Consider the following 55,860-nt stretch of genomic DNA (forward strand, 5'->3'; position numbering starts at 1 on the left):
ATCTCGACCAGCACATAGCCCGGGAAAAACTTGCGCTCGGTAATACTCTTTTGCCCGGATTTCAGCTCCACCACCTCTTCGACGGGAACCAGAATCTGTCCGAACTTGTCCTGCATTCCCTCGCGCTGAATGCGCTCGGTCAGTGCACGCTGCACGCTTTTCTCAAACTGCGAGTACGTATGAACAACATACCAGTTCTTGGCCATCACTCACCCCGTCCCATCAGTTTATTCACCACCACCATCAGGCTGGCATCAACTGCCCACAGGAACAATGCCATGATGATGGTAAACACGATCACGATGCCTGTGGTTTGCAGCGTTTCCTTGCGCGTCGGCCAGGATACACGCTTCGCCTCGGCAACAGAATCCTTGCCGAAAGCAAAAAAACGTTTCCCCGGTTCGCTGGTCCATGCCACTACAGCCGCCAGCAACAGGCCCACCAGCACCGAAGCCACCTTCAGCACTGCCGCACTATCGCGCAGGTAATAGAAGCCTGCAATACCTGCCACTACTAGCAGGAAAGCAACCAGCAACTTGATTTTATCTGCCATGCGCAATTATTCCGATCAACTATTACTTACCTTTTGGCAGGCCAGGAGGGTCTCGAACCCCCAACCCTCGGTTTTGGAGACCGATACTCTACCAATTGAGCTACTGGCCTAAAACCCGGGAAGGAAGAAGAGAGAATGGAGAAGGGTCATCCCCCTCCCTCTTCACCCTTCACCCTTCTCATCCTTTTACTCGATAATCTTTGCAACCACGCCGGCACCAACGGTGCGGCCGCCTTCGCGGATCGCGAAGCGCAGACCTTCTTCCATCGCGATCGGGTTGATCAGGTTGACAGTGATGCTGACGTTGTCGCCAGGCATGACCATCTCAGTGCCTGCCGGCAGTTCAACCGCACCGGTCACGTCGGTGGTGCGGAAGTAGAACTGCGGGCGATAGCCTTGGAAAAACGGGGTGTGACGGCCGCCTTCATCCTTGCCCAGCACATAGATCTCAGCTGTGAACTTGGTGTGCGGCTTGATCGAGCCTGGCTTGCACAGCACTTGGCCGCGCTCGACTTCTTCACGCTTGGTGCCGCGCAGCAGGACGCCGACGTTGTCGCCTGCCTGGCCCTGGTCGAGCAGTTTGCGGAACATCTCAACGCCGGTGCAGGTGGTCTTCAGGGTGGGCTTGATACCGACGATTTCGAGCTCTTCGCCAACCTTGACCACGCCGCGCTCGACGCGGCCGGTTACGACGGTGCCGCGGCCGGAGATGGAGAATACGTCTTCGACCGGCATCAGGAAGGTACCGTCAATGGCGCGCTCAGGTGTCGGGATGTAGCTGTCGAGTGCGTCGGCCAGACGGAAGATGGCGGGTTCGCCAATGTCGCTCTGGTCGCCTTGCATGGCTTTCAATGCGGAGCCTTTGATGATCGGCACGTCGTCGCCAGGGAAGTCGTATTTGGAGAGCAGTTCGCGCACTTCCATTTCGACGAGCTCGAGCAATTCTTCGTCGTCAACCATGTCGCATTTGTTGAGGAATACGATGATGTACGGTACGCCAACCTGACGGGCCAGCAGGATGTGCTCGCGGGTCTGGGGCATCGGGCCGTCGGCGGCGGATACCACAAGGATCGCGCCGTCCATCTGAGCGGCGCCGGTAATCATGTTCTTGACGTAGTCGGCGTGGCCCGGGCAGTCCACGTGGGCGTAGTGGCGGCTGGACGTTTCGTACTCGACGTGGGCGGTATTGATGGTAATGCCGCGTGCCTTTTCTTCAGGTGCCGCGTCGATCTGGTCGTAGGCCTTGGCTTCGCCGCCAAATTTCTTGGACAGAACGGTCGTGATCGCCGCCGTCAGGGTGGTCTTGCCATGATCCACGTGGCCGATGGTGCCCACGTTCACGTGGGGCTTCGTACGTTCAAATTTGCTCTTTGCCATGATTTTTCCTTATCAATGTCAAACGTTAACAATAAAAACTAATGGTGCCCATGGCGAGAATCGGACTCGCGACCTCTCCCTTACCAAGGGAGTGCTCTACCACTGAGCCACATGGGCAAAACTAAACTGGAGCGGGTGAAGGGAATCGAACCCTCGTCGTAAGTTTGGAAAACTTCTGCTCTACCATTGAGCTACACCCGCAGGCTTTCCCACCAAACAACGGCTTAAAGCAAGCAGTTGCCACAACCCAGTAAAAAATATTCAACTATTTGGTGGAGGGGGACGGATTCGAACCATCGTACTCATAAGAGGGCAGATTTACAGTCTGCTGCCTTTAACCACTCGGCCACCCCTCCAAACAGAACTTGCGATTATGTCAATTCCCGCCTCGGATGTCAAACCAAAGCCCCGTCCCGAATTAAAAATCACCGGGAGTCGTCGTCAAAAGAGATCATTACACTGGGCAAAAAGCTATCGAAACAGCAAATTTCGCTGACATCGAAGCAAAGAAGCAATCAGCCACCCTGCAGCAACTTCAACAGCTGCTTGTACTGCTCTCGCTCCTCATCGCTCAGACCGTTAGTGCCGCCTCGTGCTTTTATCTGTAACGCCTGAAATTGCTGACGATACCGACCTTCGCTGATTCTGCTCATCAACCCGGAAAACTCCGCCGCCACATCAAAATTTTCACCCCAATTCAGCATATCCGCCTCTGCCGCCGCTAGAGTTTTTTCGTGCGCCGTGCCTTGGAACATCTGCATGAGCGCCGCACCGCCTACTTCAAAACCGGCTTCACGCAATGCATAGAGCAACGCCGCCACCGCCTCGGCTTCCGCGCCTTCACCGTACCAATCGGCGTGGATTTGCGCACCCAGCGCCGGCTGCGCAATCAGGCATTGCAGCAGCAGCCGATGCGCCGAAGGCGCTGCGCGCCCGGCTTTCTGGAAGACCCGGGGAGCCGTACGCGCGACCGGCTTGATCTCATACAGAGCTTCCAGTTCCACCTGACTCACCCCGGCGAGTGCCGCAATTTCCTTGCGCAGCAACAGGGCAGTGGCCGGCGCGGCAATCGCGGTCAACAGCGGTTTGGCGCGCTGCAGCAACTGGCTGCGTCCCTCCTGGGTGCGCAAGTCCAGCTCCGCGCTGATTTCGCGCAGCAAATAGGCAGATAACGGCATCGCCTCCTGCACGCGCTGCTCGAAGGCATCCCTGCCGAATTCGCGGATGAAACTGTCAGGATCATGCTCGACCGGCAGAAACAGGAAGCTGATGCGCTTTCCGTCCTGCAAGTGGGGCAGCGCGTTTTCCAGCGCGCGCCAAGCCGCCTTCTGTCCGGCCTTGTCGCCGTCGAAGCTGAACACGATGTGTTCGGTCAGGTGCAGCAGTTTCTGCACGTGATACGGCGTGGTTGCCGTACCCAGCGTCGCCACGGCATATTCCACGCCGTGCTGCGCGAGCGCCACCACATCCATGTAACCCTCCACCACCAGCACCCGCTGCGAAGCGCGGATCGCCTTCTGCGCCTGATACAGGCCGTACAGCTCGCGCCCCTTTTCGAACAGCGGCGTCTCGGGCGAGTTGAGGTACTTGGGCTCACCCTTGTCCAGCACCCGCCCGCCGAAGCCGATGACCTGCCCGCGCACGTTGATGATGGGGAACATGATGCGGTCGCGGAAGCGGTCGTAGCGCTTGCCTTCGTCGCCGGCGATCACCAGCCCGGTTTCGCTCAGCGTATCGCTCTGGTAATCGGGAAACGCCGCCGCAAGATTCTGCCAGCCGTCCGGCGCGTAACCGATGCCGAATTTCGCGGCGATCTCGCCGGACAGCCCACGCCGCTTGAGGTAATCGATCGCGCGCGGCGATTGCTTGAGTTGCTCGCGGTAGTAGCGCGTGGCGACCTGCATCACCTCGTACAAATCCGGCGCAACTTTCTGGTAGGCCTCCCCTGCGGCTGGACGCTCGCGCGGCACTTCCAGACCAGCGCTGCGTGCCAGCTCCTCGATCGCCTCGACAAAGCCGAATCCGGCATGCTCCATGACAAAGCTGATCGCCGTGCCATGCGCCCCGCAGCCGAAGCAATGGTAAAACTGCTTGGACTGACTGACGGTAAACGAGGGGGATTTTTCGCTGTGGAACGGGCAGCAGGCGACAAAATTCGCACCGGCCTTTTTGAGCGGCACGTAGCGCTCAACCACGTCCACGATATCGAGACGATTAAGCAGGTCCTGAATAAAACTTTTCGGAATCAAGCCCGCACCTTTCATCGCTGCCGGCAGGGCGCCGGCGGAACGGTTAACCGGGAATTACTTGCCGAGCTGCGCCTTGATCAGGGCGGAAACCTTGCCCATGTCGGCACGCCCGGCCAATTTGGGCTTGAGCACGCCCATCACCTTGCCCATGTCTTGCGGGCCGGCCGCACCGGTTGCGGCGATCGCTTCGGCGACAGCCGCATTGACTTCGGCTTCGCTGAGCTGTTGCGGCAGATAGTCAGCCAGCACACTCATCTCGAATTTCTCGACATCCGCCAGCTCCTGGCGGCCCGCCGCCTCGTACTGGCTGATTGAGTCGCGCCGCTGCTTGTTCATCTTCTCGATGATGGCGATCACGTCCGCATCCGACAGCTCGATGCGCTCGTCCACCTCGCGCTGCTTCATCGCGGCGAGCAAAAGGCGGATAGCCCCGAGGCGCGCCGTATCCTTGGCGCGCATCGCGGCTTTCATGTCATCGGTGATTCGCTGCTTGAGGCTCATGCCGGAGCCGGGAAAACCCGGAAGACGGGTCTAGTACAGCTTGGGAGGAAGAGTCTGGCTGCGCAGGCGCTTGTAATGGCGCTTCACGGCGGCGGCCAGCTTGCGCTTACGTTCCGCAGTGGGCTTTTCGTAAAATTCGCGGGCGCGCAGATCGGTCAGCAGGCCGGTCTTTTCCACGGAACGCTTGAAGCGGCGCATCGCCACTTCGAACGGCTCATTCTCTTTAACTCGCACAGTTGTCATGAATAAATTACCTTCTACCAGAAAATCGAGGGCGCGATTCTAGCAAAACAATGGCTTATTCCACAACCGATATTTAATCCCGCCTGAAACCCGCCTACGGTGCGGCATTGACTCGATCTGTCTCGCCAAAACGACTCTTAATCGGCATATCCATACCGGCTTCCGATGACCAAGGTGTTGTCATGCAGCACCGTGCAGACATGGCGCCCGAAAGAGCGCGGCGTATGCGCAAGAGCCAGATATGCCCCGGAGCCTTCGCGCGAGCCGGGCATATTGAGGCGGACGCCATGCTTGTTCGCCAGTGCCGCAAGCTGAGACGTTGGAATGCCCAGTCTGATTTCATGGCAGAAGTTTTTGACATCCCTCCCGCCAAGCCAGAACATCAGCACAAGCTCGGTTGATGAGAGTACGGTTATTCCAATCAAAACCATTGTGATCTTAAATGCAGCCTTCATTGGAGAACCAACGCAGCGGTGTTCGCAATCAGCCGACGCTGACCCGCCCGAACTTGCGCTTGCCGACCTGCGCCACGACCACCGTTCCGGCCTTGATCTGCAGGCCACGGTCGCTGACTTTTTCCCCGTCGAGCTTGACAGCCCCGGCATCGATCATGCGCAATGCTTCGGAGGTGCTGGCGACCAGGCCGGCCTGCTTGAGCAGTTGGGCAATGCCGATCTGTCCGTCCATGCCGGCAACGGTGATTTCCGGCATGTCATCCGGCAACAAGCCCTGCCTGAAGCGCGCCTCGAATTCCGCCAGCGCACCCACGGCGGCCTTTTGCGAGTGGAAGCGTGCGACGATTTCCTGCGCAAGCATCACCTTGATGTCGCGCGGATTGCGCCCCTGCTCCACCTCGGCGCGCCAGCCGGCGATCTCGTTCAGGCTGCGGAACGACAGCAATTCCAGATAGCGCCACATCAGCGTATCGGAGATCGACATCAGTTTGCCGAACATGTCCTGCGGCGTATCGGTGATGCCAATGTAATTGCCCAGCGACTTGGACATCTTGTTGACACCATCCAGCCCTTCCAGCAGCGGCATGGTGAGCACGCACTGCGGCGCTTGCCCGTAATGTTTCTGCAGCTCGCGCCCCATAAGCAGGTTGAATTTCTGGTCGGTACCGCCCAGCTCAATGTCCGCCCGGAGCGCGACGGAGTCGTAGCCCTGCACCAGCGGGTAGAGGAATTCGTGGATGGCGATGGGCTGGTTGGCCTTGTAACGCTTGCCGAAGTCGTCGCGCTCCAGCATGCGCGCCACGGTGGAAGTCGCAGCCAGCTTGATGAGGTCGGCCGCACCGAGCTTGTCCATCCAGGCGGAGTTGAACACGATCTCGGTCTTTTCCGGGTCGAGCACCTTGAACACCTGGTCGCGGTAGGACTGGGCGTTCTGCAGCACCTGCTCGCGCGTCAGCGGCGGGCGGGTGGCGTTCTTGCCGGTGGGGTCGCCGATCATGCCGGTGAAATCGCCGATCAGGAACAGTGCTTGGTGACCCAGATCCTGCAACTGGCGCATCTTGTTGAGGAGCACGGTGTGGCCGAGGTGCAAGTCCGGCGCGGTCGGGTCGAAACCTGCCTTGACGCGCAGCGGGCGGCCAGGTGCAAGCCGTTGTTTCAATTCATCTTCAACCAACAGCTCATGGGCGCCGCGCTTGATCTGGGCCAGCGCGTCCTGATGTGTCATTTCGGTCATATTCGTCATCAATTCAAAGTCTAGGAAAACCGGCTTACCGCCCACTCCCGTTTTTCAACCGTTCGTCGGTCACGTTTTACCGCTCGATTTTCCCGCCCGCCATCCATCAGGCCGGTTTTGAGCCAATGCGGCTTTCTGGTAAAGTGCGCGCCAATCCAAAAAATACAGTGTATTGCTGATATACAGAGAGCAACTCCAGGAGGCGCGAATGTTAACCCAAAACCTGCTCAGCCAAGAGCGCAAAATGAAACTGCGCTGGTTTGTCACCCTGTCCACCATGCCGCTGCTGGGGGTGGTCACCGCTTTCGGCTTGGTGCCGCAAAGCGATCTCGGCCTGAATTCGGCGAAGATTGCCGTCGAACAGATCGCCCTGCCCAAGGTTGCGCCCAGCGTAGGCGCCATCGCCAGCTTCTGGCGCAACGAGCGCGTGCAGAGCGGCGACACGGTCGTCGAATTGCTGCGCCGCCTGAACATCGAGGATGCCGCGGCCAGCGCCTACCTGCGCACCGCCCCCGAGGCAGAATCCTTCCGCAAGCTGTCCGTCGGCCGCGAAGTACAAGCCGAAACTAATACCGACGGCGGCTTGGTCGCGCTGCGCTACCTGGGCGACAACGGCGCGCAAGTCGTGATCGAAAAGCAGGGTGACGGCTACGCAACCCGCATCCTGCCGGCACAACTGGAGAAACGCCTGTTCGTGCGCACCGGCGAAATCAAGGGCAGCCTGTATGCCGCAACCGATGCCGCCGGGATGCCGGAAGCGGCCGCCAACCAGCTGACCGAGATATTCAGCGGCGACATCGACTTCCACCATGATCTGCGCAAGGGCGACAAATTCACCGCAGTGTATGAAATGACCTACAGCAACGGGGCGCTGGTGAATACCGGCCGCATCCAGGCGGCCGAGTTCGTCAATCAGGGCCGTTCCTACCGTGCCGTCTATTTCCAGGGGGATTACTACACGCCGGAAGGCAAGAGCGTACGCAAAGCCTTCCTGCGCTCCCCTATCGAATTCTCGCGGATAAGCTCCGGCTTCACCAACTCGCGTTTCCACCCGGTGCTGAACCAGTGGCGTGCGCATAAAGGCGTGGACTTTGCCGCCCCCATCGGCACCAAGGTCAAAGCGACCTCGGATGGCGTCGTCACGTCCTTCGGCAAACAAGGCGGCTACGGCAACTTCATTGCGGTCAGCCATCAGGGCCGCTTCACCACCGTGTATGGGCATTTGTCGCGCTTTGCCAAGGGATTGCACCGCGGTCAGCGCGTGGCGCAGGGCGACGTGATCGCTTATGTCGGCATGACCGGCCTGACCAGCGGCCCGCACCTGCACTACGAATTCAAGATCGACGGCCAGCAACGTGACCCGCTGCGCGTCGCCCTGCCGGACGCGAAGCCGGTCAACCATGAGAACATGGCGACGTTCAAGGTGGCTGCAGACAATTTCGTTGCGCGCCTGAACCTGCTGCGCAATACAAACCTCGCCAAGCTCGACTAGATACTCCGTGCCGCATCCGCCTGAACTGTATGTAGGGTTGATGTCCGGCACCAGCCTGGATGGCATCGATGCTACCCTGGTCGATCTGGGCGGGGTGCAGCCCAGGTTGCTCGCCCGGCATTACGCCCCCTTCGACGAAGCGCTGAAAAGCGAACTGCTTGCGCTGCACCAGCCCGGCCACGACGAACTGCACCGCACGCAACTGGCCGGCAACCAGCTGGCGCGGCGCTATGCCGCGGCGGTCAACGCTTTGCTCGGCGCGGTAAACTCGTCGAACGCCGCCATCAAGGCCATCGGCTGCCACGGCCAGACCATCCGCCACCGCCCCGAGCACGGCTACACGCTGCAAATCGGCAATGCCGCACTGCTCGCTGAGTTGACCGGCATCACCGTCATCAGCGACTTCCGCAGCCGCGACATCGCGGCCGGCGGGCAGGGTGCACCGCTGGTTCCGGCCTTTCACGACAAACTGCTGCGCCATCCCGCCGCCCACCGCGTCATCGTCAACATCGGCGGCATCGCCAACCTGACCGATCTCCCACCCGGCGGCGACACGACGGGTTTCGACAGCGGTCCCGGCAACATGCTGATGGATGCCTGGTGCATGCAGCATCTCGACAGACCCTACGACGACAATGGCGCATGGGCGGCATCGGGCAAGGTGCTGCCCGCATTGCTGGAAAGAATGCTCGCCGAGCCGTTCTTCGCCCTGCCGCCGCCCAAGAGCAGCGGGCGCGACCTGTTCAGCCTAGCTTGGCTGCGCGGCAAGCTGCAAGGCGGCGAATCGGCGGAAGACGTACAGGCCACCCTGCTGGAACTGACATGCAGCACCGTCGCTCAGGCCGTCCGGCAGCACTGCGTGGGTGCGACGGAAATCTATCTCTGCGGCGGCGGTGCGCGCAACTCGACCCTGCGCACCCGCCTCGCCGCCCTGTTCCCGGACAGCTGCATACAGACCACGGATACCCTCGGCGTGGATGGTGATTACCTGGAGGCCATCGCCTTCGCCTGGCTGGCGCAACAGGCCCTGCACGGCAAGCCGGCCAACTTGCCCGCTGTCACGGGAGCCCGGCATCCCTGCGTGCTCGGCGCAATCTACCTTGCATAAACATTGGCCCGCATAAATGCAAACGGGGCGCAACGCGCCCCGTAGCCTTGCAACCAACCGACAGCCTAAACCGAGAACGATGAGCCGCAGCCGCAGGTGGACGCAGCGCTCGGGTTCCTGATGACGAACTGCGAACCTTCCAGACCTTCGGTATAGTCGATTTCCGCGCCGGCCAGATACTGGAAGCTCATCGGGTCGATCAACAGCTGCACGCCATTCTTGGTCATCACGGTGTCGTCTTCGTTGACTTCTTCGTCGAAGGTAAAACCGTACTGGAAACCGGAACAGCCGCCGCCACTGACAAACACGCGCAGCTTGAGGTCGGTATTGCCTTCCTCTTCGATCAATTGTTTTACCTTGTTCGCCGCGTTGTCGGTAAAGACCAGCGGGTCTTGTGTTTCGGTTGCTGCATTCATGTCTGTCTCCTAAATAAATTACTCGCCACTATTCAACTTGAAAGCCACCACTTTGTCCTGTGCTGCGACGTTGCTGTGGATCAGGCGCCCTTCGACGATGGCACCCAACTGGATTTCAAGAGTTTTGTAGTGCACATCGCCATTGACCCTGGCTTTGCTCTGCAGTTCCAGATATTCGCTGGCGAATACCGGGCCAGTGGTCGCGCCGTTGATCACCAGATGGGTAACGTTGATCTCGCCGGTCACCTTCGCGTGCTCGCTCAGCACCAGCGTGCTCGGTTTGCCCGGGGTTGCGACCACATTGCCGTTCACCTGCCCGTCAATGCGCATCCCGCCGCTAAAACTCAAATCACCCTCGATGGTCGTACCCGCGCCGATCAACGAATCGATGCGGCTTTGCGGTTTGCTGTGTTTATTGCCGAACATAAACCCTCCCTCACGCCAAATTCTTTTTATGACAGGCTGACGTTTTGCCGCACTTTCGGCTCGCCCGCCCCCTGCTCGAATATCCTCACTTGGATATTTTCCAGTTGAACGTCCTGCGGCAGCTGAATGCTCTGTTCTACGCGCTGATAATACTTGAAACTGAGCTGAAATTGGGTGTTCCCCGACGCATTTTGCGGAAATAAAAGCGTTGTTCGCTGCCCATCCCTCAACACCGTAGCCACCAGTTGATAGCTGCCGCTGAACTCCTTGACGCGCTGCCCGCTCTGCACCAGCAGCATGCGCAGACGATATTCGCCGGGCATCTTGTCGCGCTCCAGCCTCAGGCGGTGCACCCCCAGTTCGCCCTCCCTGCCGCGCATGGCGGTGAGGTTCTGAAAAAAGGCCAAATCCTCCTGCAGGCGGACGTTTTCATCCGCCTGGTTTTTCAGCTGCTTGGCCGTTTCCTGGCTGCTGGCCTGCTCAATCTGGATTTTCCGCTCGAATTGCGCAACCTGGCCGCTCAGTTGTTTATTTTCCGTCTCCAGCCTGGAGACCTGATCGCGCAACCGGTTCAATTCCTGCTGGGTCTCGCTCCGATGAAACCCCGCCAGTTCCAGTCCGCTGCCATACGCCCACCAGGCCAGCCCCAGCGCCGCCAGCACGAACGGCACCATCATACTCCAGCGCAAATACCACGGGATATGCGGCCGTACCGCCAGTTTCGGCGCGGAAATGCCAAACCTGCGTTTAGTGCGACGCCACATCTCAGGGAAGCAGCGGGAGGTTATTCAGGGCGGAATTCTCCGGCAACCCGAACATGATGTTCATGTTCTGCACCGCCTGTCCCGCAGCACCCTTGACCAAGTTGTCGATCACCGACAGTACCACGACGGTGTCGCCGCCCTGCGGCCGGTGCACCGCGATGCGGCAACGATTTGCGCCGCGCACCGAACGGGCCTCGGGATGGCTGCCTGCAGGCATCACATCCACGAACGATTCGCTGGCATAGCGCCGCTCGAACAACGCCTGCAGATCCGCCTCGCGAGTCAGCCTGCCATACAGCGTGGCATGAATGCCGCGGATCATCGGGGTCAGGTGCGGCACGAAGGTCAGCCCGACCGCCTTGCCGGCCACGCGCGCCAAGCCTTGCCTGATCTCCGGCAAGTGCCGATGCCCGCCGACCCCGTAAGCCTTGAAATTATCCGACGCTTCGGAAAACAGGGTGGCAATCTCCGCCTTGCGCCCCGCGCCGGAAACGCCCGATTTGGCATCGGCGATCAGGCTTTCCGTCTCGATCACGCCCGCCTCCAGCAACGGGAGGAAGCCCAGCTGCACTGCAGTCGGGTAACAGCCCGGATTGGCGACCAGCCGCGCCGATTCGATCTGTGCGCGATTCACCTCCGGCAACCCGTACACCGCTTCGGCGACCAGATCGGGGCAGGCATGGGTCATGCCATACCATTTTTCCCATACCGAGATGTCCTGTAGGCGGAAGTCGGCCGCCAAGTCGATCACCCTCACGCCGGCATCCAGCAATGCGCGAGTTTGCTGCATGGCGATGCCGTTCGGGGTCGCGAAGAACACCAGGTCGCATTGCTCCAGGCGAGCCTCGTCCGGATGCGTGAACGGCAGATCCACATAGCCGCGCAGGCTGGGGAACATCTGGCTGACCGGCGTGCCGGCATCGGCGCGCGAGGTGATCACCTGCAACGCGGCCTGCGGATGCGCCGCCAGCAGGCGCAGCAACTCCACGCCGGTGTAGCCTGTGCCGCCAACTATGCCAACTTTAATCATTCCAGCTTCCTTCAAAAACGTTGCACATCATACAACAACCTAAGAGCCTATTTCAGCAGGTTTCATACCCCGCGTTGGGCCTGGGCGCGGATGGATGCAAGGCGCAACGCACAGCCAATGGTCGTTCCATTGGCAAGCGGTCAACGCTGCAGACGCCGCGCCCAGACCCAACCCGAAGGGCCGCTTGCCTGCGGGCGCATTGCGGCGTTGCGGCCTGCTTGTGGAGAATGACTACACAGCGCAGCCCGCACCTTGCACTGCATCCCGCAGGCAAGCGGCGCGGGGTATGAAACCTGCTGAAATAGGCTCTAATGCAAAAGCCGCCCGGAGGCGGCTTTTGCGGGACATCCAAACAGCTTCGCAGGCTTAACGCTTGGAGAATTGCTTGCGGCGGCGCGCCTTGCGCAGGCCGACCTTCTTGCGCTCCACTTCGCGCGCATCGCGGGTCACCAGACCGGCGTGCTTCAACGCAGCCTTGAGCGTTGCGTCGTAATCGATCAGTGCGCGGGTGATGCCGTGGCGCACCGCACCTGCCTGGCCGGCTTCGCCGCCACCGGTGACGTTCACCATGATGTCGAACTTACCCAGCGTTTCGGTCAGCGTCAGCGGCTGGCGCACGATCATGCGGCCGGTTTCGCGGGAGAAGAATTCATCTACCGGCTTGTCGTTCACGACGATGTCGCCCTTGCCCGGCTTGATGAACACACGCGCCACTGCGCTCTTGCGGCGGCCGGTTCCGTAATTGTAATTCACGCTCATGGTTAAGCCTTCAACAGATTGACTGGTTTCGGTTGCTGCGCTTCATGCGGATGCGACGCACCGGCATACACCTTCATCTTGCGCAACATTGCATAGCCCAGCGGACCTTTCGGCAGCATGCCCTTGACCGCTTTTTCCAGCGCACGGCCCGGATGACGCGCCTGCATCTTGGAAAAATTGGTGGTGTACAGGCCGCCCGGATAGGTCGTGTGGCGATGGTACAGCTTGGCTTCCGTCTTGTTGCCGGTCACACGCAGCTTGTCCGCGTTGACCACCACGACGAAATCGCCGGTATCCACGTGCGGGGTGTAAATTGCCTTATGCTTGCCGCGCAAACGAGCGGCAATCTGGGCAGCCAGACGGCCCAGCACCTGATCGGCTGCGTCAACCAGAAGCCAGTCGTGCTGGACTTCCTGGGACTTGGCGGAAAATGTTTTCATAGCCATTATTCCTAAAAATCTGATAAGTAAACCTCGAAGGGCGCGCATTCTATGTCAGGCATCCTGCCCTGTCAAACAAAAATAAACCGCGCCAAACCCCAAGCCCTCCGCTATTTTGCGCACAGGAAACACGCTGCCGCACAATCACCCGCTCACACGCACAACAGGCCGTCCAGCCAAACCTTCCAGCGCGCATACTTTTCGGGCAGTTGCGGCGCATCCCGGCCAGCCTCTATCTTCTCCGCAAGCCGGGTATCGGCGAGGGACGAGTCCGCCGCCAAGCGTGCCGCGCCAACCAGGCTGGCATCCGCCTGCAGCAGGCGGTAGGTAGTTGCGAATGGAACGCACCGTGCAATCCCCTGTTGCAGACAAGGTAGATTGGACAACCCTCCCGACAAATAGACGCGCTCGATGCCGAATTCACGGTGCATGTCCTCAAGGATGCGCGCCACCCGGAAGATGATTCCTTCCAGCAACAGCGCCGCAACGCGTTGCGCCGGCAACCGCTCGGCCGGTGCTGAGAACGTCACCCCGAAATCCCCCTTGAAATAGGGCGCTCCCAGCCCACCCGGTTCGGCAAGACAGAAGATATCGTCCCGCACCAGATCCTCCATGTGGCAGGCATCGACCGCATAGGGCGCCAGCGCCGCCGCAATGGAATTGAGCGTGCCCTCGCCACCGAAATGCACCTGCCCCGCACTGTCCTGCCAGACCAGCGTCTGCAGATACCCATCGGGAACATTGCGCCCCTGAGGGAGATAACGGATGACAAAGCCCCCCGTCCCGAGGTTAACTAATGCTTCCGGCTGCCCTGTGTGGATGCTCGCCACGAGGGCTGCCGATTGGTCGCCGACACTGGCCTGCAGGGTCAGGCCGTTCTCCAGCGGCAGTGCCCACCCGGCGGAAGGCCAGATTTCCGGCAACACCTGGCGCGGAACGCCGAACAGTTCGCACAACACCGGCGACCATTGTTGGCTATGTATGTCCATCAGCAGGGTGCGCGCCGCCATCGAAACATCGGCCAGGTGATGCCTGCCACCGGTCCAGCGCCAGATCAGAAAAGTATCCAGCGTCCCCAGCAGCCATTCGCCGCTGACCAGCCGTTTGCGCCACGACGGATTCCCGCGCAGCAGTACGCGCAGTTTGGGGGCGAGGTAATAGGCCGCCAGCGGCAACCCGGTGAGATCGCGTATGACGCTTTCCTCGCCGCGCAGCACCGCGCAACTCTCCGCGCCGCGATCGTCCTGCCACGAGATCAGCGGCGTGAGCGGCCGCCCGCTGGCGCGCTCCCAGATCAGGAATGAGGAGCGCTGGCTGCACAGGCCCAGCGGCGGACACGCTGTCGTCTGCGCCCGGCATTCGGCCAGTACCGCATCGGCAGCTTCGACGTAAACCAGCGCATCGCTCTCGTAGCGCCCGCCGTCCGATGTCACTTCAGGCGCTACCCGCGCAACGATCCCGCTGAGCGTGCCATCCCCGGACAGCAGCCCGGCCTTGACCGAGGTCGTACCCAGATCGAGGGCGATAGCGCGCGTCACTGCGGGCAGGCCTCGACCTCTTGCGCGACCCTGCCCGCATCCCAGCCCAGTACCGGTGCGACCAGTTCGGCCAGGCGGCGCAAATCGCTTTCATTCAATCGTGTCAGGATCAGCAGCGGCAAGCGGCGGCGCAGCAGATCGGACAGATGCACCGCCATCTCATCGCGGGCGCAAAACAACAGGTCGGCCAAAATGAAGGGCAGGTCGGGCACGATGCGCCCCATGAGTTGCGGCCTTTCCTCGACAAGGCGAAAAACCTCCTCGGCACGCCGCCCATGGCGGCGCAGCAACCACTTCGCGCTTCCGGCATCGATACCGAGGCGTTTGGCATGCGCACCGTTTTCTTCCAGCCATGCCGAAAAAGCCTGCTGCGGCTTCCAGGGGAAATCCCGTTGCCTGGTCGCACAGGCAGCGCCGACGCCGAGCGCAGCGCACACGGCATCAACGATACACGCCGCATCTTCGCGCGCCGAGGTAAGCTTGCCGCCGATGGAGTAATGCACGCCGTTGCCCGCGGTCTTCAGTTCCCAGTCGCGGCTCACAGCTGCGGGCGATGCCTCGTCGCTGCGCTTCATCACACGCAAACCGGCATAGCTGCCGACCACATCCTTTTCCGTCCACGCCGTCTTGAGGTAGCGGTTGGCCTCAGTCAGCAGGTAGTCGACCTCTTTCGGCTCGACAGCGATGCGATCAAGGTCGCCGCCGTAGTCCTCATCGGTGGTACCGAGCAGCGTCATGCCGTACCACGGGATCATGAAAAACACCCGGCCATCGGACTTGGCGGTCAGCAGCAAGGCCTCATCCGTCACCAGCGCCGGCATGACCAGATGCGTGCCCTTATCCAGCCTGCACCAGCCTCGCCCCTGCTCCGATGCCGCCATCCACTGGCCGGTGGTGTTGACGATCTGCCGCGCGGAAACTTCAGTACTGGCGTGGTCAAGCTGATCCTGCGCCGTTGCGCCGCTCACCCGCCCCTTTGTTTCAATCCATCCGGTCAGTTTGCAATAATTCACGCACACCGCCCCGGCATCCATCGCGCCGGCGGCCAATTCCAGCACCAGCCGCGCATCGTCGGTCTGAGCATCGCCATAGGTGAAGCCGCCTTTCAATCCATCGCCAGCGAGAAACGGAAAACGCCCGGCGAAGGCTCCCCGGTCGAAGTGGCGGTGGGCCATTTCCGGCCCCGGATGGTCGGCAAGGGAGTCGTACATGAACAGCCCTGCCTTCAACTGGAAGGTGCCGACACGGCTGTCCGCGTAGACCGGCAAGCCGAAGCGCAGCGGCCAGACGCGATGCGGCGCCGTCGCCAGCAGCATCTGCCGCTCTGCGAGCGCCTTCTTCACCAGCTTAAAATCGAGCGACTCCAGATAGCGCAGCCCGCCGTGGATCAGCTTGCTGGATGCGGAAGAGGTCGCGCTGGCCCAGTCGCCCTGCTCCACGATGGCGACGCTCAAGCCGCGCAAGGCCGCATCGTAAGCCGTCCACGCGCCATAGATGCCGCCGCCACAGACCAGCAGGTCGAACCGGCGGCCCGCCAGCAATGAAAAATCGCGTTTCATCCGTTCCTCATCTGCAAAGCCTCTTGCGGCACATCGCTGATCAGGATGTCCACACCCAAAGCGAGCGCACGGTTTATTTCTTCGTCGCTGTTGCAGGTGTAGACCGCGATGCGCTTGCCGTGCTCGCGCAGCACGCCGACCATGGCCTCATCCAGTGTATCGACATGAACGCACAGACCATAAAGGAAGGGCTGGGCAAGCAATACCCCGTGCGCGAAATCCGCGCCGTGCTCCGGCTCCAGGTTGAGCACCAGGGGGAAGTCCGGATCGCGGCTATGCGCGTAGAGCAGGCTATTCAGGTCGAATGACGATACCAGGATGCGATCGTCCGCCACCGCGCCGGCCAGTTCCAGCACCTGCCTGACCTTGGCTTCATGCCGCGCAAGCTGCTCCCATTCGCGGTTCTTGATCTCCAGCAACAGGCGGCAGCGCGCACGATATGCCGCAAGGAATTCGCGCAGGCTCATGATGCCTTCCGGCGCTGCCGCCGGAGAAAAATGCGCGGCGAAATCCATCGCCTGCAACTCGGCATAATCGAAGTCGTCGATACGCTTGCCGGGCAGGCCGAGCTTGTCGAGAAATCGGTCATGCCACAGCACGGCAACTCCATCGCGGCTGAGCTGCACGTCCGTTTCGATGCCGTCGATCGCATAGCACAGCGCCCGGTCGAAAGCGGGGCGGGTATTTTCCGCCGCTTCCCTGTTGGCGCCACGGTGGGCAAATATCAGCGATTGTCTGGAGTGGGTCATTTAGGGAAAGCAATCACGGCAAACTGTCGATGAACCGCTTCATTGAAACTTTAAGCGCCGCAAAATTCGGGTTGTACATCAAGCGCCGCAAGACGCCTGCCTTAAGGTTGGCCTCGGTGATTTCTCCCTGCCAAACCTCCTCGCGCCTGTTGTTGCAGGCGTTATATTTTTCCATGTCGCCGGGATAATAATGGATGGAGTTGGAATAAACTCCCTCCGCGCCGTAGTAGGCATCATCGGGCGGTAGCACGATGGACGTATGCGCGGAGCTTAATATCCTCTGCTCGGGCACCACGCTATTCACCAACTCCAGTTTTTCCGCCGGGATGCCGGGCGGTGATTTCTCTATGTCGGTGGTATAGAGCACCAGCTTGCTGGAGGGATGATATGCACGTGCCATGAAATCGAGGGTTGCCTGCGTATTGGCGGTGACATCGTCCCGGCTGGCTGCGGCAAATACCGGGATGCCGACTTTATGTTTCCGCAGCAAGGAGCTCAATTTTTTCGTCAGCGCGTGCACTTGGGCAACAGCATTTTTGGGAAGCGACTCGTACTTGTAGAGGCTTTTATCCAGCCTGATGCCGACCCATTTCGCCGACGGGATCAGCCAGCTATACAGCCTGTGCAGATTTGCCCAGGCCGCACGCGGCGTAATTTCAAGCGCGGGAGAAAACAAAAACAGGCCGCACACCCGGTCATCGCACAAGCTCTGGTAAACGCTCAGCCCGCCCCCGGCAGAAAGCCCGGCCAGGTAGACTTCATCGACTTCCTCCGCAAGCCTGTCCGTGCCATAAGCCACCGCCATGCTCCATTCCCGCCAGGTGACATCCAGCAAATCGCCGGGTTGTGTGCCGTGTCCCGGCAACAACAGGGTCATGGCACGAAAACCGTTTTCCTGAAAAAACCCGGCCAAATAACGCATGAAATAAGGTGAGTCGGTCAGGCCGTGCGTGAGCAGCACGCCGCGCCGATAGGTCTTGTCCTTTCCCCTGCACGCGTCCCCTGTGGGATGCAACTCGAATGGCGCATTTCCGGCGATTGCCTTTTCCAGGTCGGCTGCGCCAAGCCGGGTATGCACGCGCCGCAGCATCGCCGTCGTGCGCTGCACATACTCGCCAAACGACAGCCTTTCCCCGATGAAACAGGCGCTCTCGCCGGATGGACTATGCCTCGCCTCCAGGCGTACTTCACCACCCCCTATCCCGTTCATCGCCATCTTGTGACCGCCTCTGCCGGACATTCTAGCCGCTGGAAGTACACCATGCAGCCTCTCATCGAAGATCATACCGCATGTCATAATATCGCCGGCTCGTTACACCCAACTATCATGTCCTGGTTTTTTATCACCAACTTCATCGCCGCCTTCCTGCTGCCGCCGCTGAGCCTGCTGCTCCTGCTGGCGCTGGGCATCCTCCTGTTCTACCGCCGCAGCAAATTTGCCAAGTCGCTGCTGCTAACCGCCTTCGGCCTGCTGTGGCTTACCTCCACGCCCTATATTGCCGAGGGCGCGCTACACCTGCTGGAGGCGCGCACCGCCGCGCTGGATGGAAAACAGCAGGCCGATGCGATCGTGATCCTCGGCGGTGGAACCTATTTCCATGCGCCGGAATATGCCGGGCAGGACACCATCAGCGATGCCGCGCTGGTGCGCCTGCGCTACGGCGCAAAGCTCCAGCGCGAGACCGGCAAGCCCATTTTGGTGACCGGCGGCAGGCCGCTCGGCAACAGCGTTTCGGAGGCGCAGCAGATGCGCGCTTCGCTGGAACAGGATTTCCAGGTTCCGGTGCGCTGGACGGAAGATGCGTCCGACAATACCTTCGAGAATGCGCGCTACTCATTCCAGACCCTGCAGAAGGCCGGCATCAAAAAAATCTATCTCGTCACCCACGCCTGGCACATGCCGCGCTCAGCCGATATCTTCCGCCGCTCGGGATTCGAGGTCGTCGAGGCGCCGACCGCCTTTACCACGCGCTACCGGACCGACCTGTTCGCCTTCCTGCCCAACGCCGGATCGTTGCACGACAGCAGAATTTTCGTCCACGAAGTTATTGGATTGCTCTGGTATCGTGTAAAATTAGCAATCTCTAATATTTAGCTGATAAAGGAACAACATGAAAGCTCGCGTCAAATGGGTGGAACAAGTCTCTTTTCTGGGCGAAACGGAAAGCAGCCACGCGATCCTGATGGACGGTTCGCCGGCAGCCGGCGGGCGCAACCTCGGCCCGCGACCAATGGAAATGCTGCTGCTCGGCGCGGGCGGCTGCACCAGCTTCGACGTGATTTCCATCCTGAAGAAAAGCCGCCAGGCGGTCTCCGATTGCTGCGTGGAACTGGAAGCGGAACGCGCTGAAACCGACCCCAAGGTGTTCACCAAGATTCACATGCACTTCGTCATAAAGGGCAAGGACATCAAGCCCGAAGCGGTCGAGAAAGCCATCAAACTGTCAGCCGAAAAATACTGCTCGGCTTCCATCATGCTCGGCGCGACCGCCGCGGTCACGCATGACTTCGAGGTGATTCAGGAATAGGGCCGTAGTACGGGCTACTTTGAGCCCCGCTTTTTTTCCTGGAAGTAGTGGCACGACTCCCCGGACGCCTCTATGACATCAAGGATCGGCAGTCGCTGGCTTTTGAAATCAAGGGCACGGCAGCCATACCTGAAATGGGCGTCATGGGTAATGTAATAGTGGGTGCAGTTGTTGCAATCTACGGGCGTGTCGGCTGGTTCTGTATCCATGTGTGGCGACATTCGGCAACGGCGGCGGCAGTTTTTATCCAAACACTTTCGCCAGTTCCGCGCCCGGATCGTCCGCGCGCATGAATGCCTCGCCAACCAGGAAGGCGTTCACCTTATTGGCCCGCATCAGCCTGACATCCTCCGCCTTGAGGATACCGCTCTCGGTGACCACGATGCGGTCTTTGGGAATGCGCGGCAGCAGGTCGAGCGTGGTTTGCAGGCTCACCTCGAAGGTGCGCAGGTTGCGGTTGTTCACGCCGATCAGCGGCGTGGCCAGTTGCAGCGCGGCATCCAGCTCCGCGCCGTCGTGCACTTCCACCAGTACCGCCATGCCGAGGCCATGTGCCACTGCCTCGAATGCGCGCATCTGCGCCACATCCAGCGCGGCGGCGATCAGCAGGATCGCATCCGCCCCCATCGCGCGCGCCTCGTAGATCTGGTATTCATCCACCATGAAATCCTTGCGCAGCACCGGCAGCGCACAGGCGGCGCGCGCCTGCTTCAGGTACTCCGCGCTGCCCTGGAAGAATTGCGCGTCAGTCAGCACCGACAGGCACGCCGCTCCATGTTGCGCGTAGCTGACGGCAATTTCGGCGGGGCGGAAATCGGCGCGCAGCACGCCCTTGCTCGGGCTGGCCTTCTTGATCTCGGCGATCACCGCGGCCTGGCCGGTGGCAATTTTGCTGCGGATGCTGCCTGTGAAATCGCGCGGCGCCGCGGCCTGTTCCGCCTCGGCACGAACGGCTGTAAGCGGCTTACCAGCTAGTGCGTCGCTCACTTCCTGAGCCTTCACCGCAAGAATTTTTTTAAGGATGTCGGACATTGCTGCGCCTGCCTTCAAGAAAGGCGCGCATTTTACCCCAAGTGCTAAAATGCGCCCCACTCGCTTCAGGGAAACATCATGGAAGAAATCAAACAATACATGAAATCCGTCGGACAGCATGCCCGCGCGGCTTCGCGCGTCACGGCGCAGGCCGACACCAACGCGAAGAACCGCGCGCTGGAAGCCATCGCCTCCGCCATCCTCGACGGCAGCGCGCGGCTCATCGCCGAGAACGCGAAAGATGTCGCCGCCGCCAAAGCCGGCGGGCTGGACGCCGCCTCGGTGGATCGCCTGACGCTGACCGAGAAAACCATCAAGAGCATGGCCGAAGGGCTGCGCCAGATCGCGCAACTGGCCGACCCGATCGGCGAAATCAGCGGCATGAGCTACCGCCCTTCCGGCATCCAGGTCGGCAAGATGCGCGTGCCGCTCGGCGTGATCGGCATCATTTACGAATCGCGCCCCAACGTCACGGCGGACGCCGCCGGGCTATGCCTGAAATCTGGCAATGCGGCGATCCTGCGCGGCGGCTCGGAGGCAATCCATTCCAACCAGGCGATCGCGGCCTGCGTGCATGCGGGGCTGCGCGCCGCCGGGCTGCCGGAAACCGCCGTGCAAGTTGTGAGCACCACCGACCGCGCCGCGGTCGGCGAACTCATCACCATGAAGGATTACGTGGACGTGATCGTGCCGCGCGGCGGCAAGAGCCTGATCGCGCGCATCTCCGAGGAGGCGCGCATTCCCGTGATCAAGCATCTCGACGGCATCTGCCATGTGTACATCGACGACGAGGCCGACCTCGACAAGGCGATCCGCATCGCCGACAACGCCAAGACGCACCGCTACGGCGTGTGCAACGCGATGGAGACGCTGCTCGTCGCGCAGGAAATTGCCGCCAAGGTGCTGCCGCCGCTGTGCAAAATCTACCTTGAGAAGAATGTCGAACTGCGCGGCGACACTGCGGCGCGCGCGATCATTCCGCAGATGAAGGCCGCCACCGAGGAAGACTGGCTCACCGAATACCTCGCGCCTATCCTCGCGGTGCGCGTGGTCGCGAATCTCGACGAGGCAATCGCGCACATCAACACCTACGGCTCGCTGCACACCGACAGCATCGTCACCGAGAACTACACGAAGGCGATGCGCTTCCTGCGCGAGGTGGATTCGAGCAGCGTGATGGTGAACGCCTCGACGCGTTTCGCCGACGGCTTCGAATACGGCCTCGGCGCGGAGATCGGCATCTCCACCGACAAGATCCACGCACGCGGCCCGGTCGGGCTGGAAGGGCTGACCTCGCAGAAATTTATCGTGCTGGGCAACGGGCAGGTAAGAAGCTAACCGGGTGGCGCTTCATGCGCCTTTCCTGAAACCCCTTGCAGGAGAACAACATGAGCCAACCCATCGAAGCGAAAGAAGACAGCCTGCATGCCGAAGTGCTGGTTCTCGGCGCGGGTCCCGGCGGCTATACCGCCGCGTTTCGCGCCGCCGACCTCGGCAAGCAGGTGGTGCTGATCGAAAAACATGCCACGCTGGGCGGCGTATGCCTGAACGTCGGCTGCATCCCGTCCAAGGCGTTGCTGCATGTCGCCAAGGTCATCAACGAAGCCGAAGAAGCGGCGCAGCACGGCGTGACCTTCGGCAAACCGCAGATCGACCTCGACAAAATCCGCTCCTGGAAGGACGGCGTCGTTGCGAGACTTACCGGCGGCCTGAAGCAGCTCGCCAGGCAGCGCAAGGTGCAAGTAGTGCAGGGCGAAGCAAAGTTCGTCAGCCCCAACAGCCTCATCGTCGCAACCGCCGAAGGCAGCAAGACCGTCACCTTCGATCACGCCATCATCGCGGCGGGTTCCAGCGCGGCGCGCATCCCCGGCCTCCCCTACGACGATCCGCGCATCATCGATTCCACCGGCGCGCTGCAGCTTCAGGACGTACCACAGCACATGCTGATCGTCGGCGGCGGCATCATCGGGCTGGAAATGGCCACGGTGTACGACGCGCTCGGCTCGAAAATCTCGGTGGTTGAACTCGCCGACAGCCTGATTCCCGGCGCGGACCACGACCTGGTGCGCCCGCTGCACAAGCGCATCGAAAAACGCTACGAGGCGATCTACCTCAAGACCAGGATCGGCAAGATCGAGTCTCAAGAGAATGGCCTACGGGTAACCTTCGAAGGCGAACAGGCGCCTGAGCCGCAACTCTACGACAAGGTGCTGCTGACCGTCGGCCGCCACCCCAACGGGCGCAACATCGGCGCGGAAACCGCCGGGGTAGCAATCGACGAGCGTGGTTTCATTCAAGTGGACAAACAGATGCGCACCAGCGCACCACACATCTACGCCATCGGCGACATCGTCGGCGAGCCGATGCTCGCGCACAAGGCGAGCCACGAGGGCAAGGTCGCGGCAGAAGTCGTCGCCGGACACAAGGCCTACTTCGAGCCGCTGACGATCCCTTCGGTGGCCTACACCGATCCGGAGATCGCGTGGATGGGGCTGACCGAAACGCAAGCCAAGGCACAAGGCATAGCCTACGAGAAGGCCAACTTCCCGTGGGCGGCGTCGGGTCGCGCGCTGTCCATCGGCCGCGAGGAAGGCGCAACCAAACTACTGCTCGACCCGCAGACACGCCGCATCCTCGGCGCGGGCATCGTCGGCGCGAACGCGGGCGAACTGATCGCCGAGGCGGTGCTCGCGCTGGAAATGGGCGCCGATATGGAGGACATCGGCCTGACCATCCACCCGCACCCGACCCTATCGGAGACGCTCGGCTTCGCGGCGGAACTGGCGGAAGGTACGATCACCGACCTGTTGCCGCCGCGCAAAAGATGAGTTCGGAAATGGGAAGCCTTCCTATAAACCATAAATTAGATATTCAGCATCAACTGCGGTAGCGTGCCCAACTATGCCCGTGGAAAATAAATCGAAAGCTGGCTCGGTGCCGGCCTTATGGCTGGGGCTGGTGTTCGCCCTGACCTCCCTGGCCGGTGCAATCGCATTCGATCTCTATCTTGAGCATGACCGCACGACGAAACGCGAGCAGGACAGGCTGACGACCCAAGTGCGGGTTATTGCCGAAAACCTGGAGCGCCAGCTATTCAGCACCAATCTTGTGCTGGAAGGCTTCATTGGCGACCTGCCCGAGCTGGGAGCTGCATCCGGGCAGCGGGGGATGATGCGCCGCCTCACTGCGCTTACCGACGCCATGCCGGGTATCCGTTTCCTTGGTTTCATTGATGCATCGGGCACATTGATCGCGTCGAATATGGCCGAGTACGTGGGCGGAAATTTTGCTCACCGTGATTATTTCCAGGCAGTCAGGCAACATCCGGACGCAACCAGGCTCTACATCTCACCGCCCTTCAAAGCCGCCAACGATGTTTATGTTATGAATGTTACGCGGATGGTTCCGGGCCCGCGGGGTGAGTTTGCCGGAGTCATCACCGCCTCGCTCGACCCGGAATACTTCAAGACGTTGCTGTCATCCGTGCTATATGCGCCGGATATGTGGGATACCGTCAGCCACGGTGACGGGAAGCTGTTCCTGCTGATCCCGGAACGGGAAGGCAGCCAGGGCATTGACCTGAATTCACCCGACACCATGTTCTCCCGGCACAGGCTGAGCGGGCAGCAGGCCTCAGTGCTTACCGGGATGGTGCTGGTGACCAACGACTTCAGGATGATGGCGCTGCGCACTGTCCAGCCCAGCACGCTCAACATGGATAAATCCTTGGTAGTGGGGGCCAGCCGCAATTACGACCAGATTTTCGTGTCCTGGCGACGCAATGCGTTGATAAAGATCTTGTTGTTCGGACTGATCGCCATGGTTTCCTTTGCCGGACTGTATACCTACCAGCGTTACCGGCGGATTTCAGAGCGCCAGGCGATCGAAGCAGCCGCCAATTTGCGTCTCAGTGCGGAGCGGCTCCAGCTCGCTACCGAGGCGTCGGGTGTCGGCGTGTGGGACTACCAACTGGTGGCAGGCAAACTGGTCTGGGACGATTCCATGTATGCGCTCTATGGTGTTCCGCAAACGACTGCTCTTACCTATGATGCATGGCAAGATGCCATGCTGCCGGAAGACATGCCGAATGCGGAGGCCGCATTGAAGGCAACCCTGGAGAAAGGGGCTCCTTATGATCTGAATTTCCGCATCCGACGCGGCGATGGCGTCGTGCGTATCATTCATGCGCGAGCGCGCGTCCATTGCGATGCCGCCGGGAAGCCGGTGCGCATGGTGGGCACCAACGAAGATATCACCGAGCGCAAGGAACTTCAGGACAAGCTCGAACAGCAGGCCCGCCAGGACTATTTGACCGGCCTGTTCAACCGGCGCCATTTCATGGAACAGGGGCAGGTCGAGCTTTCGCGCGTGCAGCGCTACGGCAACACGCTCTCCCTTTTCATGATCGATATCGATCACTTCAAGGGCATCAACGACACTCATGGCCACAAGGCGGGCGATACGGTTTTGCAACGGCTGGGGGACATCCTGCGCGAGGCTTTGCGTACGGTGGATGTTATCGGGCGCATCGGCGGCGAGGAGTTCGCCGTATTGCTGCCGGAAACCGACCTGCCAAGCGCGACTGAGGTGGCGGAGCGCCTGCGGGAGCGGGTCGAAGGCACCCATGTCGTGCTGGAGGCAGGATCTCCGCTGCAATTCACGGTATCCATCGGCGTGACTGCGCTGAAAGAAAAAAACACCAATCTCGACATTCTGCTCGCTCAGGCCGACAAGGCGCTTTACCAGGCCAAAGAAAGCGGGCGCAACAGGGTGTGCATCGCAGGTTAGCGACCCGGTCGCAGCCGCAAGGCATTCAGGAGAAGCACGAGGCAGTTGAGCCGGGGGCATCAGCTCCGATTTTCAGGTTAATTATTCAAGGAATCCCGCCATGCAAACGCATAATCTCATTCGCACCATTTTCGTTGCCTCGTTTCTGTTTGTCACAACCTGTGCATCTGCCGTCGATCTTTCCAGTTTCAGCAACAAGGATCAGGTCACGAGCCTGAAGCAGGCGCTAACCCAAGGTGCGGAAACCGCGGTGAAAAATCTGGCCAAAGAAAATGGCTATCTCGGCAACGACAAGGTGCGCATCCCGCTGCCGGAGAGCCTGCAAAAAATCGATGGCATGATGCGCAAGTTCGGCATGGGCAAGTATGCGGACGAGCTGGTCACCTCGATGAATCGCGCCGCCGAAGCCGCCGTACCGGAAGCGAAGACCCTGCTGGTCGGCGCGGTCAAGAAGATGTCCGTGGAAGACGCGAAGGGCATCCTCACCGGCGGCGATGATGCCGCGACGCAGTACTTCCGCAAGAACACCGAAGCAGCGCTGGCGGGCAAATTCAAACCCATCATCGACAAGGCGATGCTGAAGGTGAAGGTCGCGGAAAAATACGACCAGTTCGCAGGCAAGGGTACGAAGTTCGGGCTGGTGGACGAGCGCGATGCCAAGCTCGACGACTACATCACGCGCAAGGCGCTGGATGGATTATTCCTGACGATGGCGGAACAGGAGAAGGCGATCCGCGCGAATCCGCTGCAGGCGACCGGCAGCCTCGCGAAAAAAGTTTTCTCGGCGATCAAGTTCTAGCCCCGGCTACCGCGCTCAACCTTCGCATGAGCGACACCGCCAGCCTCCTGTCGCTGTTCCTCGGCAGCTTCTTCGCCGCCACGCTGCTGCCCGGTGGCTCGGAAGCAGTGCTGTTCGGCGTGCTCAAGGCCTACCCGGAAACCTATTGGCCCGCGCTCACGATCGCCACGCTCGGCAACACGCTGGGCGGCATGGTGAGCTTCGGCATGGGCTGGCTGCTGCCGCAGACCCAGCAGCTCAAACATGTCGATAAACTGCGCCGCTACGGCACGCCCGCGCTGCTGCTCGCCTGGGTTCCGCTGATCGGCGACGCGCTGTGCCTCGCCGCGGGATGGCTGCGCCTCAACTGGTGGCAGGCTGCGCTGTTCATGGCATTGGGTAAATTCGCGCGCTACTGGGTGATTGCAGCAGCCGTCACCTGAGCCGTGGGTACGAAATATCGCCTCACTGCGGCATCGCCCACTGCGGATTCCACACCACCTCCCACAGATGCCCGTCGGGGTCCTGAAAGTAACCGGAATAACCGCCCCAGAAGGCCTCCTGGGCAGGCACGATCACGGCACCGGCTTTTTTTGCCTGCTCCATCACCGCGTCGACTTCCTCCCTTGACGAGACGTTATGCCCGAGCGTGAATTCGGTGGGGCTTGCGCCGGCCAGCGGAATGCCCGTATCGCGGGAAATGCTCTTGCGCGGCCAGATCGCAAGCTTCAGGCCGGCCTGCAAGTCAAAGAAGGCCACGGCTCCGTATTCGAACTCCTTGCCGATGATGCCTTCCGTCTTAAGGCCGAGGCCATCGCGATAGAACTGCAGCGACCTTTCCAGATCGTCCACGCCGAGGGTAATGAGAGTAATCCGGGCTTTCATGTGCATCCTCCCTGAACTATCAACCATGGTAGCGACGTCTGTTTCGGCGGAGAATCGGGAATAACACCTAGCCGGAAACGCTTTGGATTCTTTTGGCGGCTGCCCGCATTGCCACCCAGCCGATACCGCCCGGAATTAAAACCGGGTTACTTTAAACCGAGATCATCCGCGGCTTCCTTCAGAAGCGCCACATCATCCCGGATAGATTCCATATCAGGATCTTTTGCGGCCTTTGCTCCCGCTATAAGCTTATCTTTGGTTTTAAATTTCTTTAGCAGGCCAGCCTTGGTCAGCTTCGCCACACTACTCTTCTTGTCCAATCCGTGGCACATCTGACAGTTTTGATAAAATACCCCCGCAATACCGGCTTTCGGAAAGACTGTAACAACAAGGATTGGCAGCATAAGCAATACAATTTTCTTCATGAGCATTTCATATTCTTAACAGCAGACTAACGACCCAGACATTTGCATATCGTGGAGCAGACACCAACGTCGGCAATTTACTCCCCCTCCGCATATTTTCCAACTAAAGATAAAAATTACCCGCATGTGACCAGGAGAAGTTGCAACACCATCCACTGAATGTGCGAATCCCATTTAATTTATTGCATGAGGGAAAACATGACCATCCAGGCTATGTCCAAGAAAACGCTCCGGCTCGTGATCCACGGCCGCGTGCAAGGGGTGTACTTCCGCGACTCGATGCGCCGCGAGGCGCAAAACCTGGCGATTACCGGCTGGGTGCGCAACCGCAGCGACGGCACAGTGGAAGCCGCGGTGCAGGGCGCCCCGGCCGACGTGGATGCCATCGTGCGCTGGGCGCGGCGCGGCCCGGAGCGCGCGCAGGTGGAACAAATCGAGATCGAGCCGCATGAGGGCAGCTACACCGGCTTCGAGGTCATTTAGAAGCAGCGTAGCCGATAGCCTTCAGCGCATCGAAAATCTTCTGCGCCAATAGCTTGTGCCCTGCTGCATTGGGATGCAGGGGATCGCCCTTCAGTTGCGGATCGGACAGCACCTCGGCGATCGCGTCTTCGATCAACGGCACCTGCTGCTCCTCGGCCACCCTGCGGTAGAAATCCGCCGCAGACAGATTCTGGAAGACGGCGCCCATGGCGCTCGGCTTCGGCGTCGCCAGCAGCACCGGCTTCGCCCCGTGAGCCTTTATCGCTGCAAGTATCTTCCCCAGATTGGCGACGGTCTCCTGCTCGGGAAGGCGGCGCAGCATGTCGTTACCTCCCAGCGCGACCAGCACCAGAACCGGCTTGTGTTCCTCCAGAAGCGCCGGCAGGCGCTGCAGGGCGCCGCCGCTGGTATCGCCGCTCACTCCGCCGTTAATGACAACCCATCCCGTGCGGTTCGCCAGCAACCCGGGCCAAGCCTCCCCGGAAGCCACGCCGAATCCGGCGGTGATGCTGTCCCCCAGCGCCACTACCCGGCTGCTGGCAGGAAGCGCCTCCTCCTTCGCCTTGCCGCCGCAGGCGGCGACAAGGACGGCGGCGGAGACCAGCAGGAGAAAGCGCCGGATGGGCAGGCCGTCAATCATCGAAGAAGGGAGCCGCCCTCGGCCTCATCAGAGGCAAAGTCTCCGCCGGAGCCTCCTGAGAAGTTTCCGGCGGAGTTTGCCGGGCGGGCTTCACATCTGCACATTTCGTACAACCGGCCAAGACCAGGCAAGCCAGCAATATCAGAGCAATCTGTGGCATTTCGTTCCCCTCGCCAAATGCTATCCGGCATATGCCCGCTTCAGTTCCTCAATGTCGATCTTTCTCATCCGGAGCATAGCCTCCATGGCTCTCTGGGATTTTTCGGAATCTGGATCACCGACCATCTTGGGCAACACGCCGGGAACCACCTGCCATGAAACGCCATATTTGTCCTTGAGCCAGCCGCATTGTTGCGCCTGTTCATCTCCACCCTCGGACAGCTTCTCCCAGTAATAGTCCACTTCCTCCTGCGTCTTGCAGTTGACCTGGAGCGAGATGGCCTCGTTGAATCTGAATACCGGGCCGCCGTTGAGTGCGGTAAACGACTGCCCATTGAGCTCGAATGCAATCGTCATCACCGTACCCGCCGGTCTCCCGTGAATCTCATGCCCAGCTTCTCCGTATCGGGTGGTGTCGACGATTTTTGAATTCCGGAAGATGGCGGTATAAAACCCGACCGCCTCTTCGGCCTGATCGTCAAACCACAAACAGGGGATGATCTTTTGAATGGCCTGCATGGCGTTTCTCCCGATCAGTCTGGTTCGATTGCGTGCTGCGAATGCCGATTTCCGGCCATCTACGATTGGAGCCGATCCGCCTACTCCTGCCCGGAGGCATGCAAAGTGCGGTTTCTTTGCATGCCGGGCATCCCGGCTTCGCGCCTTGACCGGAGGCCTTTTCTTATCCGTGCGCGGAAAACTGGACCAGACAGAAGCCATGCCCGAAGGGATCGGCCATCAGTGCCGCGCTGCCCCACTCGTATGTTGCGATGGGACTCTCGAGAATCGCTCCCGCCGAGACGGCCTGCTGCGCGGCGGACTCGATGTCCGCAACCACAAAATCAAGGTGTAGCGGCGTCCAATGCCGCTCGTATCTCCGCCGCTCCGGCGTCGTGCCCGATGCCGCCGTACCCGCCGCCCTGGCAAGCAGATTGATCGGACAGGGCCCACCCAGCATCTCCACCGTGTCGTCGCCGAAGCGGCGCCCGGCCTTCAGCCCGAACGCCGATCCGTAGAAGCGGATCGCCTTTTCGAGATCGTCAACGTCGAGGTTTATCAGCAGATCCATGGGGCGACCCTGTGCGGGATCACTTCACCGGCGCCATCAGATGCTGGTACGGCGTATCCGGAAACATCACGTAGGGGGCTGATGTATCCGGGTCCGCGCTCTTCGGATAGCCATCGTAAAACCCGGCATCCGCCCCGACGATCATCACGTGAGGCCCGGTCTTGATCCAGTGATTCCCGGCATCGGGCTTGGTCGCATAGGGATCGGTATTGCTCGCGTCCGTACCTCCGGCAAGCATGTACATGAAACCAATCTTCCCCGGGGCGGGGTTCTTGTGCGCAAGCCATGCATGAACCCATTCCATGCCGTTCATGTCCATGCACATGGGGTCGGGACCGGGAGTCGCCGGATTGTCCGGCATGCAGGTAAAGCCGTTCGTCCCCTGACGCAGGGTGCGCATTTTGCCGTCGGCCTCCATCGCCACGATGGTCGCGCCCTTTGCAATCCCGGCCGGCGCCGCTGCCATCGCGCTCGCAATCATTTTATTTTCCTTGGCCGATGCCTTCGCGGTTGCGGCGCAGGCATCGGCTGCCAATGCAAACGATGCCGCGATCATCGCCACAGCACTTACGATTTTATCCAGTCTGTCCATGGCTGCCTCCTCGGGTCCGGTGCGTAGAAGAAGAAAATCATCCGCCAGCGATTGACGGATTCGATGGGGCGAATAATGCCCCTCGCACACAAAAGGCGCTATACGGTGTTTACCTTAGCAGGCTGGAGAGAACCGGCGCACCGCGCGACAGGATTGCCGAGCGAAGCAATGCTTGAGGAGTTTTATCAGCATTAACCGGGAAGGAATTCGATGCTGGTCGGTTTGTCTGCGCCTTCTACTTACGGCACAATCGCCGCTCAATAAGGGCATCGACGCCCCATGACAGCCGGTCATATTGAATGCGCTGGCTGAATCCAAGGTCATAGCGGCCCTTCCAGCTGTCTCAAAATTTCGTCGGTCCTTGTTCAATACCAGACATTCAACGTTCAAATTGAGGGGCGCGCCACTTTTGGCGTGTCCCTCTCGAATGCAGTGTTAGGCTTTTGGGCATAAGCTCAACACACCAAGCACAAGACCAACGATACCAAGAAATAGGCCAATAGCACCAAGCCAAGCAGCCACACGAACAATGATTTGTGGATGATCTATACAGGCTTTGAATTTTCCCCACCAACCATTTGATGGTTTTATGTTTAGAGGAATATCTACTTGGGTAGATAGGTTGCCTAGTGCAGCGCGATACCAACCACCAATTACAAGCGCAGCCTGTGGGTCAGTAATACTGATTCGAGGAGATTGGTTATATCCACGAAGAAAGTTATTTTCGATTTGCAGCGCCTCGCAATAAATACACTTGCCATTTGCAGGGTTTGTGATTTTCACGATGGAGCGAACCGGAAGGTTTGCATCCTGCAACCAAATCCAGCCTTGCTGGGTATCTTCGCGTAACGCTGCAAATAGCTTCATGATGAAGAGCTTTCACCGGCCTGCACGGTTTATCGCGCAGGCCCGAGGGCGAATTTAATGTTTATCCAAAATTCTCTTCTTTTGTACATTGTATTCGTCCTCTGTCAGGAGACCTTTCTTTCTTAATTCATCCAGTTTGGTTAGCTCTGTATATAAATCTTTGCTCTTAGCTTTTTCCTCGGCCATTTTGATCTTTAATTCTGTTTCTCTGGTATCTGAGCCACCACCGTTGTTATACCCAGCTGTTCCAGACAAGCAATCAGACCAAGGAATACCAATTGCGCAATCAGCAGGGTGGTGTGCGCATGAACTTAGCAATACCACCAACACTGGAAGAAAAATAATCCTGTTCATAGTTGAGTCCTTAATTTCTAACAAAAAATTCAAATTATTCATATCCAAGCCTAACAGTTATTGTAGAGACCCATGGGCCCAGATATTTTTTAATATAGAGACAGACACTTTTCGCACCGATCCTGATGAATATTTTGCATTTATGAATTCCTGCGCCCCTTTATTACATTATGAATAAGGAGACACGCCACACGAAGAGCATTCAATCACATTGCTTGGCTTGAGCATATAGACCGGAATACATAGATATTTCGGCATAGTCTCGGAGAATGAGGTTTGCTTAGAAGAGGTGTAAAGCTGCCACTTCTATCCTTTGTTGAGGATGGCCGCACTTAGCAACCCTCAGTCATTTTTTCCACTAACCACCGCCCAGCATCCCCAGCCCCCAGCCCACGCCGAACCCGGTCACGTCGCTTGCGACGATGCCCAGCCCCTCTTCGCAGCGGCTCGCGGAAAGGTCGATGTGCAGCCACGGTTTGTCGTCCACGAAGCGCTTGAGGAAGCACGCGCCCAGAATATGGTCGGCCTCACCGGCCTGTGAGCACTGCATGATGTCGGCGACCTTGGACTCCAGCCCGGCCTCGTAGTCCTCGTCCATGGGAAAGGCACACAGGCGCTCGCCGCATTGCTTGCTCACGCTCACCGCACGCCGCACCAGTTCGTCGCGGTTGCCCATCACTCCCGAATAGCGCGCCCCCACGGCCGTCGCCATGCTGCCGGTGAGCGTGGCGAAGTCGATCATCAGGTCGGGTTTGGCGCGCGCCGCGAGGGTCAGCGTATCGGCCAGCACCATCCTGCCCTCGGCATCGGTGTGGATGATCTCGATGGTGGTGCCGTTGAGCGCCGTGACGATGTCGTTCTGCTTGTACGCCTTGGGGCTGATGTGGTTCTGCGCCAGCGCGAGCCAGCAGTCGATATTCACCGCCAGCTTCTGCTGCGTCGCGGCCAGCAGGATGCCGAGCGCCACCGCCGAGCCGTTCATGTCCTCGTGCATGTTGTGCATGTAGCGCGAAGGCTTGAGGTTGTGCCCGCCGGTGTCGAAGCAGATGCCCTTGCCGACCAGCGCGACGGTCCGCTTCGCCTTGGTGTGCCGGTACGACAGATGCACGATGGCGGCGTCTTCCGGATCGCTGCCCTGCGCCACTGCGACGAACGCGCCCGCGCCCATTTTGCGCAGCTTCTTCATGTCGAATTCTTCGTGCTTCCAGCCGTGTTGCTGCGCCAGTTTTTTTATCTGTGCGCGGTACAACCCCGGCGTCTGCTCGTTCGGCGGGAATACGGTCAGCCAGCGGCACAGCAAATTGCCTTCGGCCTGCGCCTTGAGCGGCGCGAAAATTTTCTTGTCGGCAAAACCATACAGCTCGATCTTCTGCAGCGGTTTGCGCTCGTCCTTCTTCTTGTGCACCGGCAGCAGCGCGCCGTTCACCCATGCGCCGTACACCGCCAGCTCGGCGGCGCGTTTGCGCTGCGCCTCATCGCCGAGCACGACGATGCCGATGCTCCTGGGGCTTTCTCCCAGCAGCAACTGCAAGGCCTTGCGCACCTGCACCTGCTGCGCGAAGGTGTCCTTTTCAAAATCCAGCATGCCCCACGCCACCAGCGCGCCGTTTCCAGCATTCGCGGTGACCGGCGATTTTGCCAGCTCGTCGGCCTTCATGTCGCGCCGCTTGAGCACCGTGGCAAGCAGGCTGCCGTGCGGCAAATCCTTCGGTAGCACCTTGGCCTTCGGCAGCAGCACCAGCAGATGCTGCGCGGCTATATCCTTGGGCAGAGTCTGGGAAAGGGTAAGTTGTGCTAGCATTTGCGCCTCCGTTAGTTTTGTGTCGCCCGCATTATACAAACAGCGCCGACCCGCATCCCGAATCTTTATGCGCCAATATCTTGATCTCATGCAGCATGTGCTGACCCACGGCACGAAAAAATCCGACCGCACCGGCACCGGCACGGTCAGCGTGTTCGGCTACCAGATGCGCTTCGACCTCTCGCAGGGCTTTCCGCTGGTGACCACAAAGAAGTGCCACATGAAGTCCATCGTCCACGAACTGCTGTGGTTCCTGCAGGGCGACACCAACATCCGCTATCTCAAGGAAAACGGCGTATCGATCTGGGACGAATGGGCGGATGAACACGGCAATCTCGGCCCTGTGTACGGCAAGCAGTGGCGCTCGTGGGCCACTGCCGACGGGCGCACCGTGGATCAAATCGCCGAGGTGGTGGAGCAGATCAAAAAGAATCCCGACTCGCGCCGCCTGATCGTCTCGGCATGGAACGTCGGCGATCTCGACAAGATGGCGCTCGCGCCCTGTCATGCGTTCTTCCAGTTCTACGTCGCCGACGGCAAGCTGTCCTGTCAGCTCTACCAGCGTAGCGCCGACATCTTCCTCGGCGTGCCGTTCAACATCGCCAGCTACGCCCTGCTCACGATGATGATGGCGCAGGTGTGCGATCTTGAGCCCGGCGACTTCGTGCACACCTTTGGCGACGCGCACCTGTATTCGAACCACATGGAGCAGGTTGCGCTGCAACTGTCGCGCGAACCGCGTCCGCTGCCGACCATGCGCATCAACCCAGAAGTAAAAGATATTTTCGGGTTCAAGTTCGAAGACTTCACGCTCGAAGGCTACGACCCGCATCCTGCCATCAAGGCGCCGGTAGCAGTATGACCAGCCTCTCCATCCTGGTCGCGATGGCGCAGAACCGCACCATCGGCATCGACAACACCCTGCCTTGGCGCATTCCGGAAGACCTGAAGCATTTCAAGGCGCTCACCATGGGGCATCACATCGTCATGGGGCGCAAGACCTACGACTCCATCGGCAGGCCGCTGCCGGGGCGCACCACCGTGGTGGTGACGCGCAGCCGCGACCTGAAGCTTCCCGGATGCATCGTCGCGCACTCGCTGGCAGAGGCGATTGCCGCCTGTGCGGGCGACGAGATCTTTGTGGTCGGCGGCGCGGAGATATACGTGGAGGCGCTGCCGCTCGCGGACACGCTCTACATCACCGAAATTCAGCAGGATGTCGGAGGCGATGCGCACTTTCCGGAATTCGACCGGAACGTCTGGCGGGAAGTCGAGCGAGAGAAGCGCAGCCAGAGCGAACCCCAGCCGCTCGAATACCACTTCGTCACCTATCGCCGCAATTAGGCGCACGCCGCATGCCAGATCAATTCCAAATCCTGGAGCTGCTCGCTCCCGCAAAATCCGCTGCCATTGGCCGCGAGGCCATCCTGCACGGCGCGGATGCGGTGTACATCGGCGGCCCGGTGTTCGGCGCACGCGACAAGGCGGGCAACACCATCAGCGACATCGCAGGACTGGTCGAATACGCGCACCGCTACCACGCACGCATCTACGTCACACTCAACACCATCCTGCATGACGCCGAGCTGGAAGCAGCGCGCAAGCTCGCCCATGACTGCTACGACGCGGGCGTGGATGCGCTGATCGTGCAGGACATGGGTTTGCTGGAACTCGACCTGCCGCCCATCGCGCTGCACGCCTCAACGCAGTGCGACATCCGCACGCCCGAGAAGGCGCGCTTCCTCGCGGACGTGGGCTTCTCGCAGATCGTGCTGGCGCGCGAACTGACGCTGGACGAGATCGCGAAAGTGCGCGCCGCCGTGCCCGACGACACCGTGATCGAGCACTTCGTCCACGGCGCGCTGTGCGTCGCCTATTCCGGACAGTGCTACATCAGCCACGCGCACACCGGGCGCTCCGCCAACCGCGGCGACTGCTCGCAGGCCTGCCGCCTGCCCTATACGCTGAGCGATGCGCAAGGCCGCGTGGTCGCGTTCGAGAAACACCTGCTGTCGATGAAGGACAATAACCAGAGCGACAACCTGCGCGCACTGATCGCCGCCGGGGTGCGCAGCTTCAAAATCGAGGGGCGCTACAAGGATGCGGCCTACGTGAAGAACATCACCGGGCATTACCGGAAGCTGCTCGACGGAATTCTCGAAGGGCGCAGCGACCTCGCGCGCGCATCGAGCGGGAAAACCAGGCTGCTGTTCACGCCCAACCCGGACAAGAGCTTCCACCGTGGCGCGACGGATTATTTCACGCAGGGCCGCAAGGCCGACATCGGCGCGTTCGACACGCCCACCTTCACCGGCCTGGAACTGGGCGCGGTAACGCAGATCGGCGACAAGTGGTTCGAGATCGAATCGAACGAGGCCTTGGCAAACAGCGACGGGCTGAATTACCTGCACCAGCGCGAAGTCATCGGCCTGCAGGCGAACGTGGTTGAGCGCAAAGGCAAAGTCTGGAGAATCTTCCCGAACGAACCGATGCACACCCTGAAGGGCCTGCGCTCCGGCATCGTTATCAGCCGCAACCGCGACCATGCCTGGGAACAGGTGCTCGCGAAAAAATCAGCCGAACGCCGCATCGGCATTAATGCGATATTTACCGAAACTGCCGAAGGATTCTCGCTCACGCTGCAGGACGAGGACGGCATCGGCGCGACCGCGAGCATCACCCTCGACAGGCAACCCGCGCAGCATCCGGCGGAAGCAGAGGAGAAGTTGCGCGAACAGCTCGACCGCTTCGGCAACAGCGATTTCGAACTGGCCGCACTCACGATCGATTGGTCGCAACCCTGGTTCGTGCCGAGTTCCGCACTCAACAAGCTGCGCCGCGACGCCGTGGAGCAACTCGAAGCCGCGCGTCTCAAGGCCTGCGTCCGCCCGCCGCGCAAGGCCGCGGTCGAGCCACCCGCAAAGTATCCCGAGGAATCCCTCTCCTATCTCGCCAACGTGTATAACCCGGCGGCGCGCGCCTTCTATGCGAAGCATGGCGTGAAGCTGATCGAGGCCGCCTACGAGGCGCACGAGAAAACAGGCGAAGTCTCGCTGATGATCACGCGCCACTGCATCCGCTACTCCATGAGCCTGTGCCCGAAACAGGCCAGGGGCGTGACCGGGGTGCACGGCCAGGTGCGCGCCGATCCGATGATGCTGGTCAACGGCAGCGAGAAGCTAAGGCTGGAATTCGACTGCAAGAAGTGCGAGATGCACGTGATCGGCAGGGCGAAGAAGCATGTCCTGAAGAGCCCGCCGCCCTCGATTGGGTAAGCACTTCTACGGATAGCCAAAACCAGCCGGCTCCGGTACATTGGGGTCTCATCCTTCCTGGGGAGCGATGCATGAAGACCACAATTGCGAATCTGATTGTTGTTGCGGCATTGTCATTCAGCGGTGCGGCGCTTTCCGCCGAAGAGGCGAAGGGCAAGATACAGCCTCCCGTAGCGCAGCCGGCAGCAACTGCCAAACCGGCTGCCCCCGCCCCTGTGCAGGAACCTCAGCCAGAGGCGAAGCCTTCAACTCCCGCCAAGGCGAAATCGTCCCGCTCCAAAAATCTCGATCTGAGGCATTGCCTGGAGCTGGAGAACGATGCCGCCATTGCAAAATGTGCGGGTGAGTAGCGCCCCATTTAGCAACACGCGGTGCTTCATTCCCCGAGCTTGAACCGTTCGATCTCGCGCCGGTCGCGTTTGGTGGGCCTGCCCTTGAAGGCCGGTTGCGGCATCGCCTTGATCTGCGCGGCAAGGGCGGCACGCTGCGCGCGACTGTCGTCGGATTCGCGATAGAGTTTCTGCGCCTCCGGTGCGGGGCCGCGCTTGCCGGACAGTGCGAGCACTTCGACCTCGAAGCGGTATTGCCCGATGCGGATGTCCAGCCGGTCGCCGATGGCAACCGCCCTGGCGGGTTTGATGCGTGCCTCGTTGACCAGAACCTTGCCACCTTCCACCGCATCAGCGGCGAGGCTGCGCGTCTTGTAGAAGCGCGCCGCCCACAGCCATTTGTCGATGCGCAGCTTGCCGGCTTCCTCGGTCATTGCCGGAAGATTCAGTCCTGCTTCACGCAGTCCACGTAGTAGCGTGTCTCGCCGTTCTGCTCCGCGACCAAGCCGTGGATGTCGGTCTCGAAGCCGGGGAACTGTCGGTTGAAGTCGCGCGCGAACTTCAGGTAGTCCACGATGGTCTTGTTGAAGCGCTCGCCTGGAATCAGCAGCGGGATGCCCGGCGGGTAGGGAGTCAGCAGCACCGCGGTGATGCGCCCTTCGAGGTGGTCGATCTCGACGCGCTCGATCTCGTCGTGCGCCATCTTCGCGAAGGCATCGGACGGCTTCATCGCCGGCTGCATATCCGAGAGGTACATCTCGGTGGTCATTTTGGCGACGTTGCGCGTCCGATAGGTGTCATGGATCTGCTGGCACAGGTCGTGCAGGCCGGTGCGCTCGTACTGCGGAAAGCGCGCGGCGAATTCCGGCAGGATGCGCCAGATCGGCTGATTCTTGTCGTAGTCGTCCTTGAACTGCTGCAGCGCGGTGAGCAGCGTGTTCCAGCGGCCCTTGGTGATGCCGATGGTGAACATGATGAAGAAGGAATACAGGCCGCATTTTTCGACGATGACGCCGTGCTCGGCGAGGTATCGGGTCACCATCCCGGCGGGGATGCCGGTGTCGTCGAAGTTGCCGTTGAGGTTGAGCCCCGGCGTGATGATGGTGGCCTTGATCGGGTCGAGCATGTTGAAGCCGGAGGCCAGCTTGCCGAAGCCGTGCCATTTGTCACCGGTCTTCAGCACCCAGTCCTCGCGCGAGCCGATGCCTTCCTCGGCGATCTTCTCCGGCCCCCACACCTTGAACCACCAGTCCTTGCCGAATTCCTCGTCCACCTTGCGCATCGCGCGGCGGAAGTCCATCGCCTCGGCGATGCTCTCTTCCACCAGCGCGGTGCCGCCGGGCGGCTCCATCATCGCGGCGGCCACGTCGCACGAGGCGATGATGGCGTACTGCGGGCTGGTCGAGGTGTGCATCAGGTAAGCCTCGTTGAACACATGGCTGTTCAGCTTGCGCGTCTGCGGCTCGCTCACCAGGATCTGCGAGGCCTGTGACAGCCCGGCCAATAATTTGTGCGTGGACTGCGTGGAGAAGATCATCGACTCCTTCGCGCGTGCCCGGTACTTGCCGATGGCGTGCATGTCCTTGTAGAAGCTGTGGAAGGCCGCATGCGGCAGCCAGGCCTCGTCGAAATGTAACGTATCGATGCGCCCGTCCAGCATCTCCTTGAGCATCTCGACGTTGTACACCACGCCGTCGTAAGTGCTCTGCGTGATGGTCAGGATGCGCGGCTTCCTGGTCTTGTCCTTGATGAACGGGTTGGCGTCGATCTTCTTCTGGATGTTGGCCGGCTCGAACTCGGATTTCGGGATCGGCCCAATGATGCCGTAGTGGTTGCGCGTCGGCATCAGGAACACCGGTACTGCGCCGGTCATCATGATGGCATGCAGGATGGATTTGTGGCAGTTGCGGTCCACCACCACGATGTCGTCCGGCGCGACCGTCGAATGCCACACGATCTTGTTCGAGGTCGAGGTGCCGTTGGTGACGAAGAACAGGTGGTCGGCGTTAAAAATGCGCGCCGCGTTGCGCTCCGATGCCGCCACCGGGCCGGTGTGGTCGAGCAATTGACCGAGCTCGTCCACCGAATTGCACACGTCGGCGCGCAGCATATTCTCGCCGAAGAACTGGTGGAACATCTGGCCGACCGGCGATTTCAGGAACGCCACGCCGCCCGAGTGTCCCGGACAGTGCCAGGAATACGAGCCATCCTGCGCGTAGTGCAGCAGCGCGCGGAAGAACGGCGGCGCGAGTGAATCCAGATAGGATCTGGCTTCGCGGATGATGTGGCGTGCCACGAACTCCGGCGTATCCTCGTGCATGTGGATGAAGCCGTGCAGCTCGCGCAAAACGTCGTTCGGGATATGCCGCGAGGTGCGCGTCTCGCCGTACAGGTAGATCGGGATGTCGGCATTCTTGAAGCGGATCTCGCTGACGAAGGCGCGCAGCGATTTCAGCGCGACCTCCGTCTCTTCCGCGCTGCCGCCGCCGAATTCCTCGTCGTCGATGGACAGCAGAAACGCCGACGCGCGGCTCTGCTGCTGCGCGAACGAAGTCAGGTCGCCGTAGCTGGTGACGCCGAGCACCTCCATACCCTCGGCCTCGATTGCCGAGGCCAGCGCACGGATGCCTAGCCCGCTGGCGTTTTCGGAGCGGAAGTCTTCATCGATAATAACAATAGGAAAACGGAACTTCATGTTGAGCTCCTTTGCATAGTGGAACGATACGCAACGCCTTGAGTGCCTTCATCACGCAGGGCAAGGTGGAGTTTCAGTGCAGACTCATATTGGCCGCAGGCCAATGTGATGTCGTAACTAAACCTGAATTTCATGGCTTACTCTCAGAGGGGTAAAAATTTGCGCGGATTGTCGCAGATTTGCAGGGCAAGGGAAGGGATTTTTGCTGCCAGCCCTAGTCCTGCGGCGGATAGGGATTTTCCAGGCCGTTGACCAGTTCGGCCAGCACCGCACGGAACTGCTGCTCGTCGCAGCCCATCAGCACGGCGTCTTCCAGGGCATCCTGGCAGACCTGGCGGATTTCGGCGAGGTTTTCCTGCAGCATCTTGTTCTTTTCCACGCAGGCGATAACGTCGCCTTTGGGGGAACGCCAGACAATTTTCTTGCGGTGCGGCATGCGGATTAAATTTTCGGCAGGGTCACGCCCACCTGCCCCTGGTACTTGCCGCCGCGATCCTTGTAGGAGGTCTCGCAGATTTCGTCGCTCTCGAAGAACAGCACCTGCGCCACGCCCTCGTTGGCGTAAATCTTGGCGGGCAGCGGTGTGGTGTTGGAGAACTCCAGGGTGACGTAGCCTTCCCATTCTGGCTCGAACGGCGTCACGTTGACGATGATGCCGCAGCGCGCGTAGGTTGACTTGCCGAGGCACACGGTCAGCACGCTACGCGGGATGCGGAAGTATTCGACGGTGCGCGCCAGCGCAAAGGAATTCGGCGGGATGATGCAGTAATCGTTCTTCACCTCGACAAAGGAATTCGGGTCGAAATTCTTCGGATCGACGATGGTGCTGTTGATGTTGGTGAACAGCTTGAATTCGTCGGAGCAGCGGATGTCGTAGCCGTAGCTCGATGTGCCGTAGGACACGATCTTGTGCCCGTTGACTTCCTTCACCTGATTCGGCTCGAACGGCTCGATCATCCCATGCTGCTCCGCCATGCGGCGTATCCACTTGTCCGACTTGATGCTCATTGCGTTTCCCTGGAGTGTTTCATTCGGGCGCGATTTTAACCAATTCGCCGCCGTTGCGCGCAGATTTGCTAAAATTCGCGCCTCACAGCATTCCGGCACGGTCAAATGTCCAATCGAAAAATCCTCGTCACCTCCGCCCTGCCCTACGCCAACGGCAGCATCCACCTCGGCCATCTCGTCGAGTACATCCAGACCGACATCTGGGTGCGCTTCCAGAAGATGCAGGGCAATACCTGCCACTACGTCTGCGCCGACGACACGCACGGCACGCCGATCATGCTGCGTGCCGAGAAGGAAGGCATCACGCCGGAGCAACTCATCGCGAAAGTGTGGGAGGAGCACACCAGCGACTTCGCGGCGTTCCATGTCGAGTTCGACCACTACGGCTCAACCAACTCGCCGGAGAACCGGCTGTGCGCGGAGACCATCTACCTGCGCCTGCGCGAGAAGGGGCTGATCGAAAAGCGCTCCATCGAGCAGTTCTACGACCCGGTCAAGCAGATGTTCCTGCCGGACCGCTTCATCAAGGGCGAGTGCCCGAAATGCGGCGCAAAGGACCAGTACGGCGACAACTGCGAGGCCTGCGGCGCGGCCTATGCGCCCACCGAACTGAAAAACCCCTACTCCGCCGTATCGGGTGCGGCGCCGGAACTGCGCAACTCCGACCACTACTTCTTCAAGCTCTCCGCCGACACCTGCCAGAAGTTCCTGCGCGAATGGACGCGCAGCGGCACGCTGCAACCCGAAGCCGCCAACAAGATGCAGGAATGGCTCGGCGCAGAGGGCGAGAACAAGCTCTCCGATTGGGACATCTCGCGCGACGCGCCCTACTTCGGCTTCGAGATTCCCGATGCGCCGGGCAAGTATTTCTACGTGTGGCTGGACGCGCCCGTGGGCTACATGGGCAGCTTCCGGCAACTGTGCGACAGGGACGGCCTCGACTTCGACGAGTACTGGAAGCCCGGCTCAGACGCCGAGCTGTATCACTTCATCGGCAAGGACATCCTGTATTTCCACGCCCTGTTCTGGCCAGCCGAGCTGCACCACGCCGGCTTCCGCACCCCGACCAAGCTGTTCGCGCACGGCTTCCTCACCGTAAACGGCGAGAAGATGAGCAAGTCGCGCGGCACATTCATCACCGCGCGCAGCTACATCGACCACATCGGGAACACCGAATACCTGCGCTACTACTACGCTGCCAAGCTGAATGGCACGATGGAAGACCTCGACCTGAACCTCGAGGATTTCGTCGCGAAGGTGAATAGCGATTTGGTTGGCAAGTACATCAACATTGCGAGCCGATGCGCGGGATTTATCACCAAGTTCTTCGATGGCAAGCTCGCCTTTGGCGAAACCAAGAACATACTTGAAGGTGCCATAGGCCAAGGCCAGACCATCGCCGAATCATACGAGAACCGCGACTATGCGCGGGCACTGCGTGAAATTATGGCCATCGCCGACCGCATCAACGGCGAGATTGCCGTCGCTGCGCCGTGGACACTTGCCAAGGACGAGGCACAGCGTGCAGCACTGCACGACATCTGCTCGCGTGCGCTGCACGGTTTCTATGTGCTCTCGACACTATTGAGCCCGGTGCTGCCAGCGCTGACCTCTCGCGTTGCACGCGAACTGTTCGATATGGATCGGGACTTCAAATGGGACGATCTCGCTGTATTGCCAACACATATCAATGCCTATCAACACCTGGCAACACGCCTCGACCCCAAGCTGATCGAGGCGATGGTTGCCGCGAACAGGGAATCCCTACAGCCACCCGTGCATTCCGAGCAGCGCCACGCCGAACACCAGCAGCATGCCGCAAGCAAGGAAGTCGCGCAGGCGGAGAAGGACTTCGAGCCTTTCATCGGCATCGACGATTTCATGAAGGTGGATCTGCGCGTGGCGAAGATCGTCAACGCGGAACATGTGGAAGGTGCGGAAAAATTGTTGAAGCTGACGCTGGACATCGGCGAGGAGAAACCGCGCACGGTGTTCGCGGGCATCAAGTCGGCCTACGACCCGGAGAAACTGAAAGGCCGCCTCACGGTAATGGTCGCCAACCTCGCGCCACGCAAGATGAAGTTCGGCATGTCGGAAGGCATGGTGCTGGCGGCCTCCGGCGATGCGCTGGGCCTGTTCATCCTCAGCCCGGACGAGGGCGCGCAGCCGGGAATGCGAATCAAGTAATTTCCAAAAATCTAGTCCGTTCGTGGTGAGCTTGTCGAACCATGAACGGCTTCAAGTAGAGCGTTCACCCTTCGACAGGCTCAGGGCGAACGGTCAACTTAACCCATGCTTCCCTAATCTCGCGGCCTATCGGATTTCTTCGGCTCGAACCAAGCCAGCTTCTCCCTCAACGCAACCACCCCGCCGACGATAATGAGGGTCGGCGGCTGCGGTTTTTCAAGCTGGGCGATGCCGGGCAGCGTCGCGAGCGTGCCGGTGATGACGCGCTGGTTCTGCGTGGTTCCCTGCTGCACGATCACGGCGGGGGTGCTGTCCGGTAGGCCGTGCGCCACGAGTTCTGCGCAGAGAATTTCGAGGCCGTGCAGCCCCATGTACACCACGACGGTCTGGTTGGGGCGCGCGAGCGCGTCCCAGTCGAGGTTCATGCTGCCGTCCTTCAGGTGGCCGGTCACGAAGACGCAGGACTGCGCGTGGTCGCGGTGCGTCAGCGGGATGCCCGCGTAGGCCGAGACGCCCGAGGCGGCGGTGATGCCGGGCACGACCTGGAACGGGATGCCGTGCGCGGCGAGGGTCTCGATCTCCTCGCCGCCGCGCCCGAAGATGAACGGGTCGCCGCCCTTGAGCCGCAGCACGCGCTTGCCTTCTTTGGCAAGCCGCACCAACAGTTCGTTGATCTCCTCCTGCGGCATGGTGTGGGCGGCGCGCTTTTTGCCGACAAAAATGCGCGTCGCATCGCGCCGCGTCATTGCGACGACGGGTTCGGACACCAGGTTGTCGTAGAGCGCCACGTCGGCCTTCTGCATCAGGCGCAGGGCGCGCAGCGTCAGCAGATCCGGGTCGCCGGGGCCTGCGCCAACCAGATACACCTCGCCGGTCGGTCGTGTGATTTCGCTTTCCAGCAGACCGTGCAGCATGGTTTCCGCTGTCGCCTCGTCGCCCGCCAGCACCTTTTCGGCGATTGCGCCCTCCAGCACGTTCTCCCAGAAAGCGCGCCGCTCGGCCGGGGCGGCGACATGCGTCCTGACGGTATTGCGGAAGCGCCCGGCGAATGCGGCGAGGCAGCCGTAGCCCTGCGGGATCAGCGCCTCCAGCTTGCCGCGTAGTATCCGCACGAGCACCGGCGACGCGCCGCCGCTGGAAATCGCCACCAGCAGCGGCGAGCGATCCAGAATGGCGGGCATGATGAAGGTGCACAGGGCGGGATTGTCGACGACATTCACCGGGATGTTGCGCGCGCGCGCCTGCTCCGAAATCTCGCGGTTGACCGCGCCGTCGTCGGTCGCGGCGATGGCCAGCGCTACGCCGTCCAGGTGGCCAGGCTGAAAACGTTCCGCGATACATTCGACGTGCAGGCCAGCGAAGGCTTCCGAGAATTGCGGGGCGACCACCCGCACCCTCGCGCCCGCATCCAGCAGCAGTGCTGTCTTGCGGTGCGCGACCTCGCCGCCGCCGGCGACGAGGCACAGCTTGCCCCTGACATCCATGAAAACCGGCAGGAAGTCCATGCTAGACCTTGGTCATTCTTTGCAGCCGTTCATGGTTAGGGAACGTACGACAGATGCGCGCCTGCGGGCAGGCTGAACCGCCTGTCGCGTAAAAACGGGATAAAAATCCGACTGGGCTATTTGCCAGCGGGAGTTGGTTTGGGTTGGGGTTTCTTGCCCTTGGATTCTTTTTTCTTATCTTTGCTTCCCATGATATTCCCTCCTTGGTTGCCGGCTACCGCACAAATATCTGCCGGGGATGGGAGCCATGCTACCAGCTTCCAATCTTGTTGGGCAATGCTTCTTGCCTTGGGCCAGAGAGGCTTGGCACAAAACAACAAACCCGCCAATCACCAGGATTCAAGCAGGTGTGGGGAGCGATTGATTTGGCACAACCGAAAAAATGATGAATCGTGAAATCAGATAGTTACAAATAAAATTTTTGTGGACGATTTGGCACTAAAAAATAAAATCATCCACGGCCAATCAAATATTTAACGCAAGTGCCAAATGATCCGCAAATTAGTGCCAAATCAGCCGCTCACACACACAAACACAAACACAAACCGCCCACAAGGGGCGGTTTTTGTTTGGCGGAGAGGGAGGGATTCGAACCCTCGGTACGGGGTTACCGTACGCCTGATTTCGAGTCAGGTACATTCGACCACTCTGCCACCTCTCCGGAGTGTGTCAACCAATAGCGGCGCGCATTTTACCAGCAACCTCCGATTTCGTGCAGAATGTTCACATGCAAAACCCTAAACAGCGTTTGCAAACGGCACTGGTCAGCATGGTCCTGCTGCTGGTTGCCTGCAGCCCGCAGCTTCCCTCCTGGCGCGACGGCAAACTGCTGGTGATCGTGCCCGATGTTTCACAGGGCGCGGAGGCCGAGTTCGAGCGCGAACTGGTGCAACTTTTTGGCGAACATCTGCACGCTGCCGTCGAGCTGATTCCCAGCGCTCCGGACAAGGTCAGCCAGGCGTTGCGTAAAAACAAGGCGCACCTTGCCGCCGCTTCGCTGCGCAGCGGCATAAACAACTCCTCGCTGCGCTTCGGGCCGAGCTACCAGACGGTGCGCGAACAGATTGTCTGCAACCGCGACAACTTCTTTCCCCGAAAACTTGCCGATCTGGAGGGGAAAAAACTCGCGGCAATAACCGGTTCTGCGCAGGAGGAGGCGCTGCGCGATGCGTTTGAAAAATCGCCCTCTCTGCAATGGCAATCCCGCAGCGAACTCAGCGTGAAAGACCTGCTGCAGGAGGTAGCCGAAGGCACAACAGATTGCGCGGTGGCCAACGAGCTGCAACTTGCCGATGCGCGCAACTATTACTCGAACCTCGCGGCAGCCTTCGATATTGGCACCCCTTCCAAGCTAGCCTGGGCCTTCTCCATGGATGGCGATCCGGAGTTGCCGAAAGAGGCGCAGGTCTTCTTCGACCGCATCCGCCAGGACGGCACGCTGAAACGCCTGCTGGATCGCTACTATGGGCACAGCGGCCGGCTGCAGCCGCTGGATGCCGCCTCCTTCATTGCCAAGATCAACAAGGTGCTGCCGAATTACCGCACCCTGTTCGAAGAGGCCGCCGGCCTGACCGGCTTCGACTGGCGAATGCTGGCGGCGCTGGCCTATCAGGAATCGCAGTGGGACCCGCTCGCGACCTCGTTCACCAATGTGCGCGGCATGATGATGCTGACCGAGGACACCGCCGACCTGATGGAGGTCAAGAACCGGCTCGATGCGCGAGAGAGCATCCTCGCCGGCGCGAAGTACCTGGCCTTGATCCGGGAGCAGATGCCCGAGCGCATCCCGGAGCCGGACCGCACCTGGATGGCGCTGGCCGCCTACAACCAGGGCTATGGACACCTGGAGGATGCGCGCATCCTGACCGAACGTGCCGGAATGAATCCGGACAGTTGGATGGACATCAAAAAATGGATGCCGCGGCTGAATCAGCCGGGTTATTACGAAACGCTGAAACACGGCTACGCACGCGGCGGCGAGGCGGTGATCCTGGTGGAGAACATCCGCAGCTACCACGACATGCTCAAGCGGCTGGCGCCCGAGGCGGCCCCGCAGGACATGGAGGCGTTCGCCTATCAGCTGTTCGAGCCGCTGGGGAAACTGCTGGACTAATCGTGGCTCGCGCCCGGCTTTTCTTCCAGCAGACGCTCGATGCGCTCCAGCCGCGCGGATATTTCCTTGAGCCGCCGGTCGGTTTCCTTCTCCTCACGCTCCACCTTCTCGACATCGCTGCCGATGAAGAAGGCCGCGAGGTTGGCGGTCAGCATGGAAAGCAGCACTACCCCGAACAGGATCAGCAGCGAGCCGAACAGCCGCCCCATCCCGCTGTGCGGCACCACATCGCCGTAACCCACCGTAGCCATCGTTACCCAGGCCCACCACATTCCGTCCCATACGGTGCCGATGGAGGGATCGATGCGCGAGATGATCACGCCGGACAGCACCAGCGTGACGAAGGCCACCGCGAGCGTGTTGCCAAGCTGATGGCGCGAGAGCAGCTTGCGTGCGGATTTTGACAGGCGCACCAGCAGCATCACCACGAACACCAGGCGGAAGCTGCGCAGCAGCCCGACCAGGGGCGCAAACTGCCAGAAGAAGGGCATGCCGCCGGTGATGATGACCAGATTCATCCAGTTGCCGAAGAGATACGCGCGCCGGTTCCTGACCAGGACGCTCAATAAGATGGTTTCACACACGAACGTCAGCCACACCAGCCAGTCGGCAACGCGCGCAAACTGCGGCGTGATGAGCTGCGTCTCCTCCAGATACCACTGGATCGGAATCCACAGCACGACCAGCACCATCGGCCACTCCAGCCGCCTCGCCCAGAGACGCGCGGCAGGCCGTTCGCGCGAATCGACCCCGGCGATGCCGAGCAGGTGGATGGCGTCCATCTAGCGGGAGAGTTTTTCCATGCCGCCCATGTAGGGGTGCAAGACTTCTGGAATCGCCACGCTGCCGTCGGCCTGTTGATAGTTTTCGAGGACGGCGACCAGCGTGCGGCCGACCGCAAGGCCGGAGCCGTTCAGCGTGTGCAGCAGTTCCGGCTTGCCCGCGCTGTTCCTGAAGCGCGCCTGCATGCGGCGCGCCTGGAACGCCTCGAAGTTGCTGCACGAGGAAATCTCGCGGTAGGTGTTCTGCGCCGGCAGCCACACCTCGATGTCGTAGGTCATCGCGGCGGAGAAGCCCATGTCCCCGGTGCACAGCTTCACCACGCGGTACGGCAGGCCGAGCTTCTGCAATATCGTCTCGGCGTGGCCGAGCAGTTCTCCCAGCCCCTCGTAGGATTTTTCCGGATGCACGATCTGCACCAGCTCCACCTTGTCGAACTGGTGCTGGCGGATCATGCCGCGCGTGTCGCGCCCGTAGGAACCGGCCTCGGAGCGGAAGCAGGGCGTGTGCGCCACGAACTTCATCGGCAGCTTCTCCAGCGGCACGATCTCGTCGCGCACCATGTTGGTGACCGGGACTTCGGCAGTAGGAATCAGGTAAAAGTTCTGCTCACCCTCTTCGCCCATCTGGCGTGGCACACGAAACAAGTCCTCCTCGAATTTCGGCAGCTGTCCGGTGCCGCGCATCGAGTCGGCGTTCACGATGTACGGCACATAGGTCTCGGTGTAGCCATGCTCCTCCGTATGCGTATCGAGCATGAACTGCGCGAGTGCGCGGTGCAGCCGCGCCAACGGCCCCTTGAGCAGCGAAAAGCGCGCGCCGGAAATCTTGGTTGCGGTGTCGAAGTCCAGCCCGCCCAGTCCTTCGCCGAGGCTGACGTGATCCTGCACCTCGAAATCGAATCGTGGAATCTCGCCAACCTTGCGTACCTCGACGTTGTCCGTCTCCGACTTTCCGGCCGGCACATCGGTGTGTGGGGTATTGGGAATGACGGAAAGAAACGCATTCAGCTCATGCTGTATCTGTTCGAGCCGCGTCTCGAGCTGCTTGAGCTCGTCGCCGAGGCTGGCAACTTCAGCCATGATCGCCGAGGCATCCTCGCCTTTCGCCTTGGCCTGCCCGATCAGCTTGGAGCTGCTGTTGCGCTTGGCCTGCAACTCCTGCGTGCGCGTCTGGATGATTTTGCGCTCGCCTTCAAGCCGCTCGAACTTCGCAGTATCCAGCACGAAGCCGCGCGTCGCAAGGCGCGCTGCAACATTGTTCAGGTCACTGCGTAAAATTTGAATATCTAGCATGTTTTCCTCATCCGGGTGCAAGCACCGCAACGGTGCCTATCAATGGCGCAATTATAAATTTCTCATTGCCTGCGTGGGCAGTGTTTTATCCGGCTCACCTCGCGGGCAATCCCTTCAATATCCGCTATCTCCTGCCGGTGCGCCGCGCGGTATTGCTCACGGGCAAGGCGCACCTGCTCCAGGTGCGCCTCGATGTTGGCACCATTCATCGCCAGACCCCAGCCATCCGACTGTTCGGCAGTTGGCGCAAACATGCGCTGGACGATGCGCTTGCCCAGTTCCTGGGTGTAGTGCGCCGAATCCGAATACCAGCGCATGACAGTTTTGCTGTCGCCCGCGGCGGGCACGTCTTCGCTGGAAATCGCGTCATAGCCGCTGAAATCCCATAGCAGAAAAACCGCTTCGGCAGCTTTTCCGGCCTCGTCTTCATTTATGCGGACCAATTGGCGCTTCCACTCTTCCCATTGTCCCCACAGACCCGAGATGGCGAGCGTTTCCCACTGCCGCGCATGTGCGGGGGATATAAACAGGCGCAAATCGACATGATGCCGATGCGCCAGCCTTATCATCTCGCGCAGGTCGTCCAGCGACGTTCCGCCATCCTTCCTCTCCAGGGAAAAACTGCATGCCGGGTACGGAAGGTATTTTTCCAGCAGGTATGCGCGCTCGTTGGCGGCGAACCGGTTCCGGTAGCTTCCAGCGAAGCCGGACAAGACCTGCGGCGTGCGGAAGCCATCGGCATAACAGCAGTCGCCAGCCGCGGGCACTTTCTGCCGCACAACGGCGAGGGAATCGGCCAGAGTGCTGACCGACAGCATCAGGCTGTATGGCCGCCACTGGCTGTAGTTCTCCTCAACATAGTCCGAGGGTAGCACGAACAAGGTATTGAACGCGAAGAAATCCAGCCCCAGCACGATTGTCTTCGGCTTTGACTGTTCGACCGCAATCTCCATCAGGCGGCGCGATTCACGTATCGGCTGGCCGAAGGTTGCCAAGCTGAAGACTCGCTTCCCCTCGAATGCCCGTTGCCCCCTACCGATGCCGATATCAATGCGCGACGTTCCCAGCATTACGATGTCCGCCCGGGCGTGCGCCAGCCCCACTGTCTTGAACACGCGTTCATTCATCACCCTGACAGGAGAAGGCTGTTGCAGCAATGCGTCCCGGTCGCGATAAATCACATACGGGTCAACCTTCCAGTTGAAGCCGGCCATCGCCCCCGCCAGCAGCAAAACCATAATCAGGAAATGAGTGAAGTAGCGCGACATGGTCAGAACTGGAAGTAGAGGAAATCGCGCACACGCGATAGCAGGGAAAGCGAGAGCACAAAAACCAGCCCTGCAAACCACGCGAAATAGGTATTAAACCGCCACTTGAAGCGGCTGCTCTCGAGCTCCCCGCTCTCATCCAGCACCGGCCGGAAGCTTCGCATGATCTGCTGCACGTTGGGCAGCAGCCATACGATCATCAGGCCCAGGATGATGAGAATCAACGCACGGTCCGGATTCACCCTGGAGAGCGGAGCCAGTCCATTCATGGCGACACCCTCCAGCCATTGCGGGTGTGTCTCGTTGAAATGGCGCCAGGCCGACTCGGATAGCGACAATCCGTTCTGCCCCAGCATGCCGGACAGCATCGACATGGCCGAAGTGAAGTTTTCGGCACGGAAGAATACCCAACCCACCACCACCGCCAGGAAGGTCAGCGCGATGGAGAACAGGCGCGCCAGCACACCGCCATTCCTCCACCCCAGCCTTTGCTTGAGCGTCCGCCAGGCTTGATTGATGACGAGATAGATGCCGTGCAGTCCACCCCATACCACGAAGGTCCAGCCCGCCCCGTGCCACAGGCCGCCCAGCAGCATGGTGATGAACAGGTTCAGGTAGCGGCGGAATTTTCCCTTACGGTTGCCGCCCAGCGGGATGTACAGATAGTCGCGCAGGAAGCGCGACAGCGTCATGTGCCAGCGACGCCAGAAATCGATGATGCTTGCGGACTTGTAGGGAGAATTGAAATTCATCGGCAAGCGCACGTTGAACATCAGCGACAAACCGATGGCCATGTCCGAATAGCCGGAAAAATCGAAATACAATTGCAGGGTATAGGCCAGCGCGCCTATCCAGGCCTCGAAAAACATCGGCTGACCGCCTGCCGCGACCGCCGAAAAGATGGGCGCGGGAAACTCGGCCAGCGAGTCCGCAATTAGCACCTTCTTCGCCAGACCCAGCACAAAGATCGTCATGCCCAGCGCGAATGTTTCGCGGTGAAAGTGAAAGGAGGACGGACGCGCAAACTGGGGCATCATCTCCTTGTGGTGCAACACCGGCCCGGCAATCAGGTGCGGGAAATAGGTGACGAACAGCAGGTAGTGGATGAAGTTGTACTCCTTCACCTTGCCCTGGTAGGTGTCCACCAGGAAGGCGATCTGGGTGAAGGTAAAAAACGAAATACCCAGAGGCAGGATGATCTCGCCCAGGCTCCATTGCGTGCCCGCTGCCGTATTGACGCTGGCGACGAAAAAATTCGCGTACTTGTAATAGGCCAACAAGGCCAGATTGGACGCAATCGCCACCACCAGCAACTGCTTCTTGCGCCGGTCTTCATGACGGATGCCTGCCTTGGCCATCCAGAAACCGAAGGCGTAGTTGCACATGATGGAACCCAGCAGCAGCCCGACATAGGCAGGGTTCCAGTAGCCGTAAAAGAACAGCGAAGCCAGCGCCAGCCAGCCTGCGGCAAAGGCATGGCTGAGGCGAGCCAGCCAGAAGAACCCCAGCAGCACAACGGGCAGATAGAGGAAGATGAAGGCGTAGGAGTTAAATAGCATTCGGCTGTTTGCGCATTGCATTGACGCATTCGCCCGGTGGGGATTGCGAAGGTCGATTATCTCAGTTATTTGTTTTTTGCCGCCGCATCCAGCTCACCCACTTTTGCATCCAGTTCACGAAGCCGCGCCAGTTTTTCGGCAATCTTGCCTTCCAGTCCGCGCCCGGTTGGCTGGTAGAAGCTCACCTGCGGCATGCCGTCCGGGAAATAATTCTCGCCCGCCGCATAACCGCCCGCCTCGTCGTGCGCATAGCGGTAGTCCTTGCCGTAATCGAGTTGTTTCATTAGTTTGGTCGGTGCGTTGCGCAGGTGCAGCGGCACTTCGCGCGAGCCGTCCTTTGCCACCCAGGCGCGGGCCGCATTATACGCGACGTATCCGGCATTCGACTTCGGTGCGCAAGCCATGTAGATCACCGCCTGCGCCAGCGCCAACTCACCTTCCGGCGAGCCGAGCCGCTCGTAGGTCAGCGCGGCATCCTGCGTCAACTGGATCGCGCGCGGGTCGGCCAGGCCGATGTCCTCCCACGCCATGCGCACGATGCGCCGCGCGAGGTAGCGCGGGTCGGCGCCGCCGTCCAGCATGCGCACCAGCCAGTACAGCGCGGCATCCGGGTTGGAGCCGCGCACCGACTTGTGCAGCGCGGATATCTGATCGTAGAACGCCTCGCCGCCCTTGTCGAAGCGGCGCAGGTTCTGCGCCAGCGTGTTGTCGAGGAACTTCACATCGATCTGCGCGACCTTCGCCGTCTGTGCAGCGGTCTGCACCTGCTCCAGCACGTTCAGCAGGCGGCGCGCATCGCCGTCGGCGTAGCCGATGAGGCGCTCGCGTGCATCGTCGCTGAACTGCAAATCCGCCAGGGCGACCTGCCGCGCACGCTCGAACAGCTGCGCCAGTTCCTCGGCAGACAGCGCGTGCAGCACATATACCTGCGCACGCGAGAGCAGCGCGTTATTCACCTCGAAGGACGGATTTTCAGTGGTCGCGCCGATGAAGGTCACCAAGCCCTGCTCGACGAACGGCAGGAAGGCATCCTGCTGCGACTTGTTGAAGCGATGCACTTCATCGACGAACAGGATGGTGTGGCGGCCGCGCTGCTGCAGCACCTGCTGCGCCTGCGCGATCGCCTCGCGGATGTCTTTCACGCCGGACAGCACCGCCGAAAGCGGCACGAACTCGGCATCAAACGCCTGCGCCATCAGCCGCGCCAGCGTTGTCTTGCCCACGCCAGGCGGCCCCCACAGGATCATCGAGTGCAATTTGCCGGACTGGAACGCGAGGCGCAGCGGCCTGCCCTCGCCTAATAAATGAGATTGCCCGATGACTTCGTCGATATGTTTGGGGCGCAGCCGTTCCGCCAGCGGCGCGGCGGGTGATGGCGAATCAAACAGGCTGCCGGTTGACATGGGTACGGCTAGTCGCTCAGCACATCCGCGCCCTTGGGCGGCACGAGCTTGAACTGCGAGGGAGGCAACTGTGGGTTGCGTTTCATGCCGGAAAAGCGCAGCACGGTCCTGTGGCCGAAGGCGTCGTTCAGCTCCATGACGACCAACTCGGCCTGCGCGTTGAACGCCATCAGTATCTTCTCGAAGCTGCTGTCCTGCGTTTTGGCGATGGCCTGCAGCCAGTCCAGCCCGTCCTGGCTGCCGCTCTCCTTGAGTACAAAACCGCGCTCGATCTCGTTGCTGCCGGAGAGCAGCGCGGCTGGGCTGCTGCCCAGCGCCGCATCGAGTTTTTTCACCGTCACCTGGTTCAGATCCACGTCGTACAGCCAGAATTTTTCGCCGTCGCCGACGATGATCTGCTCGTAGGGCTTGCGGTAGGTCCAGCGGAACTTGCCGGGGCGCTGGAACTGCATGACGCCGGAGGCGCTCTGGATGCGCTTGCCGTTCTGGTCGAGCACCACCTGCGTGAACTCCGCCTGCGCGGAATGCGTCGCGGCGATGAATTCCTTGAGCTTGTCGATGCCGCCGGCGTGGGCGGGGGCGACACACATGAAAATCGAGAGACCGATAAAAAGTTTTTTTAACATGCTCTATACCTGAGTTGGAGAAGGGAGAAGGGTAACTGCGACTCGGAGGGTTTACCCTTCCCTCTTCCCCCTTCCCTTTGTTTTTTCACCCTTCCCGGTTTGGCGCAATCACTTCGCGGTTGCCGTTGCCCTGCATCGCCGAGACGATGCCCGCGGCCTCCATTTGTTCGACCAGCCGCGCGGCACGGTTGTAGCCGATGCGCAGGTGACGCTGCACCAGCGAGATTGAGGCACGGCGGCTCTTGACGACGATCTCCACCGCCTGGTCGTACAGCGGATCGGCCTCCGCATCCAGGCTCGGCCCGCCCTCCCCGCCTCCCTCCGCTTCTTCCGGCGAGTCGAGCACGCCGTCGATGTAGTTCGGCTCGCCCTGCACCTTGAGGTATTCGGCGACGCGGTGCACTTCCTGGTCGGAGACAAACGCGCCATGCACGCGCTGCGGGTAGCCGGTGCCGGGCGGCAGGTAGAGCATGTCGCCCTGCCCGAGCAGTGCCTCCGCCCCCATCTGGTCGAGGATGGTGCGCGAGTCGATCTTGCTCGACACCTGGAACGCCACGCGCGTCGGCACGTTAGCCTTGATGAGCCCGGTGATCACGTCCACCGAGGGGCGCTGTGTGGCGAGTACGAGGTGGATGCCGGAGGCGCGCGCCTTCTGCGCGAGGCGCGCGATCAACTCCTCGATCTTCTTGCCCACCACCATCATCAAATCCGCCAGCTCGTCGATGAATACTACGAGCAGCGGCAATTCTTCCAATGCCTCCGGATTTTCCGGCGTGAGCGTGAACGGGTTGGTCAGCGGCTGCTCCGCCTTGATCGCCTCGCGCACCTTCTGGTTGTAGCCCGCGATGTTGCGCACGCCGAGCGCCGACATCAGCCGGTAGCGCCGATCCATTTCCTGCACGCACCAGTTGAGCCCCGATGCGGCCTGGCGCATGTCGGTGACTACCGGGCAGAGCAGGTGCGGAATACCCTCGTAAACGGAAAGCTCAAGCATCTTCGGGTCGATCAACAGCAAACGCACCTGCTGCGGCGTGGCCTTGTACAACAGGCTCAGGATCATCGCGTTGATCGCGACCGACTTGCCGGAACCGGTAGTACCCGCAACCAGCACATGCGGCATCTTCGCCAGGTCGGCGACCACCGGCTTGCCGGAAATGTCCTTGCCCATCGCGATGGTCAGCGCGGAGCCCATGTCGGCATACACCTGCGAGCCGAGAATTTCCGACAGGTGCACCATCTGGCGCTTCGGATTGGGCAATTCCAGCGCCATGTAAGCCTTGCCCGGAATGGTCTCCACCAGCCGGATGCTCACCACCGACAGCGCGCGCGCCAGGTCTTTCACCAGGTTTGTGATCTGGCTACCCTTCACACCGGTCGCCGGGTCGATTTCGTAGCGCGTGATCACCGGGCCGGGATAGGCGGCGACCACTTTCACTTCGACGCCGAAATCCTTGAGCTTGCGCTCGATGAGGCGCGAGGTGAATTCCAGCGTGTCGGCAGACACCGTTTCGGCCTGCTGCGCCGCCTCGTCGAGCAGGTGTAGCGGCGGCAGCGGTGAGTCCGGCATTTCGGAAAACAGCGGAGCCTGCCGCTCCTCGGCGACCCGCGCCGACCTCGCGACTTCCGTCAGCGGCATCTCGATGTGGATGGGCTGGTGCTCCTCGACGCGCCTCTTCTCCTCCTCGACGACGGCGATGCGCTCGCTCATCGCCTGCGCGCCGATGCGCCGGTCCTGGCGCGTCTGCCACGCGAGGCGCGCACGCCGATAAGTATCGTCCAGCAGCGCGCCGAGCCAGTCCACGAAACGCAGCCAGGACAGCCCGCTGAACAGGCTGAAACCGGCGGTGATCAGCGCCAGCAGCAGCAGCGTTGCGCCGGTGAAACCGAGCAGGCGCGTCAGCGCATCGCCGAGCAGCGTGCCGAGCATGCCGCCGGGCGCGAGCGGCAGCGTGACTTTCAGCGTGTGGAAGCGGGTCGCTTCGAGCGCGCTGCTGGCCAGCAGCAGCACCAGAAACCCCGCGGCCGAGACCCACAGCGTCCGTTTGTCAAAGAGGCTATCGGCGCGCAGGTTGCGGTAACCCGCCCACACGCGCTGCAGCAGGAACAGCACCCACCACCAAGCGGAAAAGCCGAACAGGTAAAGCAACAGGTCGGAAAGATAGGCGCCCAGCGTGCCGCCGGGATTGCTGACCAGCGCGCCGCTGGCGCTGTGCGACCACGCCGGGTCGGCGCGGTCATAGCCATACAATGCGACGGTGAAATACAGCGCGCAGGCGACCAGCAGCAGCCAGCGCGACTCGCGCAACAGGCCGAGCAATTTGCCGCCGGGCAGTGCGCTGTCCGCTTCAGCCATGAGGGGTGCTGCCGACCAGTCCGAGCTTCTCGGCCATGCGCACGGCTTCCATGCGGTTGTTGACGCGTAGCGTCTGATAGACCGCCGCCACGTGAATCTTGACGGTTCCTTCGGCAAGGTGGATCGCCTCGGCGATTTCCTTGTTGGACAATCCTGCCGCGATATGCATC

57 protein-coding genes and 5 tRNA genes (2 of these 62 only partly in view) are annotated in these 55,860 nt (G+C 60.6%); 16 read left to right on the forward strand and 46 right to left on the reverse strand.

The features are described from left to right. The 12 genes from nusG to tyrS all read right to left on the reverse strand — a co-directional run. Positions 1-206, reverse strand: partial view of a transcription termination/antitermination protein NusG gene (gene nusG, locus ACRRNM_RS06480; protein WP_435627420.1) — the beginning only. The gene continues 328 nt to the left of window position 1, outside the view; the window shows 206 of its 534 coding nt (coding positions 1-206); its start codon is at positions 204-206; its stop codon lies beyond the left edge, outside the window. Further along, positions 206-553 carry a preprotein translocase subunit SecE gene (gene secE / locus ACRRNM_RS06485; RefSeq protein WP_435627421.1) on the reverse strand — a complete coding sequence of 116 codons (348 nt, stop codon included), beginning with the start codon at positions 551-553 and terminating at the stop codon, positions 206-208. The genes nusG and secE overlap by 1 nt, the downstream gene beginning before the upstream one ends. Positions 554-587: 34 nt before the next feature. Further along, positions 588-663: transfer RNA gene (locus tag ACRRNM_RS06490), tRNA-Trp, on the reverse strand. 76 nt (positions 664-739) lie between these two features. Further along, the gene (tuf, locus tag ACRRNM_RS06495) at positions 740-1,930 is read right to left on the reverse strand and encodes an elongation factor Tu (protein WP_435627410.1); all 1,191 of its coding nucleotides are present in this window, start codon (positions 1,928-1,930) and stop codon (positions 740-742) included. A gap of 42 nt (positions 1,931-1,972) precedes the next feature. Further along, positions 1,973-2,047, reverse strand: a tRNA-Thr gene (locus tag ACRRNM_RS06500). 10 nt (positions 2,048-2,057) lie between these two features. Further along, positions 2,058-2,131, reverse strand: a tRNA-Gly gene (locus ACRRNM_RS06505). 69 nt (positions 2,132-2,200) lie between these two features. After that, positions 2,201-2,286 (reverse strand) — tRNA-Tyr (locus tag ACRRNM_RS06510). 159 nt (positions 2,287-2,445) lie between these two features. Then, a complete protein-coding gene (gene dnaG, locus ACRRNM_RS06515) occupies positions 2,446-4,179 on the reverse strand; it encodes a DNA primase (RefSeq protein WP_435627422.1) in 1,734 nt (577 codons plus the stop codon). 54 nt (positions 4,180-4,233) lie between these two features. Beyond that, a complete protein-coding gene (locus tag ACRRNM_RS06520; protein ID WP_435627423.1) occupies positions 4,234-4,680 on the reverse strand; it encodes a GatB/YqeY domain-containing protein in 447 nt (148 codons plus the stop codon). A gap of 30 nt (positions 4,681-4,710) precedes the next feature. Further along, positions 4,711-4,923: a 30S ribosomal protein S21 gene (gene rpsU, locus ACRRNM_RS06525; RefSeq protein ID WP_013292349.1), complete on the reverse strand. Its 213-nt coding sequence runs from the start codon at positions 4,921-4,923 to the stop codon at positions 4,711-4,713. Between the two features lie 137 nt (positions 4,924-5,060). Further along, positions 5,061-5,378 carry a hypothetical protein gene (locus ACRRNM_RS06530; protein ID WP_435627424.1) on the reverse strand — a complete coding sequence of 106 codons (318 nt, stop codon included), beginning with the start codon at positions 5,376-5,378 and terminating at the stop codon, positions 5,061-5,063. A gap of 28 nt (positions 5,379-5,406) precedes the next feature. Then, entirely contained in the window at positions 5,407-6,603 is a 1,197-nt protein-coding gene (gene tyrS, locus ACRRNM_RS06535) for a tyrosine--tRNA ligase (RefSeq protein ID WP_435628649.1), read from the reverse strand. A 217-nt stretch (positions 6,604-6,820) separates the two neighbouring features. Here tyrS and ACRRNM_RS06540 point away from each other — a divergent pair, with 217 nt between their 5' ends. Together ACRRNM_RS06540 and ACRRNM_RS06545 are read left to right on the forward strand one after the other, a co-directional pair. Continuing rightward, entirely contained in the window at positions 6,821-8,104 is a 1,284-nt protein-coding gene (locus ACRRNM_RS06540) for a peptidoglycan DD-metalloendopeptidase family protein (RefSeq protein WP_435627425.1), read from the forward strand. Positions 8,105-8,111: 7 nt separating this feature from the next. Beyond that, positions 8,112-9,212, forward strand: coding sequence for an anhydro-N-acetylmuramic acid kinase (locus ACRRNM_RS06545; RefSeq protein ID WP_435627426.1), 1,101 nt, complete (start codon positions 8,112-8,114; stop codon positions 9,210-9,212). Positions 9,213-9,277: 65 nt separating this feature from the next. Here ACRRNM_RS06545 and erpA read toward each other — a convergent pair whose 3' ends face one another. The 10 genes from erpA to ACRRNM_RS06595 all read right to left on the reverse strand — a co-directional run bounded on the left by erpA (position 9,278) and on the right by ACRRNM_RS06595 (position 18,133). After that, on the reverse strand, positions 9,278-9,628 hold the full coding sequence (gene erpA / locus ACRRNM_RS06550) for an iron-sulfur cluster insertion protein ErpA (protein WP_435627427.1): 351 nt from the start codon (positions 9,626-9,628) through the stop codon (positions 9,278-9,280). Between the two features lie 18 nt (positions 9,629-9,646). Next, a complete protein-coding gene (locus ACRRNM_RS06555) occupies positions 9,647-10,054 on the reverse strand; it encodes a bactofilin family protein (RefSeq protein ID WP_435627428.1) in 408 nt (135 codons plus the stop codon). Positions 10,055-10,080: 26 nt separating this feature from the next. Next, positions 10,081-10,731 (reverse strand): DUF6776 family protein, encoded by a 651-nt coding sequence (locus ACRRNM_RS06560; protein WP_435627429.1) that lies wholly within the window; start codon positions 10,729-10,731, stop codon positions 10,081-10,083. A gap of 88 nt (positions 10,732-10,819) precedes the next feature. Beyond that, complete coding sequence (gene argC, locus ACRRNM_RS06565) at positions 10,820-11,848, reverse strand: N-acetyl-gamma-glutamyl-phosphate reductase (protein ID WP_435627430.1); 1,029 nt, start codon at positions 11,846-11,848, stop codon at positions 10,820-10,822. Between the two features lie 366 nt (positions 11,849-12,214). Further along, positions 12,215-12,607, reverse strand: coding sequence for a 30S ribosomal protein S9 (gene rpsI, locus ACRRNM_RS06570; RefSeq protein ID WP_435627431.1), 393 nt, complete (start codon positions 12,605-12,607; stop codon positions 12,215-12,217). Positions 12,608-12,609: 2 nt separating this feature from the next. After that, entirely contained in the window at positions 12,610-13,047 is a 438-nt protein-coding gene (gene rplM / locus ACRRNM_RS06575; protein WP_435627432.1) for a 50S ribosomal protein L13, read from the reverse strand. Between the two features lie 152 nt (positions 13,048-13,199). Next, positions 13,200-14,585: an FGGY family carbohydrate kinase gene (locus ACRRNM_RS06580; protein ID WP_435627433.1), complete on the reverse strand. Its 1,386-nt coding sequence runs from the start codon at positions 14,583-14,585 to the stop codon at positions 13,200-13,202. Beyond that, on the reverse strand, positions 14,582-16,144 hold the full coding sequence (locus tag ACRRNM_RS06585) for a glycerol-3-phosphate dehydrogenase/oxidase (protein ID WP_435627434.1): 1,563 nt from the start codon (positions 16,142-16,144) through the stop codon (positions 14,582-14,584). The genes ACRRNM_RS06580 and ACRRNM_RS06585 overlap by 4 nt, the downstream gene beginning before the upstream one ends. Beyond that, positions 16,141-16,893, reverse strand: a complete 753-nt coding sequence (locus ACRRNM_RS06590; protein WP_435627435.1) for a glycerophosphodiester phosphodiesterase — start codon at positions 16,891-16,893, stop codon at positions 16,141-16,143. Before ACRRNM_RS06590 ends, ACRRNM_RS06585 begins: the two co-directional genes overlap by 4 nt. A gap of 13 nt (positions 16,894-16,906) precedes the next feature. Next, positions 16,907-18,133, reverse strand: coding sequence for an alpha/beta hydrolase (locus ACRRNM_RS06595; RefSeq protein ID WP_435627436.1), 1,227 nt, complete (start codon positions 18,131-18,133; stop codon positions 16,907-16,909). A gap of 87 nt (positions 18,134-18,220) precedes the next feature. Here ACRRNM_RS06595 and ACRRNM_RS06600 point away from each other — a divergent pair, with 87 nt between their 5' ends. Together ACRRNM_RS06600 and ACRRNM_RS06605 are read left to right on the forward strand one after the other, a co-directional pair. Then, complete coding sequence (locus tag ACRRNM_RS06600) at positions 18,221-18,988, forward strand: YdcF family protein (protein WP_435627437.1); 768 nt, start codon at positions 18,221-18,223, stop codon at positions 18,986-18,988. 16 nt (positions 18,989-19,004) lie between these two features. Then, positions 19,005-19,421, forward strand: coding sequence for an OsmC family protein (locus tag ACRRNM_RS06605; RefSeq protein WP_435627438.1), 417 nt, complete (start codon positions 19,005-19,007; stop codon positions 19,419-19,421). Between the two features lie 243 nt (positions 19,422-19,664). Here ACRRNM_RS06605 and trpC read toward each other — a convergent pair whose 3' ends face one another. Continuing rightward, positions 19,665-20,453 (reverse strand): indole-3-glycerol phosphate synthase TrpC, encoded by a 789-nt coding sequence (gene trpC / locus ACRRNM_RS06610; protein WP_435627439.1) that lies wholly within the window; start codon positions 20,451-20,453, stop codon positions 19,665-19,667. 78 nt (positions 20,454-20,531) lie between these two features. Between trpC and ACRRNM_RS06615 the strand changes: the two genes are divergently transcribed. The 5 genes from ACRRNM_RS06615 (at position 20,532) to ACRRNM_RS06635 (ending at position 26,462) form a co-directional block, all read left to right on the forward strand. Next, positions 20,532-21,791 carry a glutamate-5-semialdehyde dehydrogenase gene (locus ACRRNM_RS06615; protein ID WP_435627440.1) on the forward strand — a complete coding sequence of 420 codons (1,260 nt, stop codon included), beginning with the start codon at positions 20,532-20,534 and terminating at the stop codon, positions 21,789-21,791. Between the two features lie 50 nt (positions 21,792-21,841). After that, positions 21,842-23,281 carry a dihydrolipoyl dehydrogenase gene (gene lpdA / locus ACRRNM_RS06620; RefSeq protein ID WP_435627441.1) on the forward strand — a complete coding sequence of 480 codons (1,440 nt, stop codon included), beginning with the start codon at positions 21,842-21,844 and terminating at the stop codon, positions 23,279-23,281. 73 nt (positions 23,282-23,354) lie between these two features. Beyond that, on the forward strand, positions 23,355-25,241 hold the full coding sequence (locus ACRRNM_RS06625) for a sensor domain-containing diguanylate cyclase (RefSeq protein ID WP_435627442.1): 1,887 nt from the start codon (positions 23,355-23,357) through the stop codon (positions 25,239-25,241). Between the two features lie 100 nt (positions 25,242-25,341). After that, positions 25,342-26,040, forward strand: coding sequence for a DUF4197 domain-containing protein (locus ACRRNM_RS06630; RefSeq protein WP_435627443.1), 699 nt, complete (start codon positions 25,342-25,344; stop codon positions 26,038-26,040). Between the two features lie 26 nt (positions 26,041-26,066). After that, positions 26,067-26,462 carry a YqaA family protein gene (locus ACRRNM_RS06635; protein WP_435627444.1) on the forward strand — a complete coding sequence of 132 codons (396 nt, stop codon included), beginning with the start codon at positions 26,067-26,069 and terminating at the stop codon, positions 26,460-26,462. 22 nt (positions 26,463-26,484) lie between these two features. On the opposite strand, the gene ACRRNM_RS06640 is transcribed toward ACRRNM_RS06635, so the two are convergent. Beyond that, on the reverse strand, positions 26,485-26,904 hold the full coding sequence (locus ACRRNM_RS06640) for a VOC family protein (protein ID WP_435627445.1): 420 nt from the start codon (positions 26,902-26,904) through the stop codon (positions 26,485-26,487). A 146-nt stretch (positions 26,905-27,050) separates the two neighbouring features. Next, positions 27,051-27,329, reverse strand: a complete 279-nt coding sequence (locus ACRRNM_RS06645; RefSeq protein WP_435627446.1) for a hypothetical protein — start codon at positions 27,327-27,329, stop codon at positions 27,051-27,053. Between the two features lie 198 nt (positions 27,330-27,527). Here ACRRNM_RS06645 and ACRRNM_RS06650 point away from each other — a divergent pair, with 198 nt between their 5' ends. After that, the gene (locus ACRRNM_RS06650) at positions 27,528-27,812 is read left to right on the forward strand and encodes an acylphosphatase (protein WP_435627447.1); all 285 of its coding nucleotides are present in this window, start codon (positions 27,528-27,530) and stop codon (positions 27,810-27,812) included. On the opposite strand, the gene ACRRNM_RS06655 is transcribed toward ACRRNM_RS06650, so the two are convergent. From ACRRNM_RS06655 to ACRRNM_RS06685, 7 genes are all read right to left on the reverse strand, one after another. Further along, positions 27,805-28,452 carry an arylesterase gene (locus ACRRNM_RS06655; protein WP_435627448.1) on the reverse strand — a complete coding sequence of 216 codons (648 nt, stop codon included), beginning with the start codon at positions 28,450-28,452 and terminating at the stop codon, positions 27,805-27,807. The two genes, ACRRNM_RS06650 and ACRRNM_RS06655, sit on opposite strands and share 8 nt — an antisense overlap. A 180-nt stretch (positions 28,453-28,632) precedes the next feature. Continuing rightward, positions 28,633-29,130 (reverse strand): VOC family protein, encoded by a 498-nt coding sequence (locus tag ACRRNM_RS06660; protein WP_435627449.1) that lies wholly within the window; start codon positions 29,128-29,130, stop codon positions 28,633-28,635. Positions 29,131-29,293: 163 nt separating this feature from the next. Further along, positions 29,294-29,680, reverse strand: a complete 387-nt coding sequence (locus tag ACRRNM_RS06665; protein ID WP_435627450.1) for a VOC family protein — start codon at positions 29,678-29,680, stop codon at positions 29,294-29,296. A 19-nt stretch (positions 29,681-29,699) separates the two neighbouring features. After that, a complete protein-coding gene (locus ACRRNM_RS06670; RefSeq protein ID WP_435627451.1) occupies positions 29,700-30,272 on the reverse strand; it encodes a hypothetical protein in 573 nt (190 codons plus the stop codon). Between the two features lie 435 nt (positions 30,273-30,707). Next, on the reverse strand, positions 30,708-31,139 hold the full coding sequence (locus ACRRNM_RS06675; RefSeq protein ID WP_435627452.1) for a hypothetical protein: 432 nt from the start codon (positions 31,137-31,139) through the stop codon (positions 30,708-30,710). Positions 31,140-31,193: 54 nt separating this feature from the next. After that, positions 31,194-31,535, reverse strand: coding sequence for an SHOCT domain-containing protein (locus tag ACRRNM_RS06680; protein WP_435627453.1), 342 nt, complete (start codon positions 31,533-31,535; stop codon positions 31,194-31,196). Positions 31,536-31,851: 316 nt separating this feature from the next. Beyond that, positions 31,852-33,294 carry a M17 family metallopeptidase gene (locus ACRRNM_RS06685; protein ID WP_435627454.1) on the reverse strand — a complete coding sequence of 481 codons (1,443 nt, stop codon included), beginning with the start codon at positions 33,292-33,294 and terminating at the stop codon, positions 31,852-31,854. Between the two features lie 67 nt (positions 33,295-33,361). On the opposite strand from ACRRNM_RS06685, the gene ACRRNM_RS06690 reads away from it, so the two are divergent. The 4 genes from ACRRNM_RS06690 to ACRRNM_RS06705 all read left to right on the forward strand — a co-directional run bounded on the left by ACRRNM_RS06690 (position 33,362) and on the right by ACRRNM_RS06705 (position 36,919). Then, positions 33,362-34,156 carry a thymidylate synthase gene (locus ACRRNM_RS06690; protein WP_435627455.1) on the forward strand — a complete coding sequence of 265 codons (795 nt, stop codon included), beginning with the start codon at positions 33,362-33,364 and terminating at the stop codon, positions 34,154-34,156. After that, the gene (locus tag ACRRNM_RS06695; RefSeq protein ID WP_435627456.1) at positions 34,153-34,638 is read left to right on the forward strand and encodes a dihydrofolate reductase; all 486 of its coding nucleotides are present in this window, start codon (positions 34,153-34,155) and stop codon (positions 34,636-34,638) included. Before ACRRNM_RS06690 ends, ACRRNM_RS06695 begins: the two co-directional genes overlap by 4 nt. 11 nt (positions 34,639-34,649) lie before the next feature. Next, positions 34,650-36,569, forward strand: a complete 1,920-nt coding sequence (locus ACRRNM_RS06700; protein WP_435627457.1) for a peptidase U32 family protein — start codon at positions 34,650-34,652, stop codon at positions 36,567-36,569. A gap of 71 nt (positions 36,570-36,640) precedes the next feature. Further along, positions 36,641-36,919: a hypothetical protein gene (locus ACRRNM_RS06705; RefSeq protein WP_435627458.1), complete on the forward strand. Its 279-nt coding sequence runs from the start codon at positions 36,641-36,643 to the stop codon at positions 36,917-36,919. A gap of 26 nt (positions 36,920-36,945) precedes the next feature. On the opposite strand, the gene ACRRNM_RS06710 is transcribed toward ACRRNM_RS06705, so the two are convergent. From ACRRNM_RS06710 to dcd, 4 genes are all read right to left on the reverse strand, one after another. Further along, complete coding sequence (locus ACRRNM_RS06710) at positions 36,946-37,332, reverse strand: RNA-binding S4 domain-containing protein (RefSeq protein ID WP_435627459.1); 387 nt, start codon at positions 37,330-37,332, stop codon at positions 36,946-36,948. Positions 37,333-37,343: 11 nt separating this feature from the next. Further along, positions 37,344-39,593, reverse strand: a complete 2,250-nt coding sequence (locus ACRRNM_RS06715; RefSeq protein WP_435627460.1) for an Orn/Lys/Arg decarboxylase N-terminal domain-containing protein — start codon at positions 39,591-39,593, stop codon at positions 37,344-37,346. A 214-nt stretch (positions 39,594-39,807) separates the two neighbouring features. Further along, the gene (locus ACRRNM_RS06720; RefSeq protein ID WP_435627461.1) at positions 39,808-40,029 is read right to left on the reverse strand and encodes a hypothetical protein; all 222 of its coding nucleotides are present in this window, start codon (positions 40,027-40,029) and stop codon (positions 39,808-39,810) included. Positions 40,030-40,034: 5 nt separating this feature from the next. Then, a complete protein-coding gene (gene dcd / locus ACRRNM_RS06725; RefSeq protein WP_435627462.1) occupies positions 40,035-40,601 on the reverse strand; it encodes a dCTP deaminase in 567 nt (188 codons plus the stop codon). A gap of 105 nt (positions 40,602-40,706) precedes the next feature. Here dcd and metG point away from each other — a divergent pair, with 105 nt between their 5' ends. Continuing rightward, the gene (gene metG, locus ACRRNM_RS06730) at positions 40,707-42,788 is read left to right on the forward strand and encodes a methionine--tRNA ligase (protein ID WP_435627463.1); all 2,082 of its coding nucleotides are present in this window, start codon (positions 40,707-40,709) and stop codon (positions 42,786-42,788) included. Between the two features lie 113 nt (positions 42,789-42,901). On the opposite strand, the gene cysG is transcribed toward metG, so the two are convergent. Together cysG and ACRRNM_RS06740 are read right to left on the reverse strand one after the other, a co-directional pair. Then, positions 42,902-44,293: a siroheme synthase CysG gene (gene cysG, locus ACRRNM_RS06735; RefSeq protein ID WP_435627464.1), complete on the reverse strand. Its 1,392-nt coding sequence runs from the start codon at positions 44,291-44,293 to the stop codon at positions 42,902-42,904. A 570-nt stretch (positions 44,294-44,863) separates the two neighbouring features. Continuing rightward, positions 44,864-44,954: transfer RNA gene (locus ACRRNM_RS06740), tRNA-Ser, on the reverse strand. Between the two features lie 66 nt (positions 44,955-45,020). Here ACRRNM_RS06740 and mltF point away from each other — a divergent pair. Continuing rightward, positions 45,021-46,406 carry a membrane-bound lytic murein transglycosylase MltF gene (mltF, locus tag ACRRNM_RS06745; protein WP_435627465.1) on the forward strand — a complete coding sequence of 462 codons (1,386 nt, stop codon included), beginning with the start codon at positions 45,021-45,023 and terminating at the stop codon, positions 46,404-46,406. Here the strand turns inward: mltF and ACRRNM_RS06750 are convergent. From ACRRNM_RS06750 to ACRRNM_RS06785, 8 genes are all read right to left on the reverse strand, one after another. Beyond that, positions 46,403-47,188: a potassium channel family protein gene (locus tag ACRRNM_RS06750; protein ID WP_435627466.1), complete on the reverse strand. Its 786-nt coding sequence runs from the start codon at positions 47,186-47,188 to the stop codon at positions 46,403-46,405. The two genes, mltF and ACRRNM_RS06750, sit on opposite strands and share 4 nt — an antisense overlap. Continuing rightward, positions 47,189-48,481: a serine--tRNA ligase gene (gene serS / locus ACRRNM_RS06755; RefSeq protein ID WP_435627467.1), complete on the reverse strand. Its 1,293-nt coding sequence runs from the start codon at positions 48,479-48,481 to the stop codon at positions 47,189-47,191. It lies immediately after the preceding gene. 62 nt (positions 48,482-48,543) lie between these two features. After that, entirely contained in the window at positions 48,544-49,749 is a 1,206-nt protein-coding gene (locus ACRRNM_RS06760) for a hypothetical protein (RefSeq protein WP_435627468.1), read from the reverse strand. A gap of 2 nt (positions 49,750-49,751) precedes the next feature. Continuing rightward, on the reverse strand, positions 49,752-51,308 hold the full coding sequence (locus ACRRNM_RS06765; protein ID WP_435627469.1) for an MBOAT family O-acyltransferase: 1,557 nt from the start codon (positions 51,306-51,308) through the stop codon (positions 49,752-49,754). Positions 51,309-51,373: 65 nt separating this feature from the next. Then, entirely contained in the window at positions 51,374-52,711 is a 1,338-nt protein-coding gene (locus tag ACRRNM_RS06770; protein ID WP_435627470.1) for a replication-associated recombination protein A, read from the reverse strand. Between the two features lie 8 nt (positions 52,712-52,719). Next, positions 52,720-53,337, reverse strand: coding sequence for an outer membrane lipoprotein chaperone LolA (gene lolA / locus ACRRNM_RS06775; protein ID WP_435627471.1), 618 nt, complete (start codon positions 53,335-53,337; stop codon positions 52,720-52,722). Between the two features lie 85 nt (positions 53,338-53,422). Next, entirely contained in the window at positions 53,423-55,690 is a 2,268-nt protein-coding gene (locus ACRRNM_RS06780) for a DNA translocase FtsK (RefSeq protein ID WP_435627472.1), read from the reverse strand. Beyond that, on the reverse strand, positions 55,683-55,860 hold the final stretch of the coding sequence (locus ACRRNM_RS06785; RefSeq protein ID WP_435627473.1) for a response regulator. The gene runs 491 nt beyond the window's last position; only the last 178 of its 669 coding nucleotides appear in the window; its start codon lies beyond the right edge, outside the window — the gene reads right to left on this strand; its stop codon occupies positions 55,683-55,685. The genes ACRRNM_RS06780 and ACRRNM_RS06785 overlap by 8 nt, the downstream gene beginning before the upstream one ends.

The organism is Ferrigenium straubiae, assembly GCF_051257895.1.
Classification (GTDB): domain Bacteria; phylum Pseudomonadota; class Gammaproteobacteria; order Burkholderiales; family Gallionellaceae; genus Gallionella; species Gallionella straubiae.

Coding starts and splice junctions, on each gene's coding strand:
- secE (WP_435627421.1), bottom strand. CDS start 553: ATGGCAGATAAAATCAAGTTGCTGGTTGCTTTCCTGCTAGTAGTGGCA.
- tuf (WP_435627410.1), bottom strand. CDS start 1,930: ATGGCAAAGAGCAAATTTGAACGTACGAAGCCCCACGTGAACGTGGGC.
- ACRRNM_RS06520 (WP_435627423.1), bottom strand. CDS start 4,680: ATGAGCCTCAAGCAGCGAATCACCGATGACATGAAAGCCGCGATGCGC.
- rpsU (WP_013292349.1), bottom strand. CDS start 4,923: ATGACAACTGTGCGAGTTAAAGAGAATGAGCCGTTCGAAGTGGCGATG.
- ACRRNM_RS06530 (WP_435627424.1), bottom strand. CDS start 5,378: ATGAAGGCTGCATTTAAGATCACAATGGTTTTGATTGGAATAACCGTA.
- tyrS (WP_435628649.1), bottom strand. CDS start 6,603: ATGACACATCAGGACGCGCTGGCCCAGATCAAGCGCGGCGCCCATGAG.
- ACRRNM_RS06540 (WP_435627425.1), top strand. CDS start 6,821: ATGTTAACCCAAAACCTGCTCAGCCAAGAGCGCAAAATGAAACTGCGC.
- erpA (WP_435627427.1), bottom strand. CDS start 9,628: ATGAATGCAGCAACCGAAACACAAGACCCGCTGGTCTTTACCGACAAC.
- ACRRNM_RS06555 (WP_435627428.1), bottom strand. CDS start 10,054: ATGTTCGGCAATAAACACAGCAAACCGCAAAGCCGCATCGATTCGTTG.
- ACRRNM_RS06560 (WP_435627429.1), bottom strand. CDS start 10,731: ATGATGGTGCCGTTCGTGCTGGCGGCGCTGGGGCTGGCCTGGTGGGCG.
- argC (WP_435627430.1), bottom strand. CDS start 11,848: ATGATTAAAGTTGGCATAGTTGGCGGCACAGGCTACACCGGCGTGGAG.
- rpsI (WP_435627431.1), bottom strand. CDS start 12,607: ATGAGCGTGAATTACAATTACGGAACCGGCCGCCGCAAGAGCGCAGTG.
- rplM (WP_435627432.1), bottom strand. CDS start 13,047: ATGAAAACATTTTCCGCCAAGTCCCAGGAAGTCCAGCACGACTGGCTT.
- ACRRNM_RS06585 (WP_435627434.1), bottom strand. CDS start 16,144: ATGAAACGCGATTTTTCATTGCTGGCGGGCCGCCGGTTCGACCTGCTG.
- ACRRNM_RS06590 (WP_435627435.1), bottom strand. CDS start 16,893: ATGACCCACTCCAGACAATCGCTGATATTTGCCCACCGTGGCGCCAAC.
- ACRRNM_RS06595 (WP_435627436.1), bottom strand. CDS start 18,133: ATGTCCGGCAGAGGCGGTCACAAGATGGCGATGAACGGGATAGGGGGT.
- ACRRNM_RS06600 (WP_435627437.1), top strand. CDS start 18,221: ATGTCCTGGTTTTTTATCACCAACTTCATCGCCGCCTTCCTGCTGCCG.
- ACRRNM_RS06605 (WP_435627438.1), top strand. CDS start 19,005: ATGAAAGCTCGCGTCAAATGGGTGGAACAAGTCTCTTTTCTGGGCGAA.
- trpC (WP_435627439.1), bottom strand. CDS start 20,453: ATGTCCGACATCCTTAAAAAAATTCTTGCGGTGAAGGCTCAGGAAGTG.
- ACRRNM_RS06615 (WP_435627440.1), top strand. CDS start 20,532: ATGGAAGAAATCAAACAATACATGAAATCCGTCGGACAGCATGCCCGC.
- lpdA (WP_435627441.1), top strand. CDS start 21,842: ATGAGCCAACCCATCGAAGCGAAAGAAGACAGCCTGCATGCCGAAGTG.
- ACRRNM_RS06625 (WP_435627442.1), top strand. CDS start 23,355: ATGCCCGTGGAAAATAAATCGAAAGCTGGCTCGGTGCCGGCCTTATGG.
- ACRRNM_RS06630 (WP_435627443.1), top strand. CDS start 25,342: ATGCAAACGCATAATCTCATTCGCACCATTTTCGTTGCCTCGTTTCTG.
- ACRRNM_RS06635 (WP_435627444.1), top strand. CDS start 26,067: ATGAGCGACACCGCCAGCCTCCTGTCGCTGTTCCTCGGCAGCTTCTTC.
- ACRRNM_RS06640 (WP_435627445.1), bottom strand. CDS start 26,904: ATGAAAGCCCGGATTACTCTCATTACCCTCGGCGTGGACGATCTGGAA.
- ACRRNM_RS06645 (WP_435627446.1), bottom strand. CDS start 27,329: ATGAAGAAAATTGTATTGCTTATGCTGCCAATCCTTGTTGTTACAGTC.
- ACRRNM_RS06650 (WP_435627447.1), top strand. CDS start 27,528: ATGACCATCCAGGCTATGTCCAAGAAAACGCTCCGGCTCGTGATCCAC.
- ACRRNM_RS06655 (WP_435627448.1), bottom strand. CDS start 28,452: ATGATTGACGGCCTGCCCATCCGGCGCTTTCTCCTGCTGGTCTCCGCC.
- ACRRNM_RS06660 (WP_435627449.1), bottom strand. CDS start 29,130: ATGCAGGCCATTCAAAAGATCATCCCCTGTTTGTGGTTTGACGATCAG.
- ACRRNM_RS06665 (WP_435627450.1), bottom strand. CDS start 29,680: ATGGATCTGCTGATAAACCTCGACGTTGACGATCTCGAAAAGGCGATC.
- ACRRNM_RS06670 (WP_435627451.1), bottom strand. CDS start 30,272: ATGGACAGACTGGATAAAATCGTAAGTGCTGTGGCGATGATCGCGGCA.
- ACRRNM_RS06675 (WP_435627452.1), bottom strand. CDS start 31,139: ATGAAGCTATTTGCAGCGTTACGCGAAGATACCCAGCAAGGCTGGATT.
- ACRRNM_RS06680 (WP_435627453.1), bottom strand. CDS start 31,535: ATGAATAATTTGAATTTTTTGTTAGAAATTAAGGACTCAACTATGAAC.
- ACRRNM_RS06685 (WP_435627454.1), bottom strand. CDS start 33,294: ATGCTAGCACAACTTACCCTTTCCCAGACTCTGCCCAAGGATATAGCC.
- ACRRNM_RS06690 (WP_435627455.1), top strand. CDS start 33,362: ATGCGCCAATATCTTGATCTCATGCAGCATGTGCTGACCCACGGCACG.
- ACRRNM_RS06695 (WP_435627456.1), top strand. CDS start 34,153: ATGACCAGCCTCTCCATCCTGGTCGCGATGGCGCAGAACCGCACCATC.
- ACRRNM_RS06700 (WP_435627457.1), top strand. CDS start 34,650: ATGCCAGATCAATTCCAAATCCTGGAGCTGCTCGCTCCCGCAAAATCC.
- ACRRNM_RS06705 (WP_435627458.1), top strand. CDS start 36,641: ATGAAGACCACAATTGCGAATCTGATTGTTGTTGCGGCATTGTCATTC.
- ACRRNM_RS06710 (WP_435627459.1), bottom strand. CDS start 37,332: ATGACCGAGGAAGCCGGCAAGCTGCGCATCGACAAATGGCTGTGGGCG.
- ACRRNM_RS06715 (WP_435627460.1), bottom strand. CDS start 39,593: ATGAAGTTCCGTTTTCCTATTGTTATTATCGATGAAGACTTCCGCTCC.
- ACRRNM_RS06720 (WP_435627461.1), bottom strand. CDS start 40,029: ATGCCGCACCGCAAGAAAATTGTCTGGCGTTCCCCCAAAGGCGACGTT.
- dcd (WP_435627462.1), bottom strand. CDS start 40,601: ATGAGCATCAAGTCGGACAAGTGGATACGCCGCATGGCGGAGCAGCAT.
- metG (WP_435627463.1), top strand. CDS start 40,707: ATGTCCAATCGAAAAATCCTCGTCACCTCCGCCCTGCCCTACGCCAAC.
- cysG (WP_435627464.1), bottom strand. CDS start 44,293: ATGGACTTCCTGCCGGTTTTCATGGATGTCAGGGGCAAGCTGTGCCTC.
- mltF (WP_435627465.1), top strand. CDS start 45,021: ATGCAAAACCCTAAACAGCGTTTGCAAACGGCACTGGTCAGCATGGTC.
- ACRRNM_RS06750 (WP_435627466.1), bottom strand. CDS start 47,188: ATGGACGCCATCCACCTGCTCGGCATCGCCGGGGTCGATTCGCGCGAA.
- serS (WP_435627467.1), bottom strand. CDS start 48,481: ATGCTAGATATTCAAATTTTACGCAGTGACCTGAACAATGTTGCAGCG.
- ACRRNM_RS06760 (WP_435627468.1), bottom strand. CDS start 49,749: ATGTCGCGCTACTTCACTCATTTCCTGATTATGGTTTTGCTGCTGGCG.
- ACRRNM_RS06765 (WP_435627469.1), bottom strand. CDS start 51,308: ATGCTATTTAACTCCTACGCCTTCATCTTCCTCTATCTGCCCGTTGTG.
- ACRRNM_RS06770 (WP_435627470.1), bottom strand. CDS start 52,711: ATGTCAACCGGCAGCCTGTTTGATTCGCCATCACCCGCCGCGCCGCTG.
- lolA (WP_435627471.1), bottom strand. CDS start 53,337: ATGTTAAAAAAACTTTTTATCGGTCTCTCGATTTTCATGTGTGTCGCC.
- ACRRNM_RS06780 (WP_435627472.1), bottom strand. CDS start 55,690: ATGGCTGAAGCGGACAGCGCACTGCCCGGCGGCAAATTGCTCGGCCTG.